Source organism: Nocardia sp. CA-151230 (assembly GCF_050942175.1).
Taxonomy (GTDB): Bacteria; Actinomycetota; Actinomycetes; order Mycobacteriales; family Mycobacteriaceae; genus Nocardia.
The window spans coordinates 8,253,834-8,308,496 of sequence record NZ_CP192061.1; the positions used below are offsets into that span (position 1 = coordinate 8,253,834).

The 54,663-nt window shown below is 69.1% G+C and carries 60 protein-coding genes (1 of these 60 cut by a window edge); 30 read left to right on the top strand and 30 right to left on the bottom strand.

Annotated features, from left to right (window positions below; all coding sequences use genetic code 11):
- The 5 genes in view from ACQP1O_RS38835 to ACQP1O_RS38855 are tightly spaced (at most 47 nt apart) and all read left to right on the top strand, a layout consistent with a single transcriptional unit that may run on beyond the window.
- Positions 1-2,385, top strand: the 3' portion of a protein-coding gene (locus tag ACQP1O_RS38835; protein WP_433563283.1) for an ATP-binding protein. The gene continues 567 nt to the left of window position 1, outside the view; only the last 2,385 of its 2,952 coding nucleotides appear in the window; the start codon falls outside the window, past its left edge; the stop codon is at positions 2,383-2,385.
- Complete coding sequence (locus ACQP1O_RS38840) at positions 2,382-2,789, top strand: roadblock/LC7 domain-containing protein (protein ID WP_433563284.1); 408 nt, start codon at positions 2,382-2,384, stop codon at positions 2,787-2,789. The genes ACQP1O_RS38835 and ACQP1O_RS38840 overlap by 4 nt, the downstream gene beginning before the upstream one ends.
- 11 nt (positions 2,790-2,800) lie before the next feature.
- Positions 2,801-3,178 (top strand): DUF742 domain-containing protein, encoded by a 378-nt coding sequence (locus tag ACQP1O_RS38845; RefSeq protein WP_040812792.1) that lies wholly within the window; start codon positions 2,801-2,803, stop codon positions 3,176-3,178.
- Positions 3,159-3,854 (top strand): GTP-binding protein, encoded by a 696-nt coding sequence (locus tag ACQP1O_RS38850; RefSeq protein ID WP_433563285.1) that lies wholly within the window; start codon positions 3,159-3,161, stop codon positions 3,852-3,854. Before ACQP1O_RS38845 ends, ACQP1O_RS38850 begins: the two co-directional genes overlap by 20 nt.
- 47 nt (positions 3,855-3,901) lie before the next feature.
- Complete coding sequence (locus ACQP1O_RS38855; RefSeq protein WP_433563286.1) at positions 3,902-4,735, top strand: MHYT domain-containing protein; 834 nt, start codon at positions 3,902-3,904, stop codon at positions 4,733-4,735.
- Positions 4,736-4,839: 104 nt separating this feature from the next.
- On the opposite strand, the gene ACQP1O_RS38860 is transcribed toward ACQP1O_RS38855, so the two are convergent.
- Positions 4,840-5,640: a VOC family protein gene (locus ACQP1O_RS38860; protein WP_433563287.1), complete on the bottom strand. Its 801-nt coding sequence runs from the start codon at positions 5,638-5,640 to the stop codon at positions 4,840-4,842.
- Between the two features lie 104 nt (positions 5,641-5,744).
- Here ACQP1O_RS38860 and ACQP1O_RS38865 point away from each other — a divergent pair, with 104 nt between their 5' ends.
- Positions 5,745-6,764, top strand: a complete 1,020-nt coding sequence (locus ACQP1O_RS38865) for a DUF1906 domain-containing protein (RefSeq protein WP_433563288.1) — start codon at positions 5,745-5,747, stop codon at positions 6,762-6,764.
- A 342-nt stretch (positions 6,765-7,106) separates the two neighbouring features.
- Here ACQP1O_RS38865 and rpmF read toward each other — a convergent pair whose 3' ends face one another.
- The 3 genes from rpmF to mrf are packed head-to-tail and all read right to left on the bottom strand — an operon-like array spanning position 7,107 to position 8,861.
- Positions 7,107-7,280 (bottom strand): 50S ribosomal protein L32, encoded by a 174-nt coding sequence (gene rpmF / locus ACQP1O_RS38870; RefSeq protein WP_433563289.1) that lies wholly within the window; start codon positions 7,278-7,280, stop codon positions 7,107-7,109.
- On the bottom strand, positions 7,280-7,567 hold the full coding sequence (locus tag ACQP1O_RS38875; protein ID WP_433563290.1) for a type B 50S ribosomal protein L31: 288 nt from the start codon (positions 7,565-7,567) through the stop codon (positions 7,280-7,282). The genes rpmF and ACQP1O_RS38875 overlap by 1 nt, the downstream gene beginning before the upstream one ends.
- 4 nt (positions 7,568-7,571) lie before the next feature.
- Positions 7,572-8,861: a ribosome hibernation factor-recruiting GTPase MRF gene (mrf, locus tag ACQP1O_RS38880; protein ID WP_433563291.1), complete on the bottom strand. Its 1,290-nt coding sequence runs from the start codon at positions 8,859-8,861 to the stop codon at positions 7,572-7,574.
- Positions 8,862-8,972: 111 nt separating this feature from the next.
- Here mrf and rpmB point away from each other — a divergent pair, with 111 nt between their 5' ends.
- From rpmB to rpsR, 4 genes are read left to right on the top strand one after another with little or no spacing between them, the layout of a single operon-like run.
- Positions 8,973-9,209 carry a 50S ribosomal protein L28 gene (gene rpmB, locus ACQP1O_RS38885; RefSeq protein WP_402766585.1) on the top strand — a complete coding sequence of 79 codons (237 nt, stop codon included), beginning with the start codon at positions 8,973-8,975 and terminating at the stop codon, positions 9,207-9,209.
- Positions 9,210-9,219: 10 nt separating this feature from the next.
- A complete protein-coding gene (rpmG, locus tag ACQP1O_RS38890; RefSeq protein ID WP_354836290.1) occupies positions 9,220-9,390 on the top strand; it encodes a 50S ribosomal protein L33 in 171 nt (56 codons plus the stop codon).
- A gap of 1 nt (position 9,391) precedes the next feature.
- On the top strand, positions 9,392-9,697 hold the full coding sequence (gene rpsN, locus ACQP1O_RS38895) for a 30S ribosomal protein S14 (protein ID WP_354836292.1): 306 nt from the start codon (positions 9,392-9,394) through the stop codon (positions 9,695-9,697).
- A 33-nt stretch (positions 9,698-9,730) separates the two neighbouring features.
- The gene (gene rpsR, locus ACQP1O_RS38900) at positions 9,731-9,985 is read left to right on the top strand and encodes a 30S ribosomal protein S18 (RefSeq protein ID WP_433563292.1); all 255 of its coding nucleotides are present in this window, start codon (positions 9,731-9,733) and stop codon (positions 9,983-9,985) included.
- A 92-nt stretch (positions 9,986-10,077) separates the two neighbouring features.
- Here rpsR and ACQP1O_RS38905 read toward each other — a convergent pair whose 3' ends face one another.
- Positions 10,078-10,641, bottom strand: a complete 564-nt coding sequence (locus ACQP1O_RS38905; RefSeq protein ID WP_433563293.1) for a LysM peptidoglycan-binding domain-containing protein — start codon at positions 10,639-10,641, stop codon at positions 10,078-10,080.
- Between the two features lie 213 nt (positions 10,642-10,854).
- On the opposite strand from ACQP1O_RS38905, the gene ACQP1O_RS38910 reads away from it, so the two are divergent.
- On the top strand, positions 10,855-11,316 hold the full coding sequence (locus tag ACQP1O_RS38910) for a hypothetical protein (protein WP_433563294.1): 462 nt from the start codon (positions 10,855-10,857) through the stop codon (positions 11,314-11,316).
- A 122-nt stretch (positions 11,317-11,438) separates the two neighbouring features.
- Here ACQP1O_RS38910 and purH read toward each other — a convergent pair whose 3' ends face one another.
- From purH to sucC, 6 genes are all read right to left on the bottom strand, one after another.
- Positions 11,439-13,013: a bifunctional phosphoribosylaminoimidazolecarboxamide formyltransferase/IMP cyclohydrolase gene (purH, locus tag ACQP1O_RS38915; protein WP_433563295.1), complete on the bottom strand. Its 1,575-nt coding sequence runs from the start codon at positions 13,011-13,013 to the stop codon at positions 11,439-11,441.
- Positions 13,010-13,642 carry a phosphoribosylglycinamide formyltransferase gene (gene purN / locus ACQP1O_RS38920; protein ID WP_433567938.1) on the bottom strand — a complete coding sequence of 211 codons (633 nt, stop codon included), beginning with the start codon at positions 13,640-13,642 and terminating at the stop codon, positions 13,010-13,012. The genes purH and purN overlap by 4 nt, the downstream gene beginning before the upstream one ends.
- A 105-nt stretch (positions 13,643-13,747) precedes the next feature.
- Entirely contained in the window at positions 13,748-15,331 is a 1,584-nt protein-coding gene (locus ACQP1O_RS38925) for a cell division protein PerM (RefSeq protein ID WP_433563296.1), read from the bottom strand.
- A gap of 123 nt (positions 15,332-15,454) precedes the next feature.
- On the bottom strand, positions 15,455-16,450 hold the full coding sequence (locus tag ACQP1O_RS38930; RefSeq protein ID WP_433563297.1) for a DUF5336 domain-containing protein: 996 nt from the start codon (positions 16,448-16,450) through the stop codon (positions 15,455-15,457).
- Between the two features lie 309 nt (positions 16,451-16,759).
- Positions 16,760-17,674 (bottom strand): succinate--CoA ligase subunit alpha, encoded by a 915-nt coding sequence (gene sucD / locus ACQP1O_RS38935; RefSeq protein ID WP_433563298.1) that lies wholly within the window; start codon positions 17,672-17,674, stop codon positions 16,760-16,762.
- A 14-nt stretch (positions 17,675-17,688) separates the two neighbouring features.
- Entirely contained in the window at positions 17,689-18,855 is a 1,167-nt protein-coding gene (gene sucC / locus ACQP1O_RS38940; RefSeq protein WP_154789973.1) for an ADP-forming succinate--CoA ligase subunit beta, read from the bottom strand.
- 510 nt (positions 18,856-19,365) lie between these two features.
- Here sucC and ACQP1O_RS38945 point away from each other — a divergent pair.
- A complete protein-coding gene (locus tag ACQP1O_RS38945; protein WP_433563299.1) occupies positions 19,366-20,646 on the top strand; it encodes a M23 family metallopeptidase in 1,281 nt (426 codons plus the stop codon).
- Between the two features lie 131 nt (positions 20,647-20,777).
- On the opposite strand, the gene pgi is transcribed toward ACQP1O_RS38945, so the two are convergent.
- On the bottom strand, positions 20,778-22,418 hold the full coding sequence (gene pgi, locus ACQP1O_RS38950; RefSeq protein WP_433563300.1) for a glucose-6-phosphate isomerase: 1,641 nt from the start codon (positions 22,416-22,418) through the stop codon (positions 20,778-20,780).
- Between the two features lie 254 nt (positions 22,419-22,672).
- On the opposite strand from pgi, the gene ACQP1O_RS38955 reads away from it, so the two are divergent.
- Entirely contained in the window at positions 22,673-24,124 is a 1,452-nt protein-coding gene (locus ACQP1O_RS38955) for an NAD-dependent succinate-semialdehyde dehydrogenase (protein WP_433563301.1), read from the top strand.
- A gap of 217 nt (positions 24,125-24,341) precedes the next feature.
- Here ACQP1O_RS38955 and ACQP1O_RS38960 read toward each other — a convergent pair whose 3' ends face one another.
- Positions 24,342-24,647, bottom strand: a complete 306-nt coding sequence (locus ACQP1O_RS38960) for a chorismate mutase (protein ID WP_354836317.1) — start codon at positions 24,645-24,647, stop codon at positions 24,342-24,344.
- Between the two features lie 344 nt (positions 24,648-24,991).
- Between ACQP1O_RS38960 and pcrA the strand changes: the two genes are divergently transcribed.
- Entirely contained in the window at positions 24,992-27,439 is a 2,448-nt protein-coding gene (gene pcrA / locus ACQP1O_RS38965; protein WP_433563302.1) for a DNA helicase PcrA, read from the top strand.
- Here pcrA and ACQP1O_RS38970 read toward each other — a convergent pair whose 3' ends face one another.
- The 5 genes from ACQP1O_RS38970 to ACQP1O_RS38990 form a co-directional block, all read right to left on the bottom strand.
- Positions 27,440-27,679, bottom strand: coding sequence for a hypothetical protein (locus tag ACQP1O_RS38970; protein WP_433563303.1), 240 nt, complete (start codon positions 27,677-27,679; stop codon positions 27,440-27,442). It lies immediately after the preceding gene.
- Positions 27,676-29,280: a cytochrome bc1 complex cytochrome b subunit gene (gene qcrB / locus ACQP1O_RS38975; protein WP_433567939.1), complete on the bottom strand. Its 1,605-nt coding sequence runs from the start codon at positions 29,278-29,280 to the stop codon at positions 27,676-27,678. Before qcrB ends, ACQP1O_RS38970 begins: the two co-directional genes overlap by 4 nt.
- A 90-nt stretch (positions 29,281-29,370) precedes the next feature.
- Complete coding sequence (locus ACQP1O_RS38980; protein WP_433567940.1) at positions 29,371-29,433, bottom strand: hypothetical protein; 63 nt, start codon at positions 29,431-29,433, stop codon at positions 29,371-29,373.
- 23 nt (positions 29,434-29,456) lie between these two features.
- Positions 29,457-29,858 carry a type II toxin-antitoxin system RatA family toxin gene (locus tag ACQP1O_RS38985; protein ID WP_433563304.1) on the bottom strand — a complete coding sequence of 134 codons (402 nt, stop codon included), beginning with the start codon at positions 29,856-29,858 and terminating at the stop codon, positions 29,457-29,459.
- Positions 29,859-29,937: 79 nt separating this feature from the next.
- A complete protein-coding gene (locus ACQP1O_RS38990) occupies positions 29,938-30,414 on the bottom strand; it encodes a hypothetical protein (RefSeq protein ID WP_364614348.1) in 477 nt (158 codons plus the stop codon).
- A 191-nt stretch (positions 30,415-30,605) separates the two neighbouring features.
- On the opposite strand from ACQP1O_RS38990, the gene ACQP1O_RS38995 reads away from it, so the two are divergent.
- Positions 30,606-31,010, top strand: a complete 405-nt coding sequence (locus tag ACQP1O_RS38995; RefSeq protein ID WP_433563305.1) for a DUF3224 domain-containing protein — start codon at positions 30,606-30,608, stop codon at positions 31,008-31,010.
- Between the two features lie 77 nt (positions 31,011-31,087).
- Complete coding sequence (locus tag ACQP1O_RS39000) at positions 31,088-31,303, top strand: DNA-binding protein (protein WP_433563306.1); 216 nt, start codon at positions 31,088-31,090, stop codon at positions 31,301-31,303.
- Here the strand turns inward: ACQP1O_RS39000 and ACQP1O_RS39005 are convergent.
- Both ACQP1O_RS39005 and ACQP1O_RS39010 read right to left on the bottom strand, forming a co-directional pair.
- Positions 31,291-32,913, bottom strand: a complete 1,623-nt coding sequence (locus ACQP1O_RS39005; RefSeq protein ID WP_433563307.1) for an acyl-CoA dehydrogenase family protein — start codon at positions 32,911-32,913, stop codon at positions 31,291-31,293. The two genes, ACQP1O_RS39000 and ACQP1O_RS39005, sit on opposite strands and share 13 nt — an antisense overlap.
- Positions 32,914-32,925: 12 nt before the next feature.
- Positions 32,926-33,576, bottom strand: a complete 651-nt coding sequence (locus ACQP1O_RS39010; protein WP_433563308.1) for a TetR/AcrR family transcriptional regulator — start codon at positions 33,574-33,576, stop codon at positions 32,926-32,928.
- Between the two features lie 109 nt (positions 33,577-33,685).
- On the opposite strand from ACQP1O_RS39010, the gene ACQP1O_RS39015 reads away from it, so the two are divergent.
- The gene (locus ACQP1O_RS39015) at positions 33,686-34,447 is read left to right on the top strand and encodes a crotonase/enoyl-CoA hydratase family protein (RefSeq protein ID WP_433563309.1); all 762 of its coding nucleotides are present in this window, start codon (positions 33,686-33,688) and stop codon (positions 34,445-34,447) included.
- Positions 34,448-34,533: 86 nt separating this feature from the next.
- On the top strand, positions 34,534-35,793 hold the full coding sequence (locus ACQP1O_RS39020; RefSeq protein WP_433563310.1) for a hypothetical protein: 1,260 nt from the start codon (positions 34,534-34,536) through the stop codon (positions 35,791-35,793).
- A gap of 6 nt (positions 35,794-35,799) precedes the next feature.
- Here the strand turns inward: ACQP1O_RS39020 and ACQP1O_RS39025 are convergent, their stop codons facing one another.
- From ACQP1O_RS39025 to ACQP1O_RS39040, 4 genes are all read right to left on the bottom strand, one after another.
- Positions 35,800-37,413 (bottom strand): carboxylesterase/lipase family protein, encoded by a 1,614-nt coding sequence (locus ACQP1O_RS39025; protein ID WP_433563311.1) that lies wholly within the window; start codon positions 37,411-37,413, stop codon positions 35,800-35,802.
- Between the two features lie 119 nt (positions 37,414-37,532).
- A complete protein-coding gene (locus tag ACQP1O_RS39030; protein ID WP_354836333.1) occupies positions 37,533-37,778 on the bottom strand; it encodes a DUF2630 family protein in 246 nt (81 codons plus the stop codon).
- Positions 37,775-39,175, bottom strand: coding sequence for a PLP-dependent aminotransferase family protein (locus ACQP1O_RS39035; RefSeq protein WP_433563312.1), 1,401 nt, complete (start codon positions 39,173-39,175; stop codon positions 37,775-37,777). The genes ACQP1O_RS39030 and ACQP1O_RS39035 overlap by 4 nt, the downstream gene beginning before the upstream one ends.
- Positions 39,176-39,239: 64 nt before the next feature.
- Complete coding sequence (locus tag ACQP1O_RS39040) at positions 39,240-39,935, bottom strand: DUF4184 family protein (protein ID WP_433563313.1); 696 nt, start codon at positions 39,933-39,935, stop codon at positions 39,240-39,242.
- A 78-nt stretch (positions 39,936-40,013) separates the two neighbouring features.
- Here ACQP1O_RS39040 and ACQP1O_RS39045 point away from each other — a divergent pair, with 78 nt between their 5' ends.
- Entirely contained in the window at positions 40,014-40,703 is a 690-nt protein-coding gene (locus tag ACQP1O_RS39045; protein WP_433563314.1) for a pyridoxamine 5'-phosphate oxidase family protein, read from the top strand.
- A 3-nt stretch (positions 40,704-40,706) separates the two neighbouring features.
- On the opposite strand, the gene ACQP1O_RS39050 is transcribed toward ACQP1O_RS39045, so the two are convergent.
- The gene (locus tag ACQP1O_RS39050) at positions 40,707-41,573 is read right to left on the bottom strand and encodes an Fpg/Nei family DNA glycosylase (protein WP_433563315.1); all 867 of its coding nucleotides are present in this window, start codon (positions 41,571-41,573) and stop codon (positions 40,707-40,709) included.
- 68 nt (positions 41,574-41,641) lie between these two features.
- Complete coding sequence (gene cobF, locus ACQP1O_RS39055) at positions 41,642-42,415, bottom strand: precorrin-6A synthase (deacetylating) (protein ID WP_433563316.1); 774 nt, start codon at positions 42,413-42,415, stop codon at positions 41,642-41,644.
- Between the two features lie 62 nt (positions 42,416-42,477).
- On the opposite strand from cobF, the gene ACQP1O_RS39060 reads away from it, so the two are divergent.
- The 5 genes from ACQP1O_RS39060 to ACQP1O_RS39080 all read left to right on the top strand — a co-directional run bounded on the left by ACQP1O_RS39060 (position 42,478) and on the right by ACQP1O_RS39080 (position 46,104).
- Positions 42,478-43,242 carry a thymidylate synthase gene (locus ACQP1O_RS39060; RefSeq protein ID WP_433567941.1) on the top strand — a complete coding sequence of 255 codons (765 nt, stop codon included), beginning with the start codon at positions 42,478-42,480 and terminating at the stop codon, positions 43,240-43,242.
- The gene (locus ACQP1O_RS39065) at positions 43,239-43,742 is read left to right on the top strand and encodes a dihydrofolate reductase (protein ID WP_433563317.1); all 504 of its coding nucleotides are present in this window, start codon (positions 43,239-43,241) and stop codon (positions 43,740-43,742) included. Before ACQP1O_RS39060 ends, ACQP1O_RS39065 begins: the two co-directional genes overlap by 4 nt.
- 105 nt (positions 43,743-43,847) lie before the next feature.
- On the top strand, positions 43,848-44,174 hold the full coding sequence (locus ACQP1O_RS39070) for a LuxR family transcriptional regulator (protein WP_433563318.1): 327 nt from the start codon (positions 43,848-43,850) through the stop codon (positions 44,172-44,174).
- A 62-nt stretch (positions 44,175-44,236) separates the two neighbouring features.
- Complete coding sequence (locus ACQP1O_RS39075) at positions 44,237-45,244, top strand: Dyp-type peroxidase (protein ID WP_433563319.1); 1,008 nt, start codon at positions 44,237-44,239, stop codon at positions 45,242-45,244.
- A gap of 62 nt (positions 45,245-45,306) precedes the next feature.
- Positions 45,307-46,104 carry a family 1 encapsulin nanocompartment shell protein gene (locus tag ACQP1O_RS39080; RefSeq protein WP_354836349.1) on the top strand — a complete coding sequence of 266 codons (798 nt, stop codon included), beginning with the start codon at positions 45,307-45,309 and terminating at the stop codon, positions 46,102-46,104.
- Positions 46,105-46,124: 20 nt separating this feature from the next.
- On the opposite strand, the gene ACQP1O_RS39085 is transcribed toward ACQP1O_RS39080, so the two are convergent.
- On the bottom strand, positions 46,125-47,111 hold the full coding sequence (locus ACQP1O_RS39085; RefSeq protein WP_433563320.1) for a GlxA family transcriptional regulator: 987 nt from the start codon (positions 47,109-47,111) through the stop codon (positions 46,125-46,127).
- A gap of 129 nt (positions 47,112-47,240) precedes the next feature.
- On the opposite strand from ACQP1O_RS39085, the gene ACQP1O_RS39090 reads away from it, so the two are divergent.
- A complete protein-coding gene (locus ACQP1O_RS39090; protein WP_433563321.1) occupies positions 47,241-47,831 on the top strand; it encodes an isochorismatase family protein in 591 nt (196 codons plus the stop codon).
- A gap of 139 nt (positions 47,832-47,970) precedes the next feature.
- Here the strand turns inward: ACQP1O_RS39090 and ACQP1O_RS39095 are convergent, their stop codons facing one another.
- Entirely contained in the window at positions 47,971-48,201 is a 231-nt protein-coding gene (locus tag ACQP1O_RS39095; RefSeq protein ID WP_433563322.1) for a serine hydrolase, read from the bottom strand.
- 282 nt (positions 48,202-48,483) lie between these two features.
- Between ACQP1O_RS39095 and ACQP1O_RS39100 the strand changes: the two genes are divergently transcribed.
- From ACQP1O_RS39100 to ACQP1O_RS39115, 4 genes are all read left to right on the top strand, one after another.
- Positions 48,484-49,014, top strand: a complete 531-nt coding sequence (locus ACQP1O_RS39100; RefSeq protein ID WP_433563323.1) for a hypothetical protein — start codon at positions 48,484-48,486, stop codon at positions 49,012-49,014.
- A gap of 163 nt (positions 49,015-49,177) precedes the next feature.
- On the top strand, positions 49,178-49,624 hold the full coding sequence (locus tag ACQP1O_RS39105) for a hypothetical protein (RefSeq protein ID WP_433563324.1): 447 nt from the start codon (positions 49,178-49,180) through the stop codon (positions 49,622-49,624).
- Between the two features lie 65 nt (positions 49,625-49,689).
- Complete coding sequence (locus ACQP1O_RS39110) at positions 49,690-50,085, top strand: NUDIX hydrolase (protein WP_433563325.1); 396 nt, start codon at positions 49,690-49,692, stop codon at positions 50,083-50,085.
- Between the two features lie 114 nt (positions 50,086-50,199).
- A complete protein-coding gene (locus ACQP1O_RS39115; RefSeq protein ID WP_433563326.1) occupies positions 50,200-50,688 on the top strand; it encodes a hypothetical protein in 489 nt (162 codons plus the stop codon).
- On the opposite strand, the gene ACQP1O_RS39120 is transcribed toward ACQP1O_RS39115, so the two are convergent.
- Positions 50,676-52,304: an MFS transporter gene (locus ACQP1O_RS39120; protein WP_433563327.1), complete on the bottom strand. Its 1,629-nt coding sequence runs from the start codon at positions 52,302-52,304 to the stop codon at positions 50,676-50,678. The genes ACQP1O_RS39115 and ACQP1O_RS39120 overlap by 13 nt on opposite strands.
- 174 nt (positions 52,305-52,478) lie before the next feature.
- Between ACQP1O_RS39120 and ACQP1O_RS39125 the strand changes: the two genes are divergently transcribed.
- Complete coding sequence (locus tag ACQP1O_RS39125) at positions 52,479-53,795, top strand: TerD family protein (RefSeq protein ID WP_433563328.1); 1,317 nt, start codon at positions 52,479-52,481, stop codon at positions 53,793-53,795.
- 6 nt (positions 53,796-53,801) lie between these two features.
- Here the strand turns inward: ACQP1O_RS39125 and ACQP1O_RS39130 are convergent, their stop codons facing one another.
- Positions 53,802-54,491, bottom strand: a complete 690-nt coding sequence (locus ACQP1O_RS39130; protein WP_433563329.1) for a TetR/AcrR family transcriptional regulator — start codon at positions 54,489-54,491, stop codon at positions 53,802-53,804.
- Between the last annotated feature and the right edge of the window lie 172 nt (positions 54,492-54,663).

Sequence of the window (54,663 nt, forward strand, 5' to 3'; positions counted from 1 at the left end):
ATCATGCTCGCCGCGCCCGGGGCGGGTTCCAATCCGGCGCTGCGGACCAAGCTGCTCACCGCCATCGGCGCCGAGATCACCATGATCGAGGTGTATCGCGGCATGGCGCCGGACGCGGCGCAGAACGCGAACACGCTGAAGGACAATGCCGGCGCGCGTGTCGGCATTCTGATGCAGAACGTGCTCGATCCGGGCAGCCTGCCTGCCATGCAGGACTCGTTGCGCGGCAGTGCCGACGCCTACGAGAAGGAAGTGTCCGCGGTCGCGAACTCGATGGACTCCAAGCTGGCCCAGCTCACCACCGAGGCCCGCAACAACGTCCTGCGCGACACCTCCATCGTGATCGGCATGCTGCTGGCCGGTCTCGCGCTGGCGCTGGTGGTGGCCCGCTCGCTGGTCGTCCCGGTCCGCCGCCTGCGGCGAGACGCCTTGCAGGTGGCCCACATCGACCTGCCGCAGGAACTCGAGGTGGTGCGCGCCGGCGGCGCGACCCCGGAGATCTCGCCGGTCGACGTGCACACCACCGAGGAGATCGGGCAGCTGGCCCGAGCCGTCGACGACATCCACTCCCAGGCCCTCCACCTGGCCGCCGAACAGGCGCGACTGCGCCTGCAGATCGGCAACATGTTCGAAACCCTCTCGCGCCGCAGCCAATCCCTCGTGGAGCAGCAGCTGTCGCTGATCGAGGAGCTCGAGCGCGACGAGGACGACTCCGAGCGCCTGCAGTCGCTGTTCCGCCTCGACCACCTCGCCACCCGCATGCGCCGCAACGGCGACAACCTGCTGGTGCTGGCCGGAACCGCGCTGCGCCGTGGCCATCTCGCGCCGGTGCCGTTGTCGGACATGCTGTGGTCCTCGGTCTCCCAGGTGGAGGACTACCAGCGCGTGGAGATCGGCACCGTGCCCGACGGCATCGTCGCCGGTGAACCCGCCGTCGACATCGAGCACCTGCTGGCCGAGCTGATCGACAACGCGCTGCGCTACTCCCCGCCCACCACGCCGGTGGCGGTGTCGGTGGCGCGCGCCGTGGACGGCGGCTATCTGATCGAGATCACCGACCGCGGCCTCGGCATGAACGCCGAGGACCTGCAGGGCATCAACGACCGACTGGCCTCCGGTGGCGAGGTCAATGTCGAGACCGCCCGCCGCATGGGTCTTTTCGTCGTGGGCCGCCTGGCCAAGCGGCACAACATCACCGTCAGCCTGCGCCGCACCTCCGCCATGGTGCAGCAGCCGGGCATCACCGGCAGCGTGCACCTGCCGGGCAGCCTGGTCTCGCCCGCGCCGGAGCGCGTCGGCGACCCCACCGGTCAGTACCCCGTCGCCTCCCCGCTGCCGGTGCCCCCGGCGGCCCTGGCCTCCGGCCCGATCGCGATGCCGTCCGGGCCGATTCCGGTACCGCCCGGCCCGATTCCGGCGCCCTCGGGCCCGATCACGGGCCCGCAGCCCGTGCTCGCCCCGCCGCGGCTGACCCCGGTGCCGAACCTGCCCGAGCCCGCCGCGGCCACCACCACCGGGCGTTTCACCAGTTCCGGGCTGCCGCAGCGCAAGCCGGGCCCCGACACCGGTGAGCAGCCGATCGTCCCCGCGTTCGCCGAGCCGCCGCAGGCGGCACAGGTGCAGGACCGGTTCTCCGACGGCTTCACCGACGCATTCACCGAACCCGAGGACGCGCGTGCCTACAGCGTGTCCGCGCTGCGACCGGAACCGGCTGCGCCGCAGCAGAGTCCCGCGCCGATGCACTACTGGGGAGAGGCGCGCACGTCCGAGCCGGAGCCGACTCCCGAGTCGGTCCGGATGCCCGAGCCCGTCGCTCCCGGCCCCGAGCCGCAGATCGCGGAGCCGGCGCGGGGCTGGAATCCGAACGGTCCCGACACCGGCAGCTACTTCGGCAACGGGTACAGCGCCTTCGGCGACAACGATCGGCCCACGATCCCGGTCGCCGACCCCAACGGCAGCGCGAACCGCAACGCCGACACCATTGTTCGCGGCGACGAGGCCGCACCCACTGCCGCGCGCCCGGTCGCTCCCCCGCCCGGCCTGCGTCCGGTCGGCGCGGCCCCGACCCCGATCTATCAGCGCATGGTCTCCGAGTGGCTGGTGGAACCGGCCGACGGGAACCAGAACGGCGCCGCCTGGTCATCGAGTTCGGACAGCGGCTGGGCCGCGGCCGAAGAGGCGGCCAACCCGACCACAACCAGTCGCACCGAGGGCGGCCTGCCGATTCGGCGACCCGGCGCCCAGCTGGTGCCCGGTGCCGTCGCCCAGGACGACGACGGCAGCGGCCGCAATCCGGACGAGATCCGCGACAGCCTGTCCAGGCATCTCAGCGGCGTCCGCTCCGGGCGGGCCGACTCCCAGTACAACGACGGAGGGCATGCATGACCGACACCCAGCGCACCACCACCGATGAGAATCTGAACTGGCTGGTCACCCGCTTCACCCGGGAGGTACCGGGCGTCTCGCACGCCGTGCTGGTCTCCGCGGACGGTCTGCTGCAGGCCACCAGCCCGCACCTGCCGGCCGACCGCGGAGAGCAGCTGGCCGCGGTGACCGCCGGTCTGGCCAGCCTGTCCGCCGGGGCCGCACAGCTTTTCGAGGGCGGCAAGGTGATGCAGTCCGTCGTCGAGATGCAGCGCGGCTACCTGCTGGTCATGAGTGTCGGCAACGGCTCGCATCTGGCGGTGCTGGCCAACAAGCAGCACGACATCGGCCGCATCGGCTACGAAATGGCCCTACTGGTCGACCGGGTCGGGTCCGTGGTCTCGGCCACCGCCCGCACTGCCTAGATGAGCTGCGCATGACCAATCCCCTTGGCGGTGGCGGTAACCGGCCACCGACCACACGTGTTCGTCCCTACGCGCTGACCTCCGGCCGCACCGAGCCGGCGGTGGAGCTACCGCTCGAGGCGGTCGTCGAAACCCTGTCCTACACCGCCCATTTCGACTGGCCGGCCGGTGACGTGCGCACCGAGATCCTGCGACTCGGTACCGCGCGGCTCTCGGTCGCCGAGATCGCGGCCCATCTGGGCCGGCCGCTGGGTATGGTGCGGGTCGTCATCGGCGATCTCGTCGTCGCCGGAACCCTGCGTGTGCATTCGACTTTGAGCGATCAGGCGACCTTCGACGAGCGCCGGTCACTAATGGAGAGGACACTGCATGGACTCCGCGCCCTATGACGGCGGAGGCTACCCCGGTGGCCCGCACGGGGCCCCCGGGTACACAACCGGGCAGTTCCCGAACCTGGCGCTGCAGTACCCGCCGCGACCGGGTGAGGAGTCTCGCACGGCCTCGACCAAGATCGTCGTAGCCGGCGGTTTCGGCGCCGGCAAGACCACCTTCGTGGGCGCGGTCTCGGAGATCGTGCCGCTGCGCACCGAGGCCATGGTGACCGGCTACTCCGACGGGGTCGACGACCTCGCCGCCACGCCGGGCAAGGAAACCACCACGGTGGCCATGGACTTCGGCCGCATCATCCTGCCCGGCAACCTGGTGCTGTACCTGTTCGGCACGCCCGGGCAGCGGCGGTTCTGGTTCATGTGGGACGACCTGATCCGCGGCGCCATCGGCGCGGTGGTGCTGGTCGACACCCGCCGCATCGAGGACAGCTTCGCGGCCGTGGACTTCTTCGAGGCCAAGTCGCTGCCGTTCCTGATCGCGGTCAACCGCTTCCCGGACGCGCCGCGCTTCCCGGTAACCGAACTCCGTGAGGCGCTCAGCGTGCGCGACGGCGTGCCGATCGTGGACATCGACGCGCGCGACCCGGCCGAGGTGCGCCGAGCACTGGCCGCCGTCACCGAGTACGCGATCGAACGGCTGACGGCCGCACAGCGCGAAACCGCGCCGCGCGGTTAGCGGTTCGCACGGCCAGGGTCGCAGCAGACGAAGACAGAGGTGTCGGGATGATCTACTTCTCCATGGGCTACTGGGTGCTGGCGCTGGCATTGATCGTGTCGTTCGCGGGCGCGGCATGCGGTCTGGCCTGCATTCGCCAGTCCACCAAGTCGGTGACCCAGCGGTTCCGGATCGTGTGGCTGTTCGTGGCGGCGGTGTCCATCGGCGGCGTCGGCGTCGCCATGCCGGTCTTCGTGTCGATGCTCGGCTTCGACGTGCGGGGCAGCCAGCTGCGCTACGACAACGTCTCCATCACCCTGTTCTCGGTGCTGTCGGCGGCCACCGTGTTCGCGGCGCTGCTCATCAACGGCCGGCAGCTGGTCTGGTGGCGGCTGCTGGTGGCGGCGGCCGTGATGGCCTTCGGTTTCGGTGACGTCCACCAGTTGCTGCTGGGCGCCATCCGGATTCAGGGCAGTGTCGATCGCAGCCTGGTGTCCTCGGTGGCGGTGTACGTCATCGCCTTCGTGCTCTCGGCGCTGATGCTGTGGTTCAGCCTGTGGGTCGGCTCGGTGCCGATGGTGCTGGTCGGCGCGGTGCTGTACGCGATCCTGGTGATCGGCATGCACTACGCCGGGCTGACCGGGCTCGAGGTGCACGTGGACCCGGCCGCGGCCACTCCGCGCGGAAACGTGCTGTTCAACTTCTTCGTGCCGACCTTCATCATCGGCACCCTGTCGCTGGCGATTCCGATCACGGCCATTCTGGTCGCGCCGGACCGGCGCGCGGCGCGGACCCCGATGAGGACCGCGGATCCGCAGGCGGCGCACGGCACTTCGCTGCAGGCGGCCTCGCAGCAGGCCGCGGCGCAGCAGGGTCCGCGGCGGCCGGAATCGGTGCGCTGAACGTTCTTTTCGCGGCGCGACCGTTCCTTCGCGGAGAGCGGTGACGAGCGAGTGGGTCCGGGGCCGGGTCGATGCCGATCGACCCGGCTCGACTCGTCTCCGGATCAGCCTGCGGCCGCGGGCGTCTCGGCGGTGGTGGGATCGAGCAGGCCGAACAGTTCGCCCTGCGGCGCGGCCATGATGGCCATCCGTCCGAAGGGTCCGTCGGTGGCGGACATGAGCACGGTCGCGCCCAGCTCCACGGCCCGGGTGAGGCCGGCGTCGATGCCCTCGAACTGGAACCAGGTCAGCCAGTAGGGCTGGGCGGCGGCCACGCCGTTGACGCTGTCGTCGTTGATGCCGCCGACCGACTCGGTCCCGCCGGGCGGGGTGAAGGTGGCGTAGCGCACGGCCTCGTCGTCGAATTCGGTGAAGGTGAAGCCGAAGACCTCGCCGTAGAAGGCCTTGGCGGCAGCGAAATCGCCGGTGTGCAGGTCGTTCCAGACGTAGGCGCCGTGTTCGTTGTACACCGCCGCGCCGTCGTGCGCGCGGGCCTCCCAGACCGCGAAGGGCGCGCCGGAGGCGTCGGCGGCCACGAACATGCGACCGGACTCCATCACGTCGAAGGCCGGCACCAGCAGGCTGCCGCCCGCCGAGGTCACCTGCTCGGCGGCCTTGTCGGCGTCGGTGACCGCGAGGTACGTGGTCCACACCGACGGCACCCCGGCTTCCGGCTTGGGTCCGATGCCCGCCACCGCGTGTCCGTCGCGCAGGGCCATGAGGTATCCCCCGGCGTCCTCGCCGCCACCTTGCATGTCCCAGCCGAAGAGCGCGGCGTAGAACTCACCGGCCTTGGCCGGATCGTCGACCTGACAGTCGACCCAGCACGGTGTTCCCGGGGGCCAGGCCTCATTGCGTATCGGCATCGGTCATCACCTTTCCGACTCAGTTGTCGTGTTCGCTCATAGCCGATCAGTCAACCACCGCAATCCGGCACAGTCGGCGTGTCCGCCGAATTACAGTGGGAACCATGCGTTTCGGGCTGGACTACGCCGCAGGTCGTCCCGCGCCGAGTGCCATCAGGGCGGCCGGATACGACTTCGTCATCCGCTACCTGTCCGATGGGGGGCCCACCCTGCCGGGCAAGCTCCTCACTCCCGCCGAGGCGGACGGCCTGCGCGCACAGGGCATTTCCATCGTCTCCAACTGGGAGACCACCGCCGCCCGCATGCTCGACGGCTACGGCGCCGGCGTCACCGATGCGCGCGCCGCGCTGGCCCAGGTGCTGCGCTGCGGGGGCCGGGCCGACCGCCCCATCTACTTCTCCGCCGATTTCGACGCCACCCCGCAGCAGCAGGTGCCCATCGACGCCTACCTGGACGGCGCGGCCAGCGTCATCGGACGCGCGAATGTCGGGATCTACGGCGGATATTGGCCGGTGAGCCGGGCGCTGGACGACGGGACCGCGACCTGGGCGTGGCAGACGGTGGCCTGGTCCGGCGGGAATATCGATCCGCGTATCGCCATCTACCAGACCGGCGAGCAGGTCACGGTCGACGGCGTGCAATGCGATGTGAACCAAACCGACCGAGCCGACTTCGGCCAGTGGGATGTGGAAACGGAGGAACCCGACTTGACTCCCGAACAGGACGAGGTGTTGCGCGACATCCAGACTCAGCTGCGCGGTCCCGGTCTGAACGGCTGGCCGCAGCTGGGCACCGATGCCCAGGGCCGCGACCGGACGGTGGTGGACGGGCTGGCGGCCGCACTCGCGCAGATCGACGAACTGCGTACCGAGATCAGCGATCTGGAGACCACGACGGCCGAGCTCAAGGACGAGGTGGCGCGGCTGTCGGGCCAGCATCGCTGGCCGTTCCCCTTCTCACTGGTGGAGGGTCCGGCGACGGCGATCGCCGATCAGCTGGCAAAGCTCGAGCAGCTGCTGCCCGGAGTGCCGCTGCCCGGCTGGGGCACCGGCCCGAACGGCCATCCGGCCGCCGCGGGACAAGCTCCGGCGGAGCAGCAGCCGAAAGCGGTATCCGACAGTTGATTTGGCCGATTTGTCGGATTTATTCCGGCACACGTCCGACGACCGACCGGACCGCACGTTACTGCGGAACAGTGCGTGAACTGGCGTGAAAGCGAGCCTGAACCGGCCCTGAAGTGGCGATGAGCGGGTTCTTCTGTGATCAGAAGAACCCGCCCTCAAGGCACGAGAATACCGTCGCCAGGCTACGAGTTCACAACTTCGGGGAAACTTTTTCGCACTCGAGCAACATTCGCACGACCGAGCCCGGCCCGGGTAACGCTCGAGCAGATCCCTGGTGGGACAGCAACTTCGGGGCTATTGTCGGGCTTGTCCGATCTTCTTGCTCTGATTCCCCACCGGATCTCAGCGCCGGCCCGGATCGATCAGCCCGCGTTCGACCGCCCGCGCGATCCGGCGCGGCACCCGGTGCACCACTCCCCCGACCACGACCGGCACCAGATCCGGCGGCGTCGCCTTCCATTGCGAGCGGCGGCTGCGCGTATTCGCCCGCGACATCCTGCGTTTCGGGACGGCCATCAGCCGTTCTCCTTTCCCGTCGTCGAATGACGTTCGCCGCGAACGCGTTTGCCGTAGCGGCGCTCGAACTTCTCCACCCGGCCCGCGGTGTCGAGCACCCGCTGATTGCCGGTCCAGAACGGGTGGGAATCGGAGGTCACGTCCACCACCAGCAGCGGGTAGGTATTGCCGTCCTCCCACTCGATGGTGCGGGTGGAGACCGCGGTGGACCGAGTCAGGAAGCACCGGCCGGTGCTCACGTCCTGGAAGACCACCGGATGGTAGTCGGGGTGAATTCCCTGTCGCATCAGTTCACCTTTCGTTGTTGCGAGTCATGCCGTCCCCGGCGACGGGTGTCGACCGGGTGCTGTCGCAGGGTTCCTCGTGCTGATCGCCGAACGGGTCGGCCCACAGTGCGACCCGTTCGGGCGCGAAGCGCATCTGACGCAGTTCGTCCTCGTCCACCAGCGCCCCGTGCAGCGCGTGGCGGACCTCCTCGGGATCGGCGTCGGCGACCAGGACCACCACCGAGGTGTGGCGGTCGCCGAAATGCTCGTGCCAGCGCAACGAGGCCAGCGCGCGCCGCTCCGGATCCACTTCGTCCAGTTCCCCGGATGCCATGGCCGCCAGCCACTTTCCCGCGCCGCCGACCCGCAGCCCGCCACCCGCCGACTCCAGCCACACCACCTCGTCCGGCTGGGTGGCCAGCCAGACCCGGCCCCGGGCGCTCACCACGCCGTCCAGCAGCACGTCGATGGCCGAGTGCAGCCGATCGGGGTGAAAGGGGCGGTCGGTGGCGAATTCCACCAGTGCCACACCGCAATCCGGCTCCAGCGGCGGACCGCCGGCCAGCAGCGGGGCGTGCGGATCGAAGGGTGCGCCGCGGCGCGCGTCCGCGGGTACCCGCCGCAGCAGCCAGGCCAGGTCGTCCGCGCCCAGGGCAGGCGGCCCGGACACCCAGGCGACCGGGGCGCGCGGGGCCAGCCGAGCCAGCACGGCGGCGGTGCGCTCGCGGTCCAGGAGATCGGCGTCGCCGTCGAAAACCACCAGGGCATCGGCGAATTCGACCTGGCCGACGGCCAGTTGCGCCACTGTGCGCTCGTCCTCGGCGGTGGCGTGGCCGCGTTCGGACAGCGTCTCGTCGCCGGTGGCGTCGGCCAGCCAGTCGCGGGCGTCGACACAGGTGAGGACGGTGTCGACGCGCACGCTGCGCCCGGCCGGGCCGTCCACCCGGCCGACCACGCCGGTCACCGTCACGTCGGCGATTGCCTGGCACACCGCCTCCGCCTCGAAGGCCGGATCCAGCGCGAGCACGATGCGCCGCACCGAATCCCGATCGGCCAGCAGACACAGGTAGGGCAGCAGGTCGGCGCGCAAGGTGCAGGAGACGCAGCCGTGCGCGAGTTCCAGCACGGTGACCTGTTCACGGCCGTCGTGCCGGACGATGCGGCGCACCACGCCGTGGTGCAGTTCGCTCAGATCGTGGCGGACCACCACGGTTCCGGGTGCGGCGCCGAGCAGGCGCGCGGACCGCTCCACGCCGTCGGCGGCGCGGCCGGGGAGTCCGGCGAGGACGAGCACGGGCTTGCGTTGGGACGCCACCGGTCCCCCTTTCGACAATGATTTTCAATTACCGAGGACCGAGGGTACCGTGGAATAGATTCGTTGTCGAAAACGATTGTCATGAACGTCTACCACCGGAAGGGAGTGCCCATGTCGGCCATCTGCCAGGTCACCGGCCGCAAGCCGGGCTTCGGCAAGTCCGTATCGCACTCGCACAAGCGGACCAACCGGCGCTGGGACCCCAATATCCAGCGCAAGACCTACTACCTGCCCAGCGAGGACCGGCGCATCACGCTGACCGTCTCCGCGAAGGGCATCAAGACCATCGACCGCGACGGCATCGAGGCAGTGGTAGCCCGGTTGCGCGCCCGCGGCGAGAAGATCTGAAAGGGAAACGATGGCATCGAAATCGACCGACATCCGGCCCGTCGTCAAGCTGAAGTCCACGGCCGGGACCGGCTACACCTACGTCACCCGTAAGAACCGGCGCAACGATCCCGACCGGATGATCCTGAAGAAGTACGACCCGGTCGCCCGCAGGCACGTCGACTTCCGCGAGGACCGGTGACGTGGCCAAGAAATCGAAGATCGCCAAGAACGAAGCGCGCAAACTCGTCGTGGCACGGTGGGCGCAGCGGCGCGCGGAATTGAAGGAGATCATCCGCAAACCGGCGAGCAGCGACACCGAACGGGCGGCCGCGCAGGCCGCCCTGCAGAAACTGCCGCGGGATGCCAGTCCGGTACGATTGCGCAATCGGGACGCCGCGGACGGACGCCCGCGTGGTCATCTCCGCAAGTTCGGCCTCTCGCGCGTGCGCGTTCGCGCGATGGCCCATCGAGGAGAGCTGCCCGGTGTGCACAAATCGAGCTGGTAAGCATCCACGATTCGTGAGTGAGGAACCGCTGACATGGCAGTGAAGCGAGCACCGTCGAAGAAGGTCCGTGCAGAGCAGGCCCGTCGCCCGAAGAAGAATCCCCTGATCGCCGCCGGCGTCGAGATCGTCGACTACAAGGATGTGAACCTGCTCCGCACGTTCATCTCCGACCGCGGCAAGATCCGCAGCCGCCGCGTGACGGGGCTGACCCCGCAGCAGCAGCGCCAGGTCGCGGTCGCCGTCAAGAACGCTCGCGAGATGGCTCTGCTGCCCTTCACGAGCCGATAGCGATCACCTGAGACGACGAAAAGAAAAGCGGCTCCGATGCTTTCGCATCGGAGCCGCTTTCTTTGATCCCAAAATCCTTGGCGTAGAGCCGATTACGGGATGGTCAGCACCTGGCCGGGCTGGATGAGGTCCGGGTTGTCGATGCCGCTGGCGTCGGCGATCTCCTGGTAGCGGTTGCCGTCGCCGTAGAAGCGCTCGGCGATGGCCCACAGGGTGTCACCCGGCTCGACGGTGTAGGTCTGGGCGGCGGGCGGCGGCGGGGGCACGTCCTCGACGACCGCGGCGGCCTGGACCTGGACCGGCTCCGGCGCGGGGAGCGGGTTGTCGGTGTTGGTGCCCGACGACCACACCGCGCCACCGTCGGAGCCGTACAGCACCACATTGCGGTCGGGCTGGACGACCAGGCGGTCCACGCTCTTGCCATTGGTCTCGGTGGACCAGGCGGCGCCGTCCTCCTTGTAGAGAACGAAGTTGCCGTCGTCTTGCAGGGTGGCCCGGACGACGCCCTGGCCGTTGGTGCCGGTGGCCCACACGACATTGCCGCCAGGTTCGGACAGCACCAGGTTGCCATCATCTTGCAGAGTCAGGGTGTAGGCACCGCCTTGCAGCGCCTCTCCACGACCGAGTTCTTCGCCGACCTTCAACGAGTCGCCCACGGTGCGTCCTTTCGGGAGGGGTGATCTGAGATAAGCCGATGGCGCGGAACTGCATTCGCACATCTGTCACGACACTACCGATCCGGCGCCGGTCACCGCACGGTTACGCGCCGGTTCTGCGAAGATTTCGGCGTGTCTTCGCCAGAAATTCGCCAGGGGGTCGAAACCGGCGCGTGAGCCTGCCGTGCGGTCGCGGACACTAGGGTGTCAGCCATGTACGGGACACGGGGACGCCGCCTGATCGCTGCCGCCGCAGCCACTCTGATCGGGCTCACCATCACGGCGTGCGGAAGCACGGAAAGCACTGGCGACCAATCGAAGACCAGCGGCGCCGCGACCAGCACCAGGACCACGCCCACCGAGGCGCCCAGCGGGCAGATCGGACGCGCGTTCACGGCGGATCCGAGTATCGTCAGCCCACACGGCATTTCGTTCGACAGCTGGACCCGGGTCGCACCCGACCGGATCGCGGTCAACTTCCAGACCGGATCCCCCGAGTGCTACGGCGTGAATGCCACTGTCACCGAAACCTCCTCGACCGTCACCGTCGACCTGAAGTCCGGCACCCTGCCCGACGCGGTCGGCAAGATGTGCACCATGATCGCCGTCTTCGGCACCCTCGAAATCCAGCTGAAGTCCCCGCTGGGTGATCGAAAAGTCCTCAGCGCCACCTAGTTCCCGGCACTGCGGCCGAGGCGGTCCGCCACGCGACAGGGCCCGGATCGATGTATGATCCGGGCCCCTGCCCCGATGTTGTTGTCCCGCTGTACGACTCGCGTCAGCGGGGGCTCACACGCTCAGTGCGCGAAGTGCCGGGAACCGGTCAGGTACAGGGTCACTCCGGCCTCACGGCACAGCTCGATGGTGTCCTTGTCACGGATCGAACCGCCCGGGTGCACGATGGCGCGCACGCCGGCGGCCACCAGGATCTGCGGGCCGTCCGAGAACGGGAAGAACGCGTCCGAGGCCGCCACCGAGCCCTTGGCGCGGTCACCGGCCCGCTCCACCGCCAGCTTGCAGGAATCGACCCGGTTGACCTGACCCATGCCGACGCCGACGGCCGCGCCGTCATCGGCCAGCAGGATGGCGTTGGACTTCACGGCACGGCAAGCGCGCCAGGCGAATTCGAGATCGCGCAGGGTGGCCTCGTCGGCGGCCTCACCCGCGGCCAGCGTCCAGTTGGCGGCGCTGTCACCCGCGGCGTCGAGGATGTCGCGCTCCTGCAGCAGCACACCGCCGCTGACCGGACGCAGCTCCGCACCCTTGCGCTGGGCCGGCTCGGCCACCAGCACGCGCACGTTCTTCTTGCGCTGCAACACCTCGACCGCGCCATTGGCGTAGGACGGGGCCACGATCACCTCGGTGAAGATGTCGGCGACCTGCTCGGCCATCTCCACGGAGACCTCGCGGTTGGCCGCGATCACGCCGCCGTACGCCGAGACCGGGTCGGTGGCGTGCGCCTTGCGGTGCGCCTCGGCGATGTCCGCGCCGACCGCGATGCCGCACGGGTTGGCGTGCTTGATGACCGCCACGGCCGGCTCGTCGAAGTCGTAGGCGGCGCGCCAGGCGGCGTCAGCGTCGGTGTAGTTGTTGTACGACATCTCCTTGCCGTGCAACTGCTCCGCCTGCGCCAGCCCGACCGGGCCACCCTGGTTGGTGTACAGCGCGGCCGCCTGATGCGGGTTCTCGCCGTAGCGCAGCACATCCGCGCGCTGCCAGGTGCCGCCGATCCACTCCGGGAACTGCTGCGCGCCTTCGGATTCCGACGCGACGGCCGGGACCGCGACACTGGTCATCCAGCCGGCGACAGCCACATCGTAGGTGGCGGTGTGCTGGAATGCCTTGGCGGCCAACGCGGTCCGCTCGGCAAGGGTGAAACCGCCCTGCTGCACAGCGGCGATCACGTCGGCGTAGTCACCGGTGTTCACCACGACCGCGACCGACGGGTGGTTCTTGGCGGCGGCACGCACCATGGACGGACCGCCGATATCGATCTGCTCGACGCACTCGTCGACGCTCGCGCCGGACGCGACCGTCTGGGTGAACGGGTACAGGTTCACCACGACGAGCTGGAAGGCCTCGACGCCCAGCTCGACGAGCTGGTCGACGTGCTCCTCCTTGCGGGTGTCGGCCAGGATGCCGGCGTGCACCCGCGGGTGCAGCGTCTTGACCCGGCCGTCCAGGGTCTCCGGGAAACCGGTCAGGTCTTCGACCTTGGTGACCGGAATGCCGGCGTCGGCGATCTTGCCGGCGGTCGAGCCGGTCGACACCAGCTCCACGCCCGCATTGTGCAGACCGGTGGCCAGTTCGATCAGACCGGTCTTGTCGTAGACGCTTACGAGGGCCCGCTTGATCGGCTTGCGTTCACTCACCGGAGAACTCGCTCATCTGGGATAACTGCCTTTCGTCCATCGGAGACAATGCCTCGGGTAGCGACAGCGGCGACGACCTCCGCCAGCAGCCGGCGCTCCACAACCTTGATGCGCTCGTGCAGGGTGTCCTCGTCGTCATCGGGCAGCACCGTGACCGCCTCCTGCGCCAGGATCGGCCCGGTGTCGACACCAGTGTCGACCAGATGCACGGTGGAACCGGTCACCCGCACGCCGTAGGCGAGCGCGTCCCGCACCCCGTGCGCGCCCGGGAAGGCGGGCAACAGCGCGGGATGGGTATTGATGATGCGACCGCCGAAACGGTCCATGAAAGCGGGGCCGAGAATCTTCATGAAGCCCGCGGACACCACCAGATCGGGTTCGAAGGCGGCGACCACCTCGGTGAGCGCGACATCCCATGCGGCGCGGTCCGGGAAATCGCCCAGCGCGACCTTGAACGACGAGACATCGAAGGCCTCGGCGTGCTCGGTGGCGGCACAATCGCGATCCACCCCGACGGCGACCACCGTGGCCGGATAACCCGGCTGCCGCGTCGCTTCCAGCAGCGAACGCAACAGGGATCCGGTGCCGGAAGCAAGCACCACGACGCTCGCGGGCGCGGTCGGCGGCAGCTGCGGGGCGGGCGTGGACGTCAGCGCACTACTCCCTGTCGATCGGAGCGGGATGGGGACGGCGGAAACGAACCCGCCGCCTCAAGCGTAACGACCGTCCACTTGCTACTTGTCCGGCAGGTCTCCCTCTACCACTTCCGCGTCGACGATGTCGGGGTTGCCGGTGGATTTCACAGCGGCATCGCCGGCGTACTCGTCCTGGTCGTCGACCAGTTCGGCGTCGAGGGCGCCGTCGAGATCCCGCTCGTCGTACCAGCCGCTCTCGTCGTCGTGGCCGGCGCCGGGTCGGGCGTAGCCGTCGGCCTCGTCGTCGAAATCCTCGTCGTAGTCGTCGTACTCGTCATCGTCGTAGTCATCGTCCGCGTACTCGACGTCGTCGTCCGCGTAGCCGCCCGCCTCGTCGTCGTAGTAGTCGTCCTCGTACTCGTCGTCATAGGCGTCGTCGAAGGCCGCGGGGGCCACCACGGCCGGCCCGCCGAACCACCGGGCGCCCAGCATGCCCACGTATCCGGCGATGGCCAGCCAGACGAACACCAGCACCGCGCCCCACGCATTCGGCGCGATCCGGCCGAAGGTGCCCAGCTCGCCCCCGGCCACCACGTCCAGCAGCGCCACCACGACGGCCGCCACCCCGGCGGCGGTCAGCGTCGCCCAGGGCGCGGTCGCCCGATCATGCGAGGTGCGACCACAATCCAGGCCCGACAACACCCCGATCGCCGCGGGCGCGAGGAGCAGCACCAGCCACCACATCGCCACCGGACCCGACGGCACCGTGGCCGCCACCGGCACCGCGGGCACCGGCGCGCCCTGAATCGCGAACAGGCTCAACGATCCCGGGCCGATCTGTACCTGACCGCCGGCCAGCACGCCCACCGCGTCGACCGCGACATTCGGCAGGTAGGCCAGCGACAGCAGCGTCAAACCCAGTGCGCCGACCGCGTTTCCGGCCGCATGGTAGGTGTCGCCGAGGCGGGACCAGTGCAGCAGGAACGACACCACGGTCACCGCGGTCGCCGTCAGCAGCAGGCGGCCCACCGCCCGCAACCCCGCCCGGAAACCGGGAACCACCCAGTCCGGCAAGGGAATCGGCAGCAGATCGGCGAAGTCGCGCCAGCGCCGCGAACCGATGCCCACGAGCGCCGCCAGCAGATTCAGCCCGAGCACCCAGGCGAAGGCGGCCAGGGTGTCCGGCGGCTGCAGCGACACCACCGCCGCCGCGTCCTCGGCCACCGCGAGGCACACCGCGGTGATCAGCAGCGGGCCGCCCACCGCGGCACCGACCACCCAGCCCAGATCGACGGTCTCGCACTCGGGCCCGGCGGCCTGCGCGCTGTCCCGCGCCACCAGCCACAGCATGAACAGGGTCGGCGCCAGCGGCCACAGCCCGATCCCGGTCTTACCGATCACCAGCGGAACCTGGTGCACCGCAAGCCAGCTCGCGGCGATGGCGCCCGACGAACCGCTCATCCCGCTGCCCGCCGCGATCAGGGTGGCGTACACCAGCACGAAGATCACCAGCAGCGTGATGGCCGAGGCGCGCGCGGCGACCAGCATCAGCACCCGGGCGCGTTCCGGGGTCAGCGATCCGAAAGCCCCGCCGCCCCCGCCGCGCCGCCGGACCGGGGGCCGCGGCGGCTCCCGGAGATCGGGGTCGTTCAGGCGAGCCAGGGCATTCCTGGGGGCATTCATGGACATCCAGCGTGGCAGCATCTCGGAAACCGTAGGGTCAGGCGCGCCGGAACGAGTGGCGCGCTGGCAAAAGAGAACGGCCCCCGGTGACATACCGGAGGCCGCTCCTGACGGGAGGCGAAACTACTTGTCGTCCTGGCCCGGCCGGAAGGCCCGGGTGGCGTCCGCCGCCGGATCCGCCGCCTGCTCGCCGCCGAACGGCTGCGCCGGGCGCTGCGCCTGGGCGCCGAAATGCTGGGTCGCGTCCGCACTTCCGGCCGGCTGCTGCGGCGCGCCGTACGGCGACTGCTGGCCGTAACCGGGCTGGGCGGGCTGCTGGCCGTAGGACGGCGGCTGCTGGCCGTAGGTCGGCTGGGAACCGGTGCCGTAGCCCGCGGGCTGCTGACCGTAACCGGCCGGCTGACCGTAGGACGGCTGCTGGCCGTACCCGGCCGGCTGACCGAACGACGGCTGCTGCGGCTGCTGGCCGTAGCCGGCCTGCTGACCGAACGCCTGCTGCTGGTACTGCGGCCCGGTGGAGCTGAACGGCTGCTGCGGCTGCTGACCGTAACCGCCCTGCGGCGCGGCCGGTTTCGGCTCCGGCGCCTTCACGATGCCGAGTTCGAACAGCAGTGCCAGCACGGCCACCACGGCCTGCACGAAGGACAGGAACAGGATGACCCAGCCGCCCCACTTCAGCGTCACGCTGTCGCCGAGGTCGAAGGAGCCGAACAGGATGCCCAGGAACGCGCCGAACGAGGCGGCCGCCACGATGCCGGTGTTGCCGCTCTGCTTGGGCAGCAGCGACAGCCCGGCCAGCAGACCCGCGATCAGCAGGATCGTCACCAGCGCCGCGGAGCCGGTGCTCTCGAACAAGCTGAAGCTGGTGTCACCACCGACCCGGGTGTTGCCGATCTCGACGGCCTTGGTGCCGATATAGGGCGCGAAGCCGAGCAGGAAATTGATGACGCCGAGCGCGGCCACACCCACGGCCAGGAAGAACGGCAGGCCCTTGCCCGCAACGGGCGACGTACCCGACCCGGCAACAGGAGCGCCCGTGGGCTGCGAGCCGTAGCCGGGTACGGAGGAGGGCGTCGGCTGGGGCGCGTTGTATCCCGAGCCCCCGGTCGGGTATGACATGTCGTCGTCTCCTATCGAGTCGTTCACGAACCTTCACCGACGCTACTGCACTCGACGGTCGCGGGCACCATCTACCACCAGCCGTGGCCCGACCGCAATACCCGAATCGGCGCAGTGCACGACCGCGTTACCCGGCCCGTCGCACCCGCAAACCCCCACCCCCGGCCGGGTTCGTCACAGTCCCGCGAATCACGAAGGCCGCCTGTCGAATTCGACAGGCGGCCTTCGTGTTCAGCCTTCATACGGGCAGCACCCGCACAACTCTCGGCCTGTGCCCCACTGCCGTCGGGCAGTGGGGCACGAGAACCATCAAGCGCTGATGCTCGCCTTCTCCAGGATCTCGCGCGCCAGGGCGGCGGTCTCGGACGGGGTCTTGCCGACCTTCACGCCCGCGGCCTCGAGGGCGTCCTTCTTGGCCTGGGCGGTACCGGCGGAGCCGGAGACGATGGCGCCGGCGTGGCCCATGGTCTTGCCCTCCGGCGCGGTGAAGCCCGCGACGTAGCCGACGACCGGCTTGGTGACGTTGGCCTGGATGTAGGCCGCGGCCCGCTCCTCGGCGTCGCCGCCGATCTCGCCGATCATGACGATGAGCTTGGTCTCCGGGTCCTTCTCGAACGCCTCGATGGCGTCGATGTGGGTGGTGCCGATGACCGGGTCGCCGCCGATGCCGATGGCGGTGGAGAAACCGAAGTCCCGCAGCTCGTACATCATCTGGTAGGTCAGGGTGCCGGACTTGGAGACCAGGCCGATCGGGCCCTTGCCGGTGATGTTGGCCGGGGTGATGCCGACCAGCGACTCACCCGAGGTGATGATGCCGGGGCAGTTCGGGCCGATGATGCGGGTCTTGTTGCCCTTGTCCACGTTGTAGGCCCACGCGTAGGCGGTGTCCTGCACCGGGATGCCCTCGGTGATGACCACGAGCAGCGGGATCTCCGCGTCGATGGCCTCGATGATGGCGTCCTTCGAGAAGGCCGGGGGAACGAACGCGATGGAGGTGTCCGCGCCGGTCTTCTCCATGGCCTCGGCGACGGTCGCGAAGACCGGCAGCTCGACCTCGTTGCCCTGGGCGTCGACGTGCTTGACGGTGGTGCCCGCCTTGCGCGCGTTGACACCGCCGACCACGTTGGTGCCCGCCTTCAGCATCAGGGCGGTGTGCTTGGTGCCCTCGCCGCCGGTGATGCCCTGGACGATGACCTTGTTGTCCTTGTTCAGGAAGATAGACATGTTGGTTCGTGTCCTTACTTGGCCGCAGCCAGCTCGGCGGCCTTGTCGGCGCCTTCGTCCATGGTCTGAGCGAGGGTCACCAGGGGGTGATTGGCGTCGACGAGGATCTTGCGACCCTCCTCGACCTTGTTGCCGTCGAGGCGGACGACCAGCGGCTTGTTGGCCTCGGCGCCCAGGATCTCCAGGGCCTGCACGATGCCGTTCGCGACCGCGTCACAGGCGGTGATGCCGCCGAAGACGTTCACGAACACCGACTTGACCTGCTCGTCGTTGAGGATGACGTCCAGGCCCGCGGCCATGACGGCGGCCGAAGCGCCACCGCCGATGTCGAGGAAGTTGGCGGGCTTGACGCCGCCGTGGTTCTCACCGGCGTAGGCGACGACGTCCAGGGTCGACATGACCAGGCCGGCGCCGTTGCCGATGATGCCGACCTCGCCGTCGAGCTTCACGTAGTTGAGGTCGTTCTGCTTGGCCTTGAGCTCGAGCGGGTCGGTGGCGTCGATGTCCGCGAACTCGGCGTGGTCGGGGTGACGGAACTCGGCGTTCTCGTCCAGGGTCACCTTGCCGTCGAGGGCGAGGATCTCGTCGTTGGGGGTACGCACCAGCGGGTTGACCTCGACCAGGGTCGCGTCCTCCTTGATGAACACCTCCCACAGCTTCTGGATGGTCACCGCGGCGGCGTCGAGGATGTCGGCGGGCAGGTGGCCCTGCTCGGCGATGGAACGGGCGAAGGCCAGGTCCACGCCCTTGACGGCGTCGACCGGCACCTTGGCCAGGCGGTCCGGCTTGGTGGCGGCCACCTCCTCGATCTCCATGCCACCCTCGACCGAGCACATGGCCAGGTAGGTGCGGTTGGAGCGATCGAGCAGGAAGGAGATGTAGTACTCCGAGGCGATGTCCTTGGCCTCGGCAACCAGGATCTTCTTGGTGATGTGGCCCTTGATGTCCAGGCCCAGGATGTTCTGCGCGTGGGTGAAGGCGTCGTCGGGGGTGGCGGCGTACTTCACGCCACCGGCCTTGCCGCGGCCACCGACTTTGACCTGCGACTTGATCATCACCGGCTTGCCGATTTCTTCCGCGATCGCACGGGCGTCCTCGGCCGAGTCCGTGACGCGGCCCTCCGACGAAGGCACTCCGTGCTTCACGAAGAGTTCCTTCGCCTGATATTCGAAGAGATCCATGTACTCACCGTCTCGTCTGCGTTGTTGTGACAACGTCTTGGTTGGCGGCCCGTCGTCGGAGGCGGGTCGGCTCGGACTCTAATCAGTCACATGGAGCGGAAATCAGCCGCATACAGCCTAAGTGGCGCAGGTCACGGTACTGTCTCCGCGATCCCAAAACCCCTCGTCAATGCTACTCATCGGTAGCTTGTTGACACCGCGCCAGGTGGGACACACGAATCCCGGAGAGTGCCGCTGGGTACTACGTTGCGTCGTCGGCAAACCTCACCCGGTTACCCGAAGCACAGTGAGCACATTCCCGCTCGGAACGTGATCAATATCACACCAGCGTGTCGAACCAAGTCCATCGCTTGCTGAGCCGCAATCGTTTCGTTACCGTCGTTGCGGTCGATGTCACAACCCGGTCACGGACAGGAGGACGGCAGGCTTGACGCAGCACAGCGCTCCCCAGGAAATGAGCCGCTCCGCAGGCGACTTGTCGGCCCCGCAGCACTCTCCGGACCGGCGCAAATGAGCGACGGCCCGTTCTCCTCGCAGCCCCGCGCCCGCCGCGGACACCGCTATCGCGAGGACGCAGAGAATTACGGCGGCGCGACCACCTTCGATGCCCCCGCCCCGACGCACAGCGGGGTCGCCCACGGCGACTGGGATGCCACCCAGTCCTGGAACGGCGACACGCAGTGGGATTCCGGCTCCCAGTGGAATTCCGATGCGGACTGGAACGGCGGTCAGCAGTGGGATGAGTCCCCGCAGTGGGACGAATCCGCCGACTGGCAGCCCGAACCGAACTGGGACTACAACGCCCAGACCTCCGTGAACGGCTGGGCCGCACCGAATCCGAGTGATTGGGCCCCGCAGTCGCGGACCAACTGGGATCCGACCGCGGACCCGACCCCCTCCGACGAGTACCGACCGGTCTACACGTTCAAGACCGCGTCCGGCGAGAAGCTCCAGTTCTCCGGCGACGGCGCCCGCCTGAATCGCAGTGCGCGGGAAGCCGAAGTCGAGCACGACGCCGGCTACGACGACGAGCCGCGCCCGACCCGCTCCGGCGGCAAGCGCCGCTCCGGCGGCACCCACCGCCTACCCGCCCCGCCCACCGCGCTCAAGGGCCGCGCCGCGGTCGTCGCGGTCGCGGCCGGTGCGGTCGTGGCCGCGGGCCAGGCCACCATCGAGTCCACGGGCCACGACAACAGCAATGTCGACTACCAGGCCGCCAACCAGGTCAAAGAGGTCGCGGCGACCTCGGTGGTCGGCGACGGCGCCCCCGGATCGCCCCAGGTGGTGAGCCCGAACGCGCCCGCGAGCCTGGACCAGTTCAACGACATTCTGGCCAAGGGCAAGCAGTTCGCCGCCGACATGGCCAACCAGGAGGCGTCGAAGAACCGGCCGCTGTGGACGAGGTTCGCCAACGGCACCTACACCTCCGGCTTCGGTATCCGCTGGGGCGTCGCCCACCAGGGCGTGGACATCGCCGCTCCGATCGGCACCCCGATCTACGCGGTCGCCGACGCCACCGTGCTCGAGGCCGGTCCCGCTTCCGGTTTCGGCATGTGGGTCCGGCTGCTCCACGACGACGGCACCGTCACCATCTACGGCCACATCGACACCGCGACCGTCTCGCAGGGCCAGCGCGTGCTGGCGGGCGACCAGATCGCGACCGTCGGTAACCGCGGCTTCTCGACCGGCCCGCACTGCCACTTCGAGGTCTGGCTGAACGGCGTCGACAAGATCGACCCGCTGCCCTGGCTGGCCTCGCGCGGCATCTCGCTCGGCCCCGAACGGGACTGACCCGCAACCGAACCCGATCCGAAAGGCGCGCCCGGCAGGGCGCGCCTTTCGGCGTTCCGGGCAGCCCGCTCGACCTGCTCTGCTCGGGCCGCGCCGACCAGTGAGACCCGATCGGCGCGGTCCGGGCCCGATCAGCTGCGGTTGGAGCGGTACCAGCGGATCAGCGCGTCGGTGGACGAATCCGATTGCGGCGCGGGCTCTTCCGCCGCGGTCAGCAGCGGCTCCAGGGCCAGTGCCTGCTGCTTGCCCAGTTCCACGCCCCACTGGTCGAAGCTGTCGATGCCCCAGATCGCGCCCTCGGTGAACACCTGGTGCTCGTAGAGGGCGATCAGCTGGCCCAGTACCGACGGGGTCAGCTGAGGCGCCAGGATGGCCGTGGAGGGCCGGTTGCCGGGCATCACCTTGTGCGGCACCAGGTTCGGGGCGGTGCCCTCGGCAGCGATCTCCTCGGCGGTCTTGCCGAAGGCCAGCACCTTGGTCTGGGCGAAGAGATTGCTCATCAGGATGTCGTGCATGCTGCCCGAGCCGTCCATGGTGGGCAGATCGCTGACAGGACGGGCGAATCCGATGAAGTCGGCGGGCACCAGCCGGGTGCCCTGGTGCAGCAGCTGGTAGAAGGCGTGCTGGCCGTTCGTGCCGGGCTCGCCCCAGAAGATCTCACCGGTGGAGGTGGTGACCGGGGTGCCGTCGGCGCGCACGGACTTGCCGTTGGACTCCATGGTCAGCTGCTGCAGGTAGGCCGGGAAACGGGCCAGGTCGTTGGAGTACGGCAGCACCGCGCGGGACTGCGCGCCGAAGAAGTTCGAGTACCACACGCCCAGCAGCCCGAGCAGGATCGGACCGTTCTCCGTCAGCGGCGCATTCGCGAAATGCTCGTCCACGGCGTGCATTCCGGCCAGGAACTCGGCGAAGCGCTCCTTGCCGATGACCGCCATGACCGACAGGCCGATGGCCGAGTCCACCGAGTAGCGGCCGCCGACCCAGTCCCAGAAGCCGAACATGTTGGCGGTGTCGATACCGAAGTCCGCCACCCGCTGCGCGTGGGTGGACACCGCGACGAAATGCTTTGCGACAGCGTCCTCGCCGAGCGCGGCCACAAGCCAGCGGCGGGCCGCGGTGGCATTGGTGAGCGTCTCCAGGGTGGAGAAGGTCTTGGAGGCGACGATGAACAGCGTGGTGGCCGGGTTCAGGCCGTCCAGCTTCGACACCAGATCCGCCGGATCGACATTCGAGACGAACCGCGCCGAGATCCCCGCGTCCGCGTAGTGCCGCAGGCCCAGCGTCACCATGGCCGGGCCCAGATCCGAGCCGCCGATGCCGATGTTCACCACCGTGGCGATGCGCTCGCCGGTGGCGCCACGCCACTGCCCGGAACGCACCTGGTCGGTGAATTCGCCCATGCGACGCAGCACTTCGTGTACGTCGGTCTCGACGTCCTGGCCGTCCACCGTGAGCGGCTCGCCGACGGGCCGGCGCAACCACACATGCCCGACCGAGCGGTCTTCGGAGGTGTTGATGCGCTCGCCCGCGAACATGGCGTCGCGGCGTTCCTCGAGCCCGGCGGTCTGCGCCAATTCGGCCAGCAGATCCAGGGTTTCGCGTGTCGCCCGATGCTTGGAGTAGTCGATGTGCAGGTCGGCGACCTGCACGGTCAGCTCACGACCACGCTCGGGATCCTCGGCGAAGAACTCACGCAGATGCCGCCCGGCGAGAGAGGCGTGGTGATCGTGCAGTTTCCGCCAGACCGCCGATGCGGTGATGTCGCTGCTCACGATCGCCGAGGTTACAACCACTGTGACTTTTTTGCCCTACGCTTCGCTCCGGGCGGGTTCGCGGCCCGAAGGTCTCGATTCTTCCCTCCTCCGCTCCTCCGCTTCGCTCCCCCGCTCCAAGGCGGAGGTCGATTCCAGCCGCAGTCCAGAATCGAGACGGCCGCGAAACCTTCAGGTGAGCGAATGAGTGCTGGTTGCAAACAGATACGGCCCGATTCAGGCAAGCGGGTCGGGGTCCGTCCTAGGCTGGCTTCATGGTGTCTGCGAGCGAACTACTCTCGTCCATTCCCACGCGACTTTGGATCGGCGGACCGGTGGACGCCACCGGTGGCGCGACCTTCCCGGTGCACAATCCGGCCACGGGTGAGGTCATCGCCCAGGTCGCCGACGCGACGCCCGAGGACGCGGTGCGCGCCCTCGACGCGGCCGCGGCCGTGCAGGCCGAATGGGCCACGACCCCGGCCCGGCAGCGCGGGGAGATCCTGCGCGCGGTGTTCGAGGCGATCACCGCGCGGGCCGAGGAGTTCGCCCTCCTCATGACCCTCGAAATGGGCAAGGCCCTGCCGGAGAGCCGCAACGAGGTTCGCTACGGCGCTGAGTTCTTCCGCTGGTTCAGCGAGGAGGCGGTCCGCATTCACGGCCGCTACCAGCCCGCCCCGTCCGGGACCGGGCGAATCCTGGTGCACAAGCAGCCCGTCGGCCCGTGCCTGGCCATCACGCCCTGGAACTTCCCACTGGCCATGGGCACCCGCAAGATCGGCCCGGCGCTGGCGGCGGGCTGCACCATGATCGTGAAGCCGGCGGGTGAGACCCCGCTGACCATGCTGCTGCTGGCCCAGCTCTGCAGCGAGGCCGGCCTGCCCGACGGCGTGCTGTCGGTCATCACCACCTCGCACTCGGGTGCGGTCACGGCGCCGCTGCTGAACGACCCGCGGCTGCGCAAGCTGACCTTCACCGGTTCCACGCCGGTCGGCAAGAAGCTGGTCGAGCAGTCCGCGCACGGACTGCTGCGCACCTCGATGGAGCTCGGCGGCAATGCCCCGTTCGTGGTCTTCGACGATGCCGACCTCGATGCCGCCGTGCAGGGCGCGCTGCTGGCCAAACTGCGCAACGGCGGTGAGGCGTGCACCGCGGCCAACCGCTTCCACGTCCAGAATTCGGTTCGCCAGGAATTCACCGACAAGCTGGTGGCGGCCATGGCGGAGTACCGGCTCGGCAATGGCGTGGACCCGGACACCACGCTGGGCCCGCTCATCAACGAGAACCAGCTCGATACCGTGAGCGAGCTGGTCGACGATGCGGTGTCGGCGGGCGCGCAGGTGAAGCTAGGCGGCAAGGCCCCCGGCGGCCCGGGCTGGTTCTATCCGGCCACAGTGCTCGCCGATATCCCGGCGCAGGCCCGCATCCTGCGCGAGGAGGTGTTCGGCCCGGTCGCCCCGATCGTCGGCTTCGACACCGAGGAGCAGGGCCTGGCCGCGGCCAACAATACCGAATTCGGCCTGGTCGCATACGTTTACACGCGCAGTCTGGACCGGGCGCTACGGGTGGCCGAGGGCCTGGAGACCGGCATGGTCGGGGTCAATCGGGGCGTCATCTCCGACCCGGCCGCGCCCTTCGGCGGGGTGAAGGAATCCGGTTTCGGCCGTGAGGGCGGCTTCGAGGGCATCGAGGAATACCTCGACACCAAGTACATCGCCCTGCCCTAGACGGAAAAGAACCGCCCCGGGGTCGAGACACCCGGGGCGGCTTTGGGGAGGCTGCATCCGTTGCACGCATGCAGCCCGGTCTGTGTGGGGCCGCACCTCGCGACGCACCGCATGTTGTATCGAGCATGCAATGCCCAGCGTTAACGGGCCTTGCCGAAGGCGGCAGGTCCGGGGATTTCGGGGGCTCAGCACGCCCCCGAGAGTCTTACGAGAGTTGTCAGTGCCCGAGGCGGCCGCGGCCCAGGCGCAGCAGCAACATCGCCAGGGTGTGGCCCTCCTGACCCAGCTCACTGAATCGCTCGAGCACCTTCATCTCGCGGGAGTGGACGAGCTTGGGCCCGCCGTTCGCCATACGCGTTCGCCCGATGATGCGCGAGACCTCGGTGCGGCGCTTGATGGCCGCGAGGATTTCGGCGTCCAGCTTGTCGATTTCCAAGCGCAGCTTGTCGATCTCAGCCTCGGAGGGCAGGGCGGAGTCCGAGCCGGTGGCAGACTCGGAATGTCCCGTCGTCGAGATGCTCATTCTTCAACTCCTCGTGGTCCAGAACGTCGATCGGCGGGTGGACCCAACCTGTTACCGATCGGTTCTTCACCAAGAATCAGACCTGTTGGCCATACATTGTCCCCCTGGGACCGCACCACATTGTCCCCCCGGGATCGGGCTCAGGTGCAATGCGTCGCCTTGGAGCCGGTCATGGGGACGAGTGTGCCATGCATAGTGACCTATGCAAAACAGGTACGTTTGTGAATCTCCTGAGTTTCCCGACCGGGTGCGGTTCACCGGATGTTCGCCGGACCGGCACTTATCGGACACCTGAGCGATCCGGCCCGCCGCGTGTCGGTGCGCGCCGGTAGCGTGGATGGGCGATGAATACGACGGTGGCACAGGACGAGCAGAAGACCGAGCGGTTGCTCGAGGGATTGAATCCGCAACAGCGCGCCGCGGTGATGCACACCGGCACCCCGCTGCTGATCGTGGCCGGGGCCGGGTCCGGAAAGACCGCGGTCCTCACCCGTCGCATCGCCTATCTGCTCGACGCTCGCGGGGTGCGGCCCGGCGAGGTGCTGGCCATCACCTTCACCAACAAGGCCGCCGCCGAGATGCGCGAGCGAGTGGCCGGGCTGGTCGGCCCGCGCGCGGCCGGCATGTGGGTGTCCACCTTCCACTCCAGCTGCGTGCGCATCCTGCGTACCCAGGCGTCGCTGCTGGCGGGGCTGAACTCCAACTTCTCCATCTACGACGCGGACGATTCCCGGCGGTTGCTGGGCATGATCATTCGCGACTTCGAGATCGACGCGAAGAAGTACTCGCCGCGCCTGCTGGCCACCGCGATCTCGAATCTCAAGAACGAGCTCATCGACCCGCCGCAGGCCGCGGCCGATGCCGAGACCGAGGACAGCGAGCTGCCGCGCATCGTGGCCCGGGTCTACGACGAGTACCAGCGGCGGCTGCGCGCGGCCAATGCCCTCGACTTCGACGATCTGATCGGTGAGACGGTGTCGCTGCTGCAGCGGCATCCGCAGGTGGCCGAGTACTACCGGCGGCGCTTCCGGCACGTGCTGGTCGACGAGTACCAGGACACCAACCACGCGCAGTATGTGCTGGTGCGTGAACTGGTGGGCCACCATCGGGGCGGGCGGGGTGACGACACCGCTTCCGAGGATCGGGTGCCGCCCTCGGAGCTGTGCGTGGTGGGTGACGCGGACCAGTCCATCTATGCCTTCCGCGGTGCCACCATCCGCAATATCGAGGAGTTCGAGCGCGACTTCCCGGATGCGGAAACCATTCTGCTGGAACAGAACTACCGCTCCACCCAGTACATCCTGACCGCCGCCAACGCGGTGATCGCCCGCAACGAGGGCCGGCGCGAGAAGAAGCTGTGGACCGATCAGGGCGACGGCGATCTGATCGTCGGCTATGTGGCCGACAACGAGCACGACGAGGCGTCGTTCGTGGCCCGCGAGATCGACAGGCTGGTGGATCAGGGCGACGCCAATTACGCGGATGTGGCGGTGTTCTACCGCACCAACAACAATTCGCGGGCGCTGGAGGAGATCTTCATCCGTATGGGCCTGCCCTACAAGGTGGTCGGCGGGGTGCGCTTCTACGAGCGCAAGGAGGTTCGCGACATCGTGGCCTACCTGCGCGTCCTGGAGAACCCGGACGACGCGGTGAGCCTGCGCCGGGTGCTCAACACCCCGCGCCGCGGCATCGGCGACCGCGCGGAGGCCTGTGTGGCCGTGCACGCCGAGCAGCGGAATATCGGCTTCGCACAGGCGCTCCGGGACGCGGCCGCCGGCAAGGTGGCCCTGCTCAACAGCCGCTCGCAGCGGGCCATCGCCGGATTCCTGGAGCTGCTGGAGGAGATCCGGGCGGCGGGCGCGCAGGCCGACATGGACTTCCCGGATGTGGGTTCGGTGGTGGAGGCGGTGCTGGACCGCACCGGCTATCGCGCCGAGCTGGAGGCCTCCGACGATCCGCAGGACGGCGCGCGCCTGGACAACCTCAACGAATTGGTCAGCGTCGCACGCGAATTCAGTTCCGAGGCGCGCAACAATGTGGAGGCGGCGCGGGCCGAGGGCATGCTGCCCGAGCAGGCCGAGGGCGAACCGGAGCCGGGTTCGCTCGCGGCGTTCCTGGAGCGGGTCTCGCTGGTGGCCGACGCGGACCAGATTCCCGAAGAGGGTTCCGGCGTGGTCACGTTGATGACCCTGCACACCGCCAAGGGCCTGGAGTTCCCGGTCGTGTTCGTGACCGGCTGGGAGGACGGCCAGTTCCCGCACATGCGCGCCCTGGGCGATCCGATGGAGCTGCAGGAGGAGCGCCGGCTGGCGTATGTGGGCATCACGCGCGCCCGCAAGCGCCTGTATCTGACCCGGGCCGTGGTGCGCTCGGGCTGGGGGCAGCCGGTCTCCAATCCGGAATCCCGCTTCCTGCAGGAGATTCCGGGTCATCTCATGGATTGGCGGCGGCTGGAGCCGGCCCCGTCGCAGACCTCGCGCGGTTTCCGCCGGCGCGGCGAAGACGAAGGGCTGGAACGGGATTGGACCCGTGGTGACGGCTGGTCGGAGCCGCGCCCCGGTCTGCGCGATCGCGGCGAGCGACGGCCCGCGCCGGCCGCCGGGGGGGTCAAGCGCAACAACACCGGTCTGGTGCTGGCCGTCGGTGACCGGGTCAACGACGACAAGTACGGCCTGGGCCGGGTGATCGCCGCCGAGGGCTTCGGCTCGCTGGCGACGGTCACCATCGACTTCGGCACGGCCGGCAAGATCCGGCTGATCCCGCAGTACAGCCGGACCCTGACCAAGCTCTGATCAGCAGGTGTGGCGGCTGAGGACGTCGTAGGCGCGCACGGCGTCCTCGGGAAAGACCAGGATCCGGAAGCAGTCCTTGATGTTTCGCCAGCGGTGGATGCGCGCCCGGCCCATGGTGGCGCGCACCCCGTGGGTGTGCAGCAGCTGCCGGACGGCGCGCGCGGACTGCATGTCGTAGACGGTGGCGGCGGGCACCAGCAGCCCGTATTCCTCGTCGTCGGTGCGTGTCCGGAGTTTCATCCTCGACTCCCGTTGTCCTGCTTGACTTTCAGCATGGTGAGCTGTGCGTGCTCCTCATCATGATGCTGGGCGGCGCGGAGCGCACGCTCCTCGGGTGGGTCGGCGGTGAGGAACCCGCCGGGGCCGGGTTTGCCCGCGGAGCCGAGCTTGCTCATCTTCTTCGGGACGGCCGCGCCCTGGTACTCCAATGGAATCGGATGGCCGTGCCGGTCCACCGGCCCGAGCGACTGGTGCACCTCGATGTACTCGCCGTGCGGCAGCCGCTTGATGATTCCGGTCTCGATGCCGTGCTCGAGCACCGCCCGATCGCTGCGTTGCAGGCCCAGGCAGAACCGGTAGGCCACGGCGTACGCCAGCGGCGGCAGGGTCAGCAGCGCGATCCGGAAGAACCAGGTGGTCGCGTTGAGGGAGACGTCGAACTTCAGCGCGATGATGTCGTTCACGCAGGCGAAGGTGAGCACCAGGTAGAAGGCGATGGCCATGGCTCCGATCGCGGTGCGCACCGGCACATCTCGCGGCCGCTGCAGCAGATTGTGATGCGCGGTGTCCTTGGTCAGCCGCTTCTCGATCCACGGGTACAGCGGGATCACCGCCAGCACGATGCCCATCACCACCGCCACCCAGAAGGGCGCGGGAATGGTGTAGCGGCCCAGGTAGATCTCCCAGGGCGGCATGAGCCGGGCCAGGCCGTCGGTCCACATCATGTAGAAGTCGGGCTGGGATCCGGCCGACACCTGGGCGGGGTTGTAGGGCCCCAGATTCCAGATCGGGTTGATCTGGAACAGCCCGCCCATGAGCGCGACGGTGGCCAGGGTGAAGGCGAAGAAGGCGCCCTGGTCCAGAGAGAACACCGGAACGATGCGCGCGCCCACCACATTTCGCTCGGTACGGGCGGGCCCGGGGAACTGGGTGTGCTTCTGGTACCAGACGAGTGCGATGTGAGCGCCGATGAGCGCCAGCATGATTCCCGGGAACAGCAGCACGTGGGTGATGTAGAGCCGCGGGATCAGGACGGTGCCGGGGAATTCCCCGCCGAAGAGGAAGAAGTGGATCCAGGTGCCCACCACCGGGACCGCCATGGTGATACCGCCCAGCGGTGACCGCAGGCCGGTGCCGGAGAGCAGGTCGTCGGGCAGCGAGTAGCCGAAGTAGCCCTCGAACATGGCCAGGATCAGCAGGACCGCGCCGATCACCCAGGTGGCCTCGCGGGGTTTGCGGAAGGCGCCGGTGAAGAACACCCGGAACATGTGGATGATGATCGACGCCGCGAACAGCAGGGCGGCCCAGTGGTGGACCTGCCGCACGAACAGCCCGCCGCGCACGTCGAAGGAGATGTCCAGGACGCTGCGGTAGGCGGCCGACATCTGGACGCCCCGCAGCGGCTGGTAGCTGCCGTTGTAGGTCACCTCGGTCATGGACGGCTCGAAGTAGAGCGTCAGGTAGACCCCGGACAGCAGCAGGATGATGAAGCTGTAGAGCGCGATCTCCCCGAGCAGGAACGACCAGTGGGTCGGGAAGACTTTGTTGATGGAGCGTTTCAGGCCCGCGGCCAGGTGATACCGCTGGTCGGCGGCATCGGCGCGGTGCGCGGTGGCGTTCATGAACATGAGACGCCGGAGCGGGCCGAAACGTGACACCTGGATCGAGAGGTTGTCCCGGATCACACCCCGGGCGTGGTCCGGGCTGCCGGGTCAGCGCGGCAGTGCCCCGTCGAGGGTCGGGTAGCGGAAGCGGAACCCGCTGTGCCGCAGCACCTCCGAGGTGGCGTGCCGGCCGGTCAGCCCGAGCGCCGGAGCAGGTCCCCCACGACCTTGCGCATGACCGCGGCCGAGGCGCCGGGGAAGGTGAGCTGCTGGCGGAGTTCGGTGCCGCCGTCACGCGGGGTGAGCACCCAGCGCAGTCGCATGGTGCCGACGGGTTCCGGCTGCTCCATGGTGATTTCGCGGTCGGGCACGAAGGTGGAGACGACGAACGGTTTCGCGAGCCGCCCGTGCACTGCCTCGGTGACGCGCCCGCGCGGCAGGTAGTCGCCGGTGACGCCCGCCGCGGGTGTGCCGCGCAGTGTCACCGCGGTGATCGCTGGATTCCACTCGGGCCAGCGGGCGGGATCACCCAGGACGGCCCACAGCTGCTGCGGCGGGAGGGCGATCCACCGGGTGTACGTCGTTGTACGAGGCATGTTTCCGACGCTGTTACCGGCGGGCTGCGGCGGGAAGCGTGGCCTTGCTCGCAGCCCGCGCGGTGTCGTCGGGCGGGTGTCAGCCGATGCTGGTCTGGGTGCCGAGGGTGAAGGTGTGGCCGTGCGAGGTGCAGGTCATGCCGCCACCGTGCGGACGCCCGCCGAGGCAGGTCGCGCCCGCGTAGTCGAACTGGGTGCCGGCGTACACGTTTCCGGGCGGGCGCGGCACGTCCCAGAGCTGGCGGGCATTCGGATTGCCGTGCTGGCCGCCGAGGCCGAAGGTCGGGTGGGCGGGCAGGAAGGAGCCGTCGATCACAATGTCGGAGATGGGAATCAGGCCCCACAGCTTGTTGCCCTGGCCGAGATCGCAGGCGACATCGCCATTCGCGTGAATGGCGCACTGGGTGGCGAAATCATTGAAATACAGGGTGTCGCCCACCAGGAAATCCGAGTTGTCCGCCTCGATGACACCCGAGTCCGCCGAGGCGGCGCCGGTGCCGAGAATTGTGAGCGCGACCGCTGCCATCGCACTGCCGATAACACTACGCACGTTCATGATCATCGACCCTAGGGCACCGGAACCCATTGGCACCAGCGCGAATTCGCGTATTTCGCAATTCGGACATCGATTAACGAGGCTTCTCGATCCACCCCGATTCGCTACTTGATGAATGTCCCCGCACCGCCCGAAGGTGGAGCACGATGATCGTGCGCCGGCAGGCGCGTTCCGATGAACAGAGGCATGTGATGAGCGAGAAGATTCGCGTCGAGGGCACCATCACGGTGCACAAGTACGAGCCCGTTCCCTACGACGAGCCCGAGCAGGGTCCGGTGCTCACCCGAATTCATGTGGAGGAGAGCTTCTCCGGCGGCATCGAGGGCGATGGCGTGGTCGAATTCCTCCAGTCGTCCACCCCGGACGGCACCGCCAGTTTCGTCGGCATCGAACGCATCACCGGTTCCGTCGACGGCAAATCCGGCACCTTCCTCCTCCAGGACACCGGCACCGTCGCCGACAATATCGTCAGCGGCACCTGGTTCGTGGTCCGCGGCTCCGGCACGGCCGACCTGACCGGACTCCGCGGCGAGGGCGGCTTCACGGCCAATCTCGGTGAGGGCGCGCAGGTCTGGCTCGAGTACTGGTTCGACTGACGCCGACCGGGTTTCGACGCGTGCGCGGGGCGCGTCACCTGCACCGGAAGTCGCCGGCGGCGTTCCAGGCTCGGTTCATGAGCGATGCGATATGGCCCCGCGGCGTCTCCGCTCCCGCGGCCCGAGCCCTCGCGGCCGCCGGCTACCGGAATCTGGAACAGCTGGCCGGAGTGCGGGAACGCGACCTGCTCGCGCTGCACGGCATGGGGCCCAAGGCGATTCGGGTACTGCTCGAGGCCCTGGTCGCCCAGGGCCTCGACTTCGGGGAACCCGCGGCAGATCAGTCGACGTAGGCGCGGCGAATGATCGCCTCGGTGTCGACGCCGGTCGGCAGCGTGCCGAAGGCGATACCCCAGTCGCCGCCGAACCTGGTGCCGCAGAAGGCGTCGGCGACGGCCTGGTGGCCGTGCCGCACCAGCTGCGCGCCCTGCAGCACCAGCGCCATCAGCTCCACCACGCGGCGCGCGCGGTACTCGATATCGGCGAAGTCGGTGAGCTCCTTGCCGATTCGGTCGATGGCCTCGTCCAGGTGGCGGTTGGCGCCGCGGGACAGGTTCACCTCGGCGAAGAATGCCTCGACCGTCTCCGGCTGCCGGCCCATGGCGCGCAGCGCGTCCAGCGCGGCCACATTGCCCGAGCCCTCCCAGATGGACATGAGCGGGGCCTCGCGGTACAGCCGCGGCATGCCGGACTCCTCGGCATAACCGTTGCCGCCGAAGCATTCCAGCGCCTCGGCCGCGTGCGCGGGGGCGCGCTTGCACACCCAGTACTTCGTGACCGCCAGCGCGATGCGGCGCAGCGCCGCCTCGGCGGGATCGGCGTCGGCGCGGTCGGTGGCCCCGGCCAGGCGCATCATGACGGTGGTCGCGGCATCGGATTCGATCACCAGGTCCGCCAGCACATTCCGCATGGCGGGCTGGTCGACCAGGTGCTTACCGAACACCTGGCGATGCCGGGCATGGTGGGTGGCGTAGACGGCCCCGGCGCGCATGCCGGTGGCCGAGCCGATCACGCAGTCCAGCCGGGTCATGTTGACCATTTCGATAATGGTCTTCACGCCCGCGCCCTCCTCGCCGACCAGCCAGCCGATGGCGTTCTCGTACTCCAGTTCCGAGGAGGCGTTGGACTTGTTGCCCAGCTTGTCCTTGAGCCGCTGGATGCGCAGCGCGTTGCGGGTGCCGTCGGGCAGCACCCGGGGCAGCAGGAAGCAGGACAGGCCGCCCGGCGCCTGGGCCAGGGTCAGGAACATGTCGCCCATGGGGTGCGAGGTGAACCACTTGTGGCCGACGATGCGGTAGGTGCCGTCGGCGAGCGGGGTGGCCGTGGTGGTGTTGGCGCGGACGTCGGAGCCGCCCTGCTTCTCGGTCATGGACATGCCCGCGATGAGACCCGCCTTGGTGGACGGCTCGCGCAGGCCGAAGTCGTAGACGCGGGAGGCCAGCAGCGGCTCGTACTTCGCGGACAGTTCGGGATTGTGGCGCAGCGCGGGCACCACGGCGTAGGTCATCGAGATCGGGCACATGTGCCCGGCGTCGGCCAGGCCCCAGGTGAAGAACTTGGCGGCGCGGGCCACGTGCGCACCGGACCGGTCGTCCTGCCAGGGCGAACCGTGGAGGCCGTGCGACACCGCGGTGTCCATGAGGTTGTGCCAGTACGGGTGGAACTCCACCTCGTCGATGCGGTTGCCGTAGCGGTCGTGGGTGTGCAGGATCGGCGGGTTCTCGTTGGCCAGCCGGCCCCACTCCTGCGCGGCCGCGCCGCCCGCCAGCACGCCCAGCTCCCGCACCTCGGCCTCGGCCCAGCCCGCACCCTCCCGGTGCAGGCCCTCGAGCAGCGCGGGATTGCGCGAATTGTCGAAGGGGACGATGGGCGGCACCTGGTTGAAGACGTCGTGCGTGTGCATTGCGGGTGACTCCTATTCGTGTGGGACGCCGCGAGATTCGGGGTGGTCGCCGGAGGCGTCCGGCTGGACACCGAGGGCGCGCAGGGCGAAGGCGACCAGTTCCGGCAGCACCGATTCGCTCTGGAGTTGTTCGGAGAGCGGGCCGACGAGCACCTCGCCGATGGCCCCGACCAGCGCGGTCGCGGAGGTGCGCGGATCCTGCGGCGGCAGTTGACCGGTGGCGATGCCGTCGGAGATCGCGGACACGTAGGTCTCGGCGAAGGCCCGGCGGAAGCGCAGGCGTTCGGCGTCGACGGCGGCGTCCACGGGTTCGGCGAGCAGCACGTAGGCGAGTTTGGGGTTCTTGAGGGCGCGGCCGGCGAAGGTCTCGACGGCGGCGGTGACCCGGTCCGGGGCGGTGCGCCCCTTCCCCGCAGCTCCGGCCGCGGCGACGGCGTCGACCTCCCGGGTGACGACCTCGCGGAAGACGGCGGTGACGAGTTCGGCCTTGCCGCTGAAGTTCTTGTACACCGTCCCGGTGGCGACCCCGGCCTCGGCGGCGACCGCGGCCATGGACAGTCCGGCGAACCCGTCGCGGGACAGCACGGTCATGGCAGCGCGCACGATCGACCCCGCCTGAGCATCCAGGCGGGCCTGGACCGCGGGCGTTCTGCGATAGGCCATACAAGAAGTGAACCACCGATTCATTTCTTGACGCAAGCCCACCCGCCCCCCACCACCACCCTCAACCGCACCGCTGTGCAGGATCCACCTACGGCGTACTGTCGGCCACGTGACAGTACGAGTGGAGCGCAACGGCCCCGTCTACACCGTGATCCTGCACCGGCCCGAAGCCCGCAACGCGGTCGACGGCCCCACCGCGAAAGCGCTGGCCGACGCCTTCCGCGACTTCGACGCCGACCCCACCGCCGCGGTCGCCGTGCTGTGGGGCGACGGCGGCACCTTCTGCGCCGGCGCCGACCTCAAGGCCCTCGGCACCGAACGCTCCAACCAGGTCACCGAGGACGGCGACGGACCCATGGGCCCGACCCGCATGAAGCTGTCCAAGCCCGTCATCGCCGCCGTCTCCGGGTACGCGGTCGCGGGCGGCATCGAGCTGGCGCTCTGGTGCGATCTGCGAATCGCGGAGCAGGACAGCACCTTCGGCGTCTTCTGTCGCCGCTGGGGCGTGCCGCTGATCGACGGCGGCACCGTGCGGCTGCCCCGCATCATCGGCGAGGGCCGCGCCATGGACCTGATTCTCACCGGCCGGGCCGTCGGCGCCACCGAGGCGCTGCAGATCGGACTGATCAACCGGGTGGTGCCGAACGGCGAATCCCGCCGCGCCGCCGAGGAACTCGCGCTCGAGCTGGCCACCCTGCCGCAGACCTGCCTGCGCTCGGACCGCATGTCGGTGCTGGAGCAGGACGGCCTGGAGGAGTCCGAGGCCATCGCCAACGAGCTGCGTCACGGCAGGAAGGCCCTGATGGACGGCGCGCTGGACGGGGCGCAGCGCTTCGCCTCGGGCGAGGGCCGCCACGGCCGCCCGGCCTGATTCGGGCTCAGGTTCGATCGGTCGCGCGAATGCCCCGAATACGCGCGGCAGCACCCCATGGAACCGATCGGTACGCTAGCCGTTCGATGGATCGGCTGAGCGTGCTGGACGAGATCTTCCTGCGGTCGCATCGGGGCATGGGCACCCCGATCGTCCTGCAGGGACTCTGGCGTACCGCCGAACCGGTACATCCGGCCCTGCTCTGGCGGGTGCACCGCGACCTGCGCACCGGCCCGCTCGGCCGCCGGGTGGTGCGCTCGCGGGTGCCCGGGGCGCGGCCACGCTGGCAGCCGAATGAAACCGCCTACCCGTTCACCATGTCGCCGGAACCGATTCCGCGTGCGGCCGTACTGGATTGGGCCGACCGCCAGGGCGCGGACCTCGATCCCGAGGCCGGGCCGGGCTGGCGGCTGTCGGCGGCGCGCCTCGACGACGGCGGCTGCCTGGTCGCGCTGACCTGTTCGCACGCGCTGGCCGACGGCCGCGCACTGACCCTGGCCATCGACAACGCACTGTCCGGCATCCCGCTCGCGGCGCCCCTTGCGGGACATTCGGATTGGGCCGACGCCCGGCGCATGTGGGCCACGGTCCTGGGTGGGACCGCCCGCGCGCTGCGGCGCGGCATTCCCGCACGCCCGGCCGCACCCGAGGCGCGAAAGGTATTGCCGAGCACCGCGAATGCCCTGGCACTCCCCGGAACCGCCACCACCTGCGGGACAGTGCTCGAGATTCCCGCCCGGGACTGGAACCGCGTCGCGGTCGCGCACGCGGGCACCGCCAACAGCCTGTTCGTCCATCTGATCGCGAAGATGCTGTGGTCCAGCGGTTTTCCCGCCGACACCATCGCCGCCAGCCTCCCCGTCGACACCCGCGACGAGCCGCGCGTGGACAACGACATGTCCATGACCGAGGTCGCCATCACCCGCGACGACACCCCGGCGACCCTGCGCCGCAAGGCCCGTGCGGCCTACGAGCACCGCATGACCAGCCCGGGCGGCATCCCCGAGGAGATCCTCCAGGTCATGCCCGACCGGTGGGCGTATCGGCTGGCCCGGGGCGCGGGCGAGCGAGACGTCCTGTGCTCCAATATCGGCAACCTGCCCGAGTCGCTGCTGGTGCTCGGCCCGCACTCGTGCACGGGGGTGGCGGCCCGCGCCATCCACCCCGGGCTCCGGCCCGACGCCCTGCCCCGGACCCGGCTCTCCGGGTACCTGACCCGGATCGCCGACACCTACACGCTGTCCCTGATCGGCCTGGATCCGGACGCCATCCCGACCTCCGCCGCGCTCACCGCGCTGGCCGAGACGGAACTGTCCGCGCTCGGCCTGCCCTGCGCGACCTGGTGACCCGGCTCAGGTGAGGGCGGGGATCCGAACCCCCTGCCACGCCAGTCGTTTGGTGCGGTCCGGGTCGAGTTCGACGCGACCGGGCGAATCGATGATCAGCGTCGCGCGCTGCTCCTCGGTATAGACGGGCCAGGCCGGCAGCGGAGTTCCGGTGCGGGCGAAGGCCAGCCAGTTGTCCTGGAACTGGCTCGACACCTCACGGAAGCCGCGGTAACCGCCGAGCGCGGTCATGGCGCGGCCGAAGGGCGAATCGACCGCGCCGAAGACCGGGATCAGATCCAGGGCGTGCGTGGCGCCGAAACCGCTCAGATGGATTGCGCGCGGGGCGAAGTCGTAGCGGTACGCATAGGTCGGCGCGTACCGGCTGTGCGCCTCCATGACGCGGACGGAGGGCCGCCAGAAGGTGAAGTCGCCACCCATGCGGACGGTGACCTTCTTGCCCGGAAAACCAGGATAGGCCGCGGTGACCCTGGATTCGACGGCCGCGCCGAACTCGGACAGGGTCTCGTGCAGCCGCTCCTGCGAGGTCGGCATGGACTGGCCGAGTTTGGTGAAGATGGGGCTGTCGCCGCCCTCGTCCAGGGCCTGGTCCACGTGGCGCAGCAGCCAGCGCATGCGATCGGGTGTGGTGGGCAGGGTGTCGTCGAAGCGCACGAACAGGGTGGCCTCGTCCCGATTGGTCCCGATGATGAGCGGCACCCGGTGCGCGGTGCCATTGGCGAACGCGGCCAGCGGTGCGGTGGGCAGGAATTCGCCGTCCACCACCGGGGCCACCGGGAACAGGCCCGGCTGCTGGTGCATGATCCGGGCGACCGCGTGATCGACGGCCTTGCGGATGTCGTTCGCACCGGCGGTGCGCAGCGCCTCGACGGCGTCCCCGGGGGCGATGCCGAGGTCGTCGAGGCAGCGGCGGGCGAACAGCCGGGCCTCGGCCTGGCTCGGAGCCCAGTCCGCGGGCGCGCTCTGGGCGATGCCGCGGTGGAACAGCCCGGCCGCGGCGGGGGTGGCCATGAGGGCCAGCACCGCGTGCGCCCCGGCCGATTCGCCGAAGATGGTGACATTGTTCGGGTCGCCGCCGAACGCGGCGATATTGCGCTGCACCCATTCCAGGGCCGCGACCTGATCGCGCAGGCCCAGGTTGGAGTCGAATCGGCTTTCGGGCGTGGAGTATTCACTGAAATCGACGTAGCCGAAGGCGCCGAGCCGGTAGTTGACCGACACCACGATGACATCGCCGCGGAGCGCCAGCCGGGCGCCGGAATACAGCCGCAGCGCGGAGGTTCCGATCATGTAGCCACCACCGTGGATGAACACCATGACCGGGCGGGGCGTGGCCGACGGCGCGTTGGGCGCGGTCACGTTCAGCGTCAGGCAATCCTCGCCGGTCGGCTGCGCCTGCCGCGGCCCGATCCGCGCGCCGTCCCGGTGTTGCATTGCGGCACAACCGAAGTCGGTGGCGTCGCGCACCCCGCTCCACGGCTGCACCGGCTGCGGTGCTCGGAAACGGAACTCCCCGACCGGAGCCGCCGCGAAAGGAATGGACCGCCAGCGTGAAACGCGGCGGCCCCGGAGTCCGCGAACCGTGCCGTCCGCGGTCGTGATGTCTGTCGTTGCCACCATTCACAAAGGGTAGTCCCAACTCTCGGAGGCTCCCAGGGTCTCGAACCAGGGACCCCGAAGATGGCGGGAACGGCAGACCCGCCGGCCGGGGTGGGAACGGCCGGACGGCGGATGGGCGGCTACTGCAGGTAGCCCTCGACCTGTCGGGCGGGGTTGACCTGGGCCTCGTCGGGGTTGCGCCCCTGGTCCATGCGGGCGCGGCGCTGACGCAGCAGGTCCCAGCACTGGTCGAGCTGGACCTCGATCTCGGCCAGCTGGCGGCGCTCGGCCTCGGGGTCGAGTTCGCCACCGGTGGTCTTGGCCCGGAGCTCGTGCTCACGATCCACGAGTTCCTTGATGCGCGCGTGGATGTCCTTTTCGGTCATGCGGACCACTCTACGACCCGGGCCAGCGCCGCCCCCGCCGACCGAACCGCGCGCGGCAGCTCCGCCGCAGGCAGGGCGGCATATCCGAGGACGATGCCGAAGGTGTGCCGGGCGCCCAGATGGTGGCGGGCCAGCGCGTCGAGGTGGACGCCGAGCTCATGGGCGGCGGCCACCGCGCGGTCCTCCTGCTCCGGGGTGGCGAGCGGGACGAAGATGTGTGATCCGGCGTCGTCGCCACGCACGTCCAGGCCGCGGCCGCGCAGCTCGTCCACCACCAGGGCGCGGCGGGCCGGCATGTCGCGGCGCAGGCGGCGCAGATGGCGGGCCAGGTCACCGTGCCGGGCCAGTTCGGCCACCACCTGCTGACCCGCCGGGGCCGGGCCGCTGCCGGTGAGTTCGCGGTGGGCGAGCACCGCGGCGGCGACGGCCGGATCCGCCACCAGCCAGCCGATGCCGAGGGTGGGTGTGAGGATCTTGCTGGTGGTGCCCAGATGCACGACCACATCGGGGGCCAGGGTGGCCAGCAGCGGAAGCGGCGCGGTGTCGTACCGCAATTCGCCGTCGTAGTCGTCCTCGACCACGAGTGCGCCGGTGCGGCGGGCGAATTCGATGAGCTCGACCCGGCGGGCGGCGGGCATGCGCGCGCCGAGCGGAAACTGGTGTGCGGGAGTGCAATACACCAGGCCCGCGTTCTCGGGCAGCAGCTCCACCCGCAGGCCGTCGGCATCCACGGGCACCGGGACCGGCCGCATGCCTGCCGCCCGGAACGCTCCGGCTGCCCGCTGATAGCCGGGATCCTCGATGGCCACCACGTCGCCGGTCCGCAGCAGCGCCGCCGCGAGTTCGCCTGCGGCGGAACTGGTTCCGGCGGTGGCCAGCACCGTGGTCCCGCTGCCCGCGCCCAGCCCGCGATGCCGTAGCAGGTGTTCGGCGACGGCCTCCCGATAGTCGGTCTCCCCGCGTCGGTCCTTGCGGATCAATGGCGTTCGATCCGATGCGGCCCGCCACGCCCGCCGCCAGGCGGCCGGGTCGATGGCCTCGATGGACGGCGCGCCCGCGCCGAGATCCAGCAGCCCCGCCGGCGGATCGGGCCGTTCGGGCCCGCCGGTCTGCGCGCCCACCGGGGCGGGCGCGGCCGTCAGGTAGGTGCCCGAGCCGTGCCGCCCGTCCAGCCAACCCTCGGCGTGCAACTGGTCGTAGGCGGCGGTGACGACGGTCCGGCTCACCCCGAGCCGATTGGCCAGCTCACGGGAGGACGGCAGCCGATCACCGCCGCGCAGCGCGCCGGTGGTCGCGGCCCGGCGGAGTCCGTCGGCCACCTGAACGGCCAGCGGCACGCCGCTGTCCCGTTCGACAATGAACGGTAGATCGTCGTCGACCAGCCGATTCGCCCGCAAGTGGCCTCCTGATCATGCGGCAAACAGTTGATATCAGAATGCCACTCGACACACAGCGGTGCGATCAGCGATGTCCCGTGACGGCCGAAGCTGCCGCGGAAACAAGGGCATACACCACGAAACCCGTTGCGGCGCTGGTGATTGCGTAGACCAGCATGTGCCGAACGCAGTCGTAGAGACTGACGCGCGCCACCGGATCGGTCCGGGCGACGAGACCGGCGAGCACCGCCACCGCGAGCAGCGCCGCCAGCACCAGGGCGCGCCGGGGATCCGGCGCGACCGGCCGGGCTCGCCGGTACCAGGCACCGAAGCAGCCTGCGAGCAGCAGCATTCCGCCGATCGAGGAGATGTAGCCGATCACGTTGTACACCCGGTGCGGTCCGATCACGGACTCCCGCAACACGTCCCAGTGACGCACGGCTGGACCGTCGGTGTGGGTGAAGGCATCCCAGGCGAGGTGAGTGAGCGCCCCGATGAGCAGGGCCATCACCGCCGCCACCGGCCCCGGCCTGCTCGCGGTGATCTCCTTGCCGATCATGCCCGAGACGGTGCCGCGCAGCGCCCACCCGATGGCCACCAGGATCGCGCCCAGCAGCACGTCCACCGGGAGCCCCCGGAGCGCATGCGTCAGCTCGCCATCCACACCGATCCACAGGTAGTACGGAATGTCGGGCGCGATGCTCCCGGCGACGAGTCCCGGAAACCACAGCACCCGCCGTAAGGGCAGCACGGCAGCCGGATGTGCGAGCGTGAACGGCACTGATCCCCCGAAGTGGTCTGTAGATCTTGCGGAGAATTGGCTATTCAGTAATGCCATTTCCCCCTCGAAACTGGTCATATGAGTGAGACAGCTTCGAACCGGACCCCATTGTCACCCACCCCGCGCAGCAGCCTCACCCGGTCCAAGGAGCGGGGTCGCACCGACCGCGCCGAACTGGACGCGGTCCTCGACGCCGGGCTCATCTGCCACCTGGGCGTGGTCCTGAACGGCAGCCCGGTGGTCATCCCGACCATCTACGGCCGCGACGGCGACACGCTGTACCTGCACGGCTCCACCGGCTCGGGCAATATGCGGGCCGCCATGACCGGCGACGTCTCGCTGACCGTGACGCATGTGGACGGCATCGTCTACGCCCGCTCCGCCATGCACTTCTCCATGAACTACCGCTCGGCGGTCATCCACGCCCGGCCGGTCGAGCTGACCGAACCGGACGAGCGCATGCACGCGCTGCGCGTCATCGTCGAACAGGCCGCACCCGGCGCGTGGGACGCGGTCCGCTCGCCGAACAAGAAGGAGATGGCCGCGACCATGGTCCTGGCCCTCGATCTCACCGAGGCCTCGGTCAAGGTCCGCACCGGCGGCCCGCGCGACGAGCAGGCCGATATCGACACCGGTGGCGTCTGGGCCGGTGTCCTGCCGCTGCGTCAGGTCTTCGACGCCCCGATTCCGGCCGCGGATCTGGAAGCGGGAGTGGAGATTCCGGCACACGTACTGGACCGCCACACCGATGCGGTGGCCGTGGTCTAGGGGCTACTTCAGCAACCGGGACATGCGGCGATCGGCCAGGATCTTGCCGCCGGTCTGGCAGGTCGGGCAGTACTGGAACGACTTGTCCGCGTAGGAGACCTCGCGGACGGTGTCGCCGCACACCGGGCACGGCAGGCCGGTGCGGGCGTGCACCTGGAAACCGGAACGCTTCTCGCCCTTGAGGCGGGCGGCGTCCTGGCCCACCGAGCGCAGGATGGCGTCGGACAGCGTGGCGCGCATGGCCGCATACAGGCGCGCCACCTGTCCGGCGTCCAGCGTGCCGGAGGTGGCGAACGGCGAAAGCCTTGCCGTGTGCAGGATTTCGTCGGAGTAGGCATTGCCGATGCCGGCCAGCAGGCTCTGATCGGTGAGCGCGTTCTTCACGCGCTGCGAGGTACCGCGCAGGATCTCGGCGAATTCCGGTTCGCTCACGGCCAGGGCGTCGGGCCCCAGCCGCGCGATGCCGGGCACCGAGAGCGGATCGCCGGTGACCCATACGGCCAGCCGCTTCTTGGTACCGGCCTCGGTGAGATCGAAAGCGGGGGTGGCGCCTTCAGGGGTGAAGAAGTGCACACGCAGGGCCAGCGGTCCCTTGCCTGGCTTGGGCGGATTGACCCCGGGCTCATCGATCCACCGCAGCCAGCCGCCGCGCGACAGGTGCGTGATCAACCACAGCCCGTCGCAATCCAATCCGAGGTGCTTGCCCCAGTGCCCCACCCCGGTCACGTCCCGCCCCGACAGCGCGGTCACCGGCGGATCGAAGGTCTTCAGCACGCTCAGGGCCGCCACGTCGACCCGCCCGACCACCGCCCCCACCGCATGCTCGGCCAGGAACTGCTCGAGCGCCACAATCTCCGGTAGTTCGGGCAACGGATCTCCTCCAATGGGCGACCATTTCCGTCGTCCACCCTAACCGCAGACCCCGACACCCGGTGGATTCAGCGCGCGGCGCCCGCCTGCCGCAGCAGGTAGATGTCCATGATCCAGCCCTTGGCCTCGCGCAGGGCCGCGCGCCGGCGGGCGATGCGGCCCTCGACCACGCGCAGCGGGCCCTCCACGATCACCTCGTCGGGCATGCCCAGGTACGCGCCCCACCAGATGTAGACGTCGTCGCCCGGCACCTGCGTGAACGAGCACTCGCCGTCCAGCATCACCAGCGTGGACTGCCCCGGGACCAGCCCCTCCTCGCGCAGCCGCCGCCCGGTGGTGATGTGCAGCGGCTCGCCGATCTCGTGCAACACGATGCGGTGCGCGGCTGCCAGCGCCTGCGCGCTGGTGACGCCCGGAATCACCTCGTACTCGAACTGGATGCGCTCGCGTTCGAGCACCCGCTCCACGATGCGCAGCGTGCTGTCGTACAGGGACGGGTCGCCCCACACGAGAATGCCGCCCACCCCGTCGGTTTCGGCGAAGGCCCGCTCCAGCAGTTCGGCCCGCGCCTCGTGCCAGTCCGTGACCGCGCCCTGGTAGACGGCGTCCGCGCCGCTGGCGGGCACGCCCCGGTCTCGCGGCGGGTCGATGATCTCTACTATCGAATGCGGCTGGCGCGCGTACTCGGCCAGGATGGCCGACCGCACGTCCGTGAGTTCCTGCTTCTCGGCCCCCTTGCCGATGAGAAAGAACACGTTCACCTGGCACATGGCCTTGATGGCCTGCACCGTCACCTGGTCCGGGTCCCCCGCCCCGATTCCGATCACAAACAACTTCCGCACGGTGCGTAAGCTTGCCAGGCGTGGAGAGCGCCCGAGATACCCAGTACGAGGACCTGCTCCGAATGGTGCTGGAGTCCGGCACCCCCAAGGCGGATCGAACCGGAACCGGCACCCGCAGCATTTTCGGGCATCAGCTGCGCTACGACCTGTCGCAGGGCTTTCCACTGATCACCACCAAGAAGGTGCACCTCAAGTCGATCGTCTACGAGCTGCTGTGGTTCCTGCGCGGTGACTCCAATGTGCGGTGGCTGCAGGAGCACGGCGTCACCATCTGGGACGAATGGGCCGACGCGCAGGGCGAATTGGGCCCGGTCTACGGCGTGCAGTGGCGGTCCTGGCCGACCCCGGACGGCACCCACATCGATCAGATCTCGCAGGTGCTGCAGACACTGCGCACCGACCCGGATTCGCGGCGCATCATCGTGTCGGCGTGGAACGTGGCCGAGCTGAACAAAATGGCGCTGGCCCCCTGCCACGCCTTCTTCCAGTTCTATGTGGCCGACGGCAGGCTGTCGTGCCAGCTGTATCAGCGCAGCGCGGACCTGTTCCTGGGCGTGCCGTTCAATATCGCCAGCTACGCACTGCTGACCCACATGGTGGCCCAGCAGACCGAGCTGCTGCCCGGTGACTTCATCTGGACCGGCGGCGATGTGCACATCTACGACAATCACGTGGCCCAGGTGCGCGAGCAGCTGACCCGCGAGCCCTATCCGTTCCCGCAGCTGCACCTGCGGCCCGCGCCCACGCTGTTCGACTACGCGTACGAGGACGTGGAAATCCAGGGCTACCAGCATCATCCGGCCATCAAGGCGCCGGTGGCGGTGTGAACCGGACCGTCGGGCTGATCTGGGCCCAGACGCCGCGGGGAATCATCGGGCGGGACAATACGATTCCGTGGCGCGTGCCCGAGGACATGGCGCATTTCAAGGACGTCACCTTCGGACATCCGGTGATCATGGGCCGCAGGACCTGGGATTCGCTGCCGGTGCGCTTCCGTCCGCTCGACGGCCGCCGCAATATCGTCGTGACCCGGCAGCCGGACTGGTCCGAGGCCGGGGCGGAGCGGGCGGGCTCGCTGGCCGAGGCCCTGCAGATGACCGGCGAGAAGTCGGTGTGGATCATGGGCGGCGGCGAGATCTACCGTGCCGCAATGCCTTTCGCGACCGAGCTGATGGTCACCGAGATCGACTCGGACATCGATGGCGACACCCTGGCTCCGGCCATCGATCGCGCGTGGCAGACCGATGCGGCCGACTGGCGCGAGTCGTCGACGGGTCTGCGCTATCGCTTCCGCCGTTATCGCCGCGTCTCCCCGGGCTTGCGGTAACGCCTGTATTCCTAGTCCGGCAATTCCTGCAAACACCGCCTCGAAACCGCCGATCGTCCCGGGCGCGTCCGGCATACTCAGCGATATTCCGGCGAAAGGCAGTCCATGGACAAGAAATCGCTGACCGCGGTTGCCCGCCAGCAACTGAAGCTGGCGGCCACCGCCTCGAGCGGGCGCAGTTCGTTGACCATCTATGGCGGCCACACCCACAGCCTGCGCCAGACGGTCATCGCGCTGACGGCCGGACAGACGCTGGCCGAGCACGAGAATCCGGGCGAGGCGACCCTCGTGGTGCTGAACGGGGTGCTGGTTGTGATCAGCGGCACCAACGAGTGGAAGGGCTCGGCGGGTGACCTGATTGTGATACCCAACGCCCGCCACAGCGTGAAAGCCATCGATGACGTGGCATTTCTGCTGACCGTCGCCAAGTAGTCCTCGGGACGCGGGCATACCGGACGGGTCGGCGGTCGGCGGCAGGGCATAAGGTTGTGCCCATGGGTGAGCCACAGCCGATCCTCGACCCGCTCACACCGGCCGCGATCTTCCTCGTCGTCACCATCGACGAGGGTGGCGAGACGGTGGCGCGGGATTTGCTCGCAGATCTGCCGGGGTTGCGCCGCTCCGTCGGATTCCGGGTGCCCGGATCCGGCCTCGCGTGCATCACCAGCATCGGGTCCGCCGCCTGGGACCGCCTGTTCTCCGGGCCGAAACCCGCACAGCTGCACGAGTTTCCGGGTTTCGTCGGCGAGCGGCACCAGGCCCCGGTCACGCCGGGCGACCTGCTGTTCCACCTCAAGGCCGAAACTCAGGACGCCTGTTTCGAATTGGCGATGAAGATCGCCGAGCGGCTGTCCGGCGCGGCCACCATCGTGGATCAGACGGTCGGCTTCCGCTATTTCGAGCAGCGTGATCTGCTCGGATTCGTGGACGGCACCGAGAATCCGGAGGGACAGCTCGCCGCCACCGCCGCGCTGGTCGGCGACGAGGATCCCGAATTCGCCGGTGGCAGTTACGTCATCGTGCAGAAGTACCTGCACGATCTGGGCTCGTGGAAGGCGCTGTCGACCACCGAGCAGGAAAAGGTCATCGGGCGAACGAAACTCGACGACTTCGAACTGCCCGACGCCGACAAGCCCGCGAATTCGCATGTGGCCGTGAACGATCAGGACGAGATCGGCAATATCGTGCGCGCCAATATGCCGTTCGGCTCGATCCAGGACGGCGAATTCGGCACCTACTACATCGCCTACGCCGACGACCCGGCCATCACCGAGAACATGCTGGTCCGCATGTTCCAGGGCACCGCCGACGCCGCCTACGACCGCATCCTGGATTTCTCCACCGCGGTCACCGGCACCTCCTTTTTCGCCCCGCCCGCGGGGTTCTTCGACGCGCTGCCGGACGCACCCGCGCCGGCGGCTGCCACGCGGGAATCCCCCGACGGCAATGGCGTTGTGTCCGGGGATGGATCCCTCGGCATCGGGGCCCTACGGAATCGTTGAACCGGCCCTACGGAATCGCTGAACCGGCGCTACGGAATCGTTGAACCGAACGGAGCTGACGCATGAACAACCTGCATCGCGAACTCGCGCCCATCACCTCGGAGGCCTGGTCGGCCATCGAGGAGGAGGCGACGCGAACCTTCAAACGGCACATCGCCGGTCGTCGCGTGGTCGATCTGTCCGGCCCGCACGGCACCGACTACTCCGCCGCCGGACTGGGCCGCACCTCCACCATCACCTCCCCCGGTGACGGTGTGCAGGCCCGCCAGCGCGTGGTGCTGCCGCTGGTGGAGCTGCGGGTACCGTTCACGCTCTCCCGCGAGGAGCTGGACAATATCGAGCGCGGGGCGCACGACGCCGATCTGGATCCGGTGAAGACGGCCGCCAAGAAGATCGCCTTCGCCGAGGATCGCGCCATCTTCGAGGGCTATCCGGCGGCCGGGATCATCGGCGTCCGGGCCTCCACCTCGTGCGAGCCGGTGAAGCTGCCCGGCGACCCGCGCCTGGCCCCGGAGGCGGTGGCGCAGGCGCTGAGCAAGCTGCGGCTGGCGGGTGTGGACGGGCCGTACTCGGTGCTGCTGTCGGCGGATCTGTACACCGCGGTGAGCGAGACCTCCGATCACGGGCACCCGATCCGCACCCATATCGAGCGGCTCATCGACGGTGACATCATCTGGGCGCCGGCCATCGACGGCGCGTTCGTCCTGTCCACGCGCGGCGGCGATTTCGATCTGCAGATCGGCCAGGATCTGTCCATCGGCTATCTCTCGCACGATGCCGAGACGGTGCAGCTGTACTTCCAGGAGAGCCTGACGTTCCTGGTGTACACGGCCGAGGCAGCGGTCCCGCTCGAGGCGTGACCGGGTGATCCGAGGCGAGACTAGGTGAGCCGGAAGCGGTTTCGATACTCCGTCGGCGTGGTGTCCAGTACACGCCGGAAGGCCCGGGTGAGGGTGTCGGTGGTGTTGAAACCGCTCAGGGTCGCCACCCGTTCGAGCGTGTGATCGGTCGTCTCCAGCTGATTGCGCGCGAATTCGACTCGGGCGGACTCGATATAGGCCGCCGGGGTGGCGCCGAGATCGGTCTTGAAGATACGGGTCAGCTGCCGTTCGCCGACATGGGCCTGCGCCGCCAGATCCGCGACCGTCAGCGGCTCGGCGAGATGACGGGCGATGTAGTGCCGCAGGTCGTCGATCCGGCGCGTGGTCGAGATGGGTTCGAGTGACACGCTGAACTGGCTCTGCCCGCTGGGCCTTTTCAGGAACATGACCAGCTGCCGCGCCACGCGCAGTGCGAGGGCGTCACCGAAATCGTCGGCGACCACTGCGAGGGCCAGGTCCAGGCAGGCGGTGAGTCCCGCACCGGTCCAGACGTTCTGGTCGCGAATGAAGATCGGATCGGCGTCCACGGTGACGGCCGGATGTTCCGCCGCGAGCTGCTGTGCGGTGGACCAGTGGGTGGTGGCGCGCTTGCCGTCCAGCAGTCCGGCGTCGGCCAGAATGTGCGCGCCGACGCAGACCGAGGCGATGCGGCGGCTGTCGGCGGCCAGCTTCGCCACCCACGCCACCACCCGCGGGTCGCTGAGCGCGCGCACCCGGCCGTCGCCGTCCACCTCGACCGAGCCGGGCACCACCAGCGTGTCGATCGCGCGCCCGGCGAGCTCGGCGAAGGTGATGTCGGGCAGCACTCGGACTCCGGCGGAGGTGGTGACGGGGTCGAGGGTCTCGGCGGCCAGCGCCACCTGATACCCGGTGTCCCCGTTCATCTCCCGCTGGAGCAGCGCGAAAACCTCGGGCGGCCCGGTCACATCCAGCAGATCGACCCGGTCGAACAGCACGATGACGACGAATCGCGCCGGTGCACCCACGGTTCCTCCCGCCCTCGCCATGTCCGAATCTGCAGGCTACATGACATTTCCGACACGCCCGCCGGCCCATAGCGTGGAAAACGTCCACCGCACAGGGCGGTTCGGATGCGCAAACCCAGGAGGATCTCCATGCCCGCGCAGACCCTGCGTGACCTCAGCGGCTTCGATCAGACCCCGGCCACCCTGGCCGACGCGACCCTGATCCTCGTCGACTACCAGACCACCTACACCCGCGGTGCGATGGAGCTGACCGGCTGGCAGCCCGCCCTCGACGCCGCCGCCGACCTGCTGGCCCGCGCCCGCCGGGCCGGCTCGGCGATCATCCACATCGTCAACGACGGCGGCCCCGGCACCCCCTACGACATCACCGCCGACATCGGCGCGATCCACTCCGCCGTGGCCCCGGCCGACGGCGAACCCGTTGTCGTCAAACAGGTTCCGAACGCCTTCCACGACACCGACCTGGCCGCCCACGTGGACGCCGCGGGCAACAAGAACCTGATCATCGCCGGCTTCATGACCCACATGTGCGTCACCTTCACCACCGAGGGCGCCTTCCTCCGCGGCAACCACCCCACCGTCGTGGCCGACGCCTGCGCCACCCGCCCCCTGAAGTCGGCCGTCGGCGAGGTGACCGCCGCACAGCTGCACGAGAGCGCCCTGGCCACCATCGCCGACCTCTACGGTGTCGTCGTAACCTCCGCCGCCGAGCTGAACTGAACCTCGGGCCGACCGGGTATCGCGGTCAGGGCTGGCGGGGCATCGCGCGGCTGGTGTGCTGATAGCGGGCAACGGGGTCGCCGTCTCCGTTGATGAGGCCGTAGCCGGCGTGGCGGCGCGCACCGGGGCGTCCGCTCGATCAGCCCTCGGCGGCAAGCTGCATGATCAGCGCCGCGGTCCGTGCCTTGGTGACCGAGCCGATCTGGAACACCGAATCCGTGGTCGCCGCAACACCTGTCGCGGTGTTCAGCACCCCGGCCGCCGCGTCCGTGATCTCGCCGCCGACCAGCACCGCCACTTGCGCGCCGGGGACTCCGTGCTCCTCGATCGAGTCGGCCAGTCGGCGCTCGAGGTCGACGGCGTGCGGCATCGGCCGCTCCTTCGGATGATGCGGGACCACCGATAGGCGGTAGTAGAGGACGGTAGGTCGACAGGGGCGTCGATGTCGAGATCGGCTGGGAATCCTCCGGTTTCGAGCCCCTCAGGAGTCCGTCTGCATGACGTAGAAGCGGCTGTCGTCGGGGTCCGCGATATCGACGACGGCGGTGAAGGTCGATTGCGTCGTGCGGATGAGGACGATCCTTCCGCGTCGAATTCATCGACGACGCGCACCTGCGGGTACGGTGACCGGCAGTCGGTTTCGGGAGGCGGAATGACGATGGTGCGGGCGGGCGTGGTGCCGGGGCGGCGCATGGCCGGGTACGTGGCCGCGGGGATACTCGCGGTGGCCGTCGTCTGCGCGGGCACGGTCGGGGTTTTCGGGCTGAATCGAGTGTTCACCGGGCTGTTCTTCGGCGCGGCCGTCGCGGTGGGGCTGATGATCGCGCTGTTCGGGCGGGACCGGGTGGAGCTGACCGAGGACGCGATCGTGCGGCGGACCCCGTGGGGCGCCTCGACGGTGGCGTGGGATCGGGTGGTGGCCGGACGGTTCGCGCTGGACGAGAAGGGCCGCTGGACCCTCGCTCTGGATCTCAACGGCGGCGACGAGCCGCATCGGGAACTGGTGCTGCTGTCCATCCCGCCGGTGCAGCGGCCCATCGCCAACGCCTACGACATGCGCAAGCGTGAACAGGTCGACGAGATTCGAACCATATTGCGGCACAAGCGGATTCCGGTGACCATCCTGCCGGAGATCGCCGACGCCCTGCAGCGGCACTGGAAGATCGCCCCGCCCACCCGCTGAGCCCGCACACCTAGGGGATCTCCCTGAGCGATCGGCGACCACAGGACGATGTATCGGCCCCGGTCACAGCCCGAGAATCCTTGGTGTGGCTGGTGATCGCAGCGTCCTCTACGGAACCTCACAGCCACGGCGGATCGGATGCACAGCCGCAGGTGTGAGGGTGATGATCGTGGCGTTGAGCGTTGTGGCGGAGGACTTCCGCCGGTATGGATGGACGATCGAGACGACCGGCGACGGCGTCGACTTGATCACCGGCGAGCAGATCGCGGCCATCGAACTCACCGGGTCCGTCGCTGCCGGGGTGCGCCGATACCTGCGCGCCAACAACCTCTCCGGCCCGGTCATCGAGGTCCCGGGTCCGCAGCGGCGGGAAATCCATCTGGTCGTCGGCGTGGCCAAGGCCGCGCGGGCCATCGAGAGCCTGTGCGCCGCGGGAGCGATCGTGCACACCGACGGTGATCGGATCCCGCTGCCGCAGCCGGGCCGCGGGATCGCGTGGAGCATCATGCCCCACGAGGCGCGCTGGGTGCCGCCGGTGGTCGCCATCGCCGCGGCCGTGCGCGCCGTCGCGGCCGGCGACCGGGCGCGGCTGCGGACCGTGGCCTGCTGACACCGGGCCGATTGCGGGGGGCGCCCGCATAGCCCGCGCTACCGGGGCTGGCTAGGGTGGGACGGATGATTCGCACCGCGGCACTGGCGCATATCCGGGATCGTCGCATGTTGCAGACCCGGTCCACCGGCAAGGACGTCTTCTATATGGCGGGCGGCAAGATCGATCCGGGTGAGACCCCGGAGATGGCCCTGCACAGGGAGATTCACGAGGAACTCGGGGTGGCCGCCACCGGCGTCAGCGAGCTGGGCGTGTTCGAGGCGGAGGCCTACGGGCACGCGCCCGGCACCCGCCTGCACATGACCTGCTTCCTCGGCGAGCTCGCCGACGAGCCGCACCCCTCCGGGGAGATCGCCGAACTGCGCTGGTTCACCCTCGGCGAATACGCCACCATGGACGCGGTCGCCCCCGGCTCGCTGCTGGTCTTCCGGCGGCTGCACGCACTCGGCCTGATCGACTGACACTCGCACTGTAACCACCCGCGCTATTTCCGAATGGCAACTACGCCAACCGGATCCGCGCCCCGAGATGCGCCGGTCCGGATTCCGGATCGCACCGAATCAAGGGTGATTGCAGTGATCAAACCGCTTACTCTGCTCGCGACGGCCGTGATGGCCGCGGGTGGCCTCGGCTTCGGCACCGTGGCGGACACCCGTTTCGACTCCGGCGCCGACTGCCTGTGGGCGGGCGGCACGCACCCGCAGGGGTCACAGGTGGTGGCGGGGGGCTCGGCCTTCACCTGCGGCAGCGACGCGGCCGGTCCGCACTGGTACCGGGGTGGCGGGGCGGGCGGGAGCACCGTGCCGAATCCCGGGGCCGATGCCAACCCGGCGGGCCGCTTCAGCGCGGGGGCGCGCCAGCCCGGCACCGATTACGACGACTACTGCGTCGGCGATCAGCTCATCCCCGGTGTCGGGGACGTCTTCGAGGCCGTCCCGACCAGCGGCGGCCTGCTGTGGAAGTCGGCAGGCCCGGTCTCGCAGTGGACCTTCGACCCCGGTGTGGTGCAACCTGAGACGTCCACCCGCTCATCCGGGATGTGCCTCGACGGTCAGCTGCTCTGAGCCTCCTCGTCCTCGTCCGCCTCCGTGTCGGGCCGGTTCGGGATGAGTGCGGCCGAGGCCAGGCCGACGAGCAGGAACAGTGCCGCGGCCAGCAGCGCGGTCCGGGTGGAGTCGGTGAAGGCCCGGCTCAGCGCGTCCACGATGGCCGCGGCGCCGTGGTGGTCCCGCAACCCGCTGATGGCCCCACCGGCCGACTCCCGGGTCGCGGTGGCGAGGGTGTCGGCGGCCGGTTTCTGCAGATCGGGCACGTGTGCGAGCCTTCTGGGCAGATCGTGGGCCAGCGCCGCCGACAGCAGCGCACCGATGACCGCGGTACCGAAGGCCGAACCGATCTGCCGCACCGTGGACTGGGCGGCCGATCCCTGGCCCGACTGCTCCGGCGGCACATCGGCGAGGACGGTCCCGGTCAGCTGCGCCGAGGCCATCCCCAGCCCGATGCCGTACCCGATCAGCAGCACCGCCAGCCACCAGCCGGAAATGTGCGGGGTGACGAACAGCGCCGCCAGCACCACGGCGACGGCCTCGAAGACGAGGCCCAGCTGCACCACCCGCACCGGCCCGAACAGGCGCACCAGCCGCTCGGTGAGCCCCGCGGCCAGGAATGCGCCGACCGCCATGGCGGCCAGCACGTAGCCCGCGCCGAGGGTGGACAGCCCGAGCACGTTCACCATGAACAGCGGCAGCACGAACAGCAGGCCGAATTCGCCCAGCGCCACCAGGAACGCGGTGATGTTGCCCCAGCGGAAGCTGGGGATCCGGAACAGCGCGGGATCCAGCAGCGCCGAGCGGCCGATCAGACGGCGGTGCTGCTCCCAGCGGATGAACAGGTACAGCGCCGCCACCCCGAGCACCAGCAGGATCGGAATCAGCGAGATCGGCGCGCTCGCCGGCCAGTTCCACCCGGCGAGCGGGAATTCTCGTAGCGGCTTCCCCCAGCCGTAGGTCTGGCCCTCGATGAGCGCGAACACCAGCAGCGCGAAACCCGCTGCGCTGAGCAGGAATCCGTCCACGTCCAGGCCGGGCGCGGCCTTGCCCATGCGGGTCTCCGGGACGTACAGCACCAGCCCGATCAGCACCACCACGCCCAGCGGCACGTTCACCAGGAAGATCCACGGCCAGGTGAAGTAGGTAGTGAGCCAGCCGCCCAGCAGCGGGCCGATGGCGGCCACGCCGGAGATCACCGAGCCCCAGACCGCGAAGGCGATCACCCGGTCACGGCCCCGGAAGAGGGCGTTCATGGTGGCCAGCGTGCCGGGCATGACACCGGCCGCACCGATGCCCTGCACGGTGCGTCCGAGGAGCAGGGGCCAGGCGCTGTGGGCCTGTGCGGAGAGCACACTGCCGAGTACGAAGATCACCACGCCCAGGGCGAACATCTTGCGCCGCCCGAGCCGGTCGCCGAGGCGGCCGCTGGTGATCAGCAGCGCGGCCAGCACGACCGCGTAGATGCTGTTGATCCATTGCGCCTGAGTGAAATTCAGGCGCAATTGGTCGATGATGACGGGCAGGGAGACCGCAACGATGGTGCCGTCCAGCACCACCATGGACAGTCCCAGCGCCAGGACACCGAGGGTGATCCATTTGTTGCGACCCAGGTCGAGCTGCGTTTCCGTCATTCGTCGCTCCCGCCGCTGAACAGCCGTCCGAAGAGTCCGATTATCCGTTAGCCAGCTATGCGCCAATTGTTCCGTTCAACAGTGTATGTCGAGGCGACTGGGCAGCCGAATATTTGCCGACAGGTGACCTCTGAACGGCGGATGTTCGAATCGGATAGTTTGGATCGTGTGTCGATGCTGAAGGGTTCCAACGTTCCGGTGGTGGTGTCCGAGATTCGGATCGAACTGGGGTGGCAGTCGGGACCCGGGGTTCCCGACGCCGATGCCTCCGCACTGCTGCTGTCGAGCGGCCGGGTCCGCTCGGACGCCGATTTCGTCTTCTACAACCAGCCGCTGCATGCCTCGGGCGCGGTCCGCCACCACGGCAAGCAGACGGGACCGGTGATCGTGGACGCCCTCTCGGTGCACCTGGGCCGGGTGGAACCGCAGATCGACGCCATCGTGCTCGCGGCCTCCGCCGACGGCGGCACCTTCGCCCAATTCCAGGGCCTGCACGTGCGTTTGGTGGATATGGGCGGCGTGGAGCTGGCCCGCTTCGACAGCACCGACGCCACCTCGGAGACCGCCTTCGTGCTGGGCGAGCTGTATCGCCGCGACGGCGGCTGGAAGTTTCGCGCGGTCGGCCAGGGCTACGACTCCGGACTGGCGGGACTGGCAACAGATTTCGGCATCTCCGTCGATGAAGCGCCTGCCCCGCAGCCGAATACGCCGCAGCCCGTCGCTCCCTCGCAGCCCCTCACGCCCCCGCAGCCGGTCACCTCGCCCCAGCCCGCGGCCACCCGACCGCCGATCGCTCCCCCGCAGCCGATGCCGGCGCAGCAGCACAATTTCGGGCCGCCGCCGACGCCTGCACCCCGGCCGGATACCGGCAAGATCTCGCTGACCAAGGAGGCTCCGGCGGTCTCGCTGACCAAGCAGGGCGCGACCGCCGGGATCATGCGGGTCAACCTGAACTGGTCGGTGCCCAGTTCGGGCGGTTTGTTCGGGCGCAAGCGGGCGAACGGCGGGCTCGACCTGGATCTGTGCGCGTTCTGGGAGCTGGCCGACGGGTCGAGGGGCTGTGTCAGCGCGCTGGACACCTTCGGCGATCTCTACAAGCCGCCGTTCATCGCGCTGGATCGCGACGATCGCACCGGCGGCAGCGCGACCGGCGAGAACCTGTCCATCAATCTCGATCACATCGCGGATTTCCGCCGCATCCTGGTATTCGCCTCGCTCTACGAGGGCGCGCAGGACTTCCGTGGCGTGCACGCCATCGCGACCCTGTTCCCCCGCAATACGCCGCCGATCGAGATGGAAGTCGGCGGCTGCCAGGATGATTCGCGCGAGATGGTGCTGGCGCTGATCGAGAACGTGCACGGCGAGCTGGTGGTGCGGCGCGAGGGCCGGTTCGTGCGCCCGCCGGAGGGGCGCCGGTTCTGGGGCAAGCTGGCGGTGGATCAGGCCTATGGCTGGGGCCTCAAGTGGGGCACCTCGAAGGGCAAGTCCTGACGCGGATCACTCCGGAGCGAGTCGCCGCGCCAATTCCAGTGCGGCGACCCGGGTTTCGGCCAGCGAACCGGGCCAGCAGAGCAGCCGCAGGATGGCGTCGGGAATGAGCTGCTCGGCGTACTCCGGCGCCGTGCCCTCGTCGGAGCGCATATTGATGACCGACTCCACCAGCCGGAACGGCAGCAGTTCGGCCCCGGTCACCGCGCCCGCGCCGGCCGCGGCGATGACGGACCCGGCCTCGGTGATGACGGCGGCGGACAGCGTCTCGTAATGGCCGCGCAGCTCGTCGCGGCGTTCCCGGAAGCGGGCGAAGCGTTCGCTGCGCAGTTCAGGCAGCAGGTACAGCGCACCGAGATTCCAGCGGCTCGCGCACAGCTGGCTGACGTCGTACCAGGCCAGCGCGTACAACCGCACGGCCGCGGGCTCGGGCCGCCCGGCCAGGACGCCCGCCAATTCCAGTGGCGTGGTGACCGTTTCGGCGAGCAGGGCGTCGAGAATGTCGTCCTTGGCGGCGAAGTGGTGGTACAGCGAGGCCTGCCGGATGCCGACGGCGTCGGCGACCGCGCGAGTGGAGGTATTGCCGTAGCCGTGACTGGTGAACAACTCGGCGGCGGCGTCGAGGATTTCGGCGCGCGGCGTCTGGCCTGCGCGCCGGCGCGGTTCGAGGCGAGGACGACCGGGTCCGAGTTGGGTCACCCTGCCATTCTGTCCTACCCGCACCATCGGCCTGTCTACGCGGACGGCCGACCGGCCTACCCACGCTGCCGACCCACCCGGTGAGGTTCCTGTCATTTGACAGAAATACCGGCAATGCAGAAGTTACGGCGGGCCATCCGACCGATACAGCGGCGTCACCTGAGCCGCGATC

Coding starts and splice junctions, on each gene's coding strand:
- ACQP1O_RS39060 (WP_433567941.1), top strand. CDS start 42,478: ATGGTGCTGGAGTCCGGCACCCCCAAGGCGGATCGAACCGGAACCGGC.
- ACQP1O_RS39010 (WP_433563308.1), bottom strand. CDS start 33,576: ATGGCCTATCGCAGAACGCCCGCGGTCCAGGCCCGCCTGGATGCTCAG.
- rpmG (WP_354836290.1), top strand. CDS start 9,220: ATGGCATCGAAATCGACCGACATCCGGCCCGTCGTCAAGCTGAAGTCC.
- ACQP1O_RS38910 (WP_433563294.1), top strand. CDS start 10,855: ATGTACGGGACACGGGGACGCCGCCTGATCGCTGCCGCCGCAGCCACT.
- ACQP1O_RS38865 (WP_433563288.1), top strand. CDS start 5,745: ATGCGTTTCGGGCTGGACTACGCCGCAGGTCGTCCCGCGCCGAGTGCC.
- ACQP1O_RS38930 (WP_433563297.1), bottom strand. CDS start 16,450: ATGTCATACCCGACCGGGGGCTCGGGATACAACGCGCCCCAGCCGACG.
- ACQP1O_RS39045 (WP_433563314.1), top strand. CDS start 40,014: ATGAGTGAGACAGCTTCGAACCGGACCCCATTGTCACCCACCCCGCGC.
- ACQP1O_RS39000 (WP_433563306.1), top strand. CDS start 31,088: ATGAGCGATGCGATATGGCCCCGCGGCGTCTCCGCTCCCGCGGCCCGA.
- ACQP1O_RS39080 (WP_354836349.1), top strand. CDS start 45,307: ATGAACAACCTGCATCGCGAACTCGCGCCCATCACCTCGGAGGCCTGG.
- ACQP1O_RS38860 (WP_433563287.1), bottom strand. CDS start 5,640: ATGCCGATACGCAATGAGGCCTGGCCCCCGGGAACACCGTGCTGGGTC.
- ACQP1O_RS38955 (WP_433563301.1), top strand. CDS start 22,673: ATGGTGTCTGCGAGCGAACTACTCTCGTCCATTCCCACGCGACTTTGG.
- ACQP1O_RS38945 (WP_433563299.1), top strand. CDS start 19,366: ATGAGCGACGGCCCGTTCTCCTCGCAGCCCCGCGCCCGCCGCGGACAC.
- ACQP1O_RS39100 (WP_433563323.1), top strand. CDS start 48,484: ATGACGATGGTGCGGGCGGGCGTGGTGCCGGGGCGGCGCATGGCCGGG.
- ACQP1O_RS38840 (WP_433563284.1), top strand. CDS start 2,382: ATGACCGACACCCAGCGCACCACCACCGATGAGAATCTGAACTGGCTG.
- ACQP1O_RS38960 (WP_354836317.1), bottom strand. CDS start 24,647: ATGAGCATCTCGACGACGGGACATTCCGAGTCTGCCACCGGCTCGGAC.
- qcrB (WP_433567939.1), bottom strand. CDS start 29,280: ATGAACGCCACCGCGCACCGCGCCGATGCCGCCGACCAGCGGTATCAC.
- ACQP1O_RS39070 (WP_433563318.1), top strand. CDS start 43,848: ATGGACAAGAAATCGCTGACCGCGGTTGCCCGCCAGCAACTGAAGCTG.
- ACQP1O_RS38995 (WP_433563305.1), top strand. CDS start 30,606: ATGAGCGAGAAGATTCGCGTCGAGGGCACCATCACGGTGCACAAGTAC.
- ACQP1O_RS39020 (WP_433563310.1), top strand. CDS start 34,534: ATGGATCGGCTGAGCGTGCTGGACGAGATCTTCCTGCGGTCGCATCGG.
- ACQP1O_RS38970 (WP_433563303.1), bottom strand. CDS start 27,679: ATGAAACTCCGGACACGCACCGACGACGAGGAATACGGGCTGCTGGTG.
- ACQP1O_RS39030 (WP_354836333.1), bottom strand. CDS start 37,778: ATGACCGAAAAGGACATCCACGCGCGCATCAAGGAACTCGTGGATCGT.
- ACQP1O_RS39110 (WP_433563325.1), top strand. CDS start 49,690: ATGATTCGCACCGCGGCACTGGCGCATATCCGGGATCGTCGCATGTTG.
- rpmF (WP_433563289.1), bottom strand. CDS start 7,280: ATGGCCGTCCCGAAACGCAGGATGTCGCGGGCGAATACGCGCAGCCGC.
- ACQP1O_RS38925 (WP_433563296.1), bottom strand. CDS start 15,331: ATGAATGCCCCCAGGAATGCCCTGGCTCGCCTGAACGACCCCGATCTC.
- ACQP1O_RS39105 (WP_433563324.1), top strand. CDS start 49,178: ATGATCGTGGCGTTGAGCGTTGTGGCGGAGGACTTCCGCCGGTATGGA.
- sucD (WP_433563298.1), bottom strand. CDS start 17,674: ATGTCTATCTTCCTGAACAAGGACAACAAGGTCATCGTCCAGGGCATC.
- ACQP1O_RS38985 (WP_433563304.1), bottom strand. CDS start 29,858: ATGCCTCGTACAACGACGTACACCCGGTGGATCGCCCTCCCGCCGCAG.
- ACQP1O_RS39095 (WP_433563322.1), bottom strand. CDS start 48,201: ATGCCGCACGCCGTCGACCTCGAGCGCCGACTGGCCGACTCGATCGAG.
- ACQP1O_RS39090 (WP_433563321.1), top strand. CDS start 47,241: ATGCCCGCGCAGACCCTGCGTGACCTCAGCGGCTTCGATCAGACCCCG.
- rpsR (WP_433563292.1), top strand. CDS start 9,731: ATGGCAGTGAAGCGAGCACCGTCGAAGAAGGTCCGTGCAGAGCAGGCC.
- ACQP1O_RS38990 (WP_364614348.1), bottom strand. CDS start 30,414: ATGAACGTGCGTAGTGTTATCGGCAGTGCGATGGCAGCGGTCGCGCTC.
- ACQP1O_RS38850 (WP_433563285.1), top strand. CDS start 3,159: ATGGACTCCGCGCCCTATGACGGCGGAGGCTACCCCGGTGGCCCGCAC.
- ACQP1O_RS39120 (WP_433563327.1), bottom strand. CDS start 52,304: ATGACGGAAACGCAGCTCGACCTGGGTCGCAACAAATGGATCACCCTC.
- rpmB (WP_402766585.1), top strand. CDS start 8,973: ATGTCGGCCATCTGCCAGGTCACCGGCCGCAAGCCGGGCTTCGGCAAG.
- sucC (WP_154789973.1), bottom strand. CDS start 18,855: ATGGATCTCTTCGAATATCAGGCGAAGGAACTCTTCGTGAAGCACGGA.
- ACQP1O_RS39125 (WP_433563328.1), top strand. CDS start 52,479: ATGCTGAAGGGTTCCAACGTTCCGGTGGTGGTGTCCGAGATTCGGATC.
- ACQP1O_RS38875 (WP_433563290.1), bottom strand. CDS start 7,567: ATGCGACAGGGAATTCACCCCGACTACCATCCGGTGGTCTTCCAGGAC.
- ACQP1O_RS39075 (WP_433563319.1), top strand. CDS start 44,237: ATGGGTGAGCCACAGCCGATCCTCGACCCGCTCACACCGGCCGCGATC.
- ACQP1O_RS38855 (WP_433563286.1), top strand. CDS start 3,902: ATGATCTACTTCTCCATGGGCTACTGGGTGCTGGCGCTGGCATTGATC.
- ACQP1O_RS39005 (WP_433563307.1), bottom strand. CDS start 32,913: ATGCACACGCACGACGTCTTCAACCAGGTGCCGCCCATCGTCCCCTTC.
- pcrA (WP_433563302.1), top strand. CDS start 24,992: ATGAATACGACGGTGGCACAGGACGAGCAGAAGACCGAGCGGTTGCTC.
- ACQP1O_RS38845 (WP_040812792.1), top strand. CDS start 2,801: ATGACCAATCCCCTTGGCGGTGGCGGTAACCGGCCACCGACCACACGT.
- ACQP1O_RS39025 (WP_433563311.1), bottom strand. CDS start 37,413: ATGGTGGCAACGACAGACATCACGACCGCGGACGGCACGGTTCGCGGA.